The following is a 56,265-nucleotide window of genomic DNA, read 5'->3' as shown; positions in this document are numbered from 1 at the left end:
GTAGCCGTTCTGCAGCTTGCGCAGCCGGCCGGAGAGCCCGCCCATGGCGGCGGCCGTGCCGTTGACGACGCCGTCGACCAGGGTGTGGTCGACGTACACCAGGGAGCGGGTGAGGTGCTCGCCGCCGCGGACCAGGACCACGTGGTTGAAGTCGTCCTGGAGGAGGTCGCGGCGGGCCGCCCGGGTGAGCAGCGAGCCGCGCGGGGCGGTGACCGGGACCGGCCCCCGTCCGTACATCGCCCAGGCGAGGGCGACGCCGACGACGAGCACCACCATGGTGGCCGCCGTGACGGTCGTGGCACTGATCGGGGCGTGTCCGTGGCTGTGTCCGGTGACCGGCTCCAGCCACTTCAGGAAGCGGTCGCCGACGGAGAACAGCCCCCCTGCGAAGACCGACCCGAAGGCCAGGACGATCATGGGGATGGTCATCGACTTCGGGGACTCGTGCGGGTGCGGCTCGTTGCCGTCCGCGTCCGGCTGCCAGCGCTTCTCGCCGAAGAAGGTCAGCAGCATCACGCGTGTCATGTAGAACGCGGTGATCGCGGCACCCAGCAGGGCGACCGCCCCGAGGATCCAGCCCTCGGCGCCGCCCTTCGCGAAGGCCGCCTCGATGATCTTGTCCTTGGAGAAGAAGCCGGACAGTCCGGGGAAGCCGATGATCGCCAGATAGCCGAGGCCGAAGGTGAGGAAGGTGACCGGCATGTGCTTGCGCAGCCCGCCGTACTTGCGCATGTCGACCTCGTCGTTCATCCCGTGCATGACGGAACCGGCGCCGAGGAAGAGTCCGGCCTTGAAGAAGCCGTGCGTCACCAGGTGCATGATCGCGAAGACGTATCCGATCGGGCCCAGACCCGCGGCGAGGACCATGTAGCCGATCTGCGACATGGTCGAACCGGCGAGGGCCTTCTTGATGTCGTCCTTCGCGCAACCGACGATCGCACCGAAGAGGAGCGTGACCGCGCCGACGATCACCACGACCAGTTGCGCGTCGGGCGCGGCGTCGAAGATCGCGCCGGAGCGGACGATGAGGTAGACGCCCGCGGTCACCATGGTCGCGGCGTGGATGAGGGCGGAGACCGGGGTCGGGCCCTCCATCGCGTCACCGAGCCAGGACTGGAGCGGCACCTGGGCCGACTTGCCGCAGGCGGCGAGCAGCAGCAACAGGCCGATCGCCGTCAGCTTGCCCTCACCGGTCTCCCCCGTCGCCGCCAGGACGGGGGCGAACGCGAACGTGCCGAAGGTCGTGAACATCACCATGATCGCGATCGACAGGCCCATGTCGCCGACCCGGTTGACCAGGAACGCCTTCTTGGCGGCGGTGGCCGCGCTGGGCTTGTGCTGCCAGAAGCCGATCAGCAGGTAGGACGCCAGGCCGACGCCTTCCCAGCCCGCGTACAGCAGCAGGTAGTTGTCGGCGAGGACCAGCAGCAGCATCGCCGCGAGGAACAGGTTCAGATAGGCGAAGAAGCGGCGCCGGCGCTCGTCGTGCGCCATGTAGCCGATCGAGTAGAGGTGGATCAGGCTGCCGACGCCGGTGATCAGCAGCACGAAGGTCATCGACAGCTGGTCGAGCTGGAAGGCCACGTCGGCCCGGAAGCCCTCCACCGGGATCCAGCTGAACAGCTTCTGGTGCAGGGCCCGTTCATCGGCGGCCCGCCCCAGCATGTCGGTGAAGAGCACCGCGCCGATGACGAAGGACACGGCGGCGAGCAGGGTGCCGATCCAGTGTCCGGAGCGGTCGAGCCGTCGGCCGCCGCAGAGCAGGACCGCCGCTCCGAGCAGAGGCGCCGCGATGAGCAGCGCAATCAGGTTCTCCACGATTCAACGTCCCCTTACAGCTTCATCAGGCCGGCGTCGTCGACCGAGGCCGAGTGGCGGGAACGGAACACCGACACGATGATCGCGAGCCCCACCACGACCTCCGCGGCGGCGACGACCATCGTGAAGAACGCGATGATCTGGCCGTCGAGGTTGCCGTGCATCCGGGAGAAGGTCACGAGCGCGAGGTTGCAGGCGTTGAGCATCAGCTCCACGCACATGAACAGGACGATCGCGTTCCGCCGGATCAGCACCCCGGACGCGCCGATGGTGAACAACAGGGCGGCGAGGTAGAGGTAGTTGACCGGATTCACTTGGCGACCCCCTCTGTTTCGTTGTCGCTGCCTTCGTTGTCATTGCCGTTGCCCCGGCCGCGCGCCCCGCCGGCGCGGCCCTCGCCCCCACGGCCGAGCCGCTCCTCGGAGCGCTGTTCAAGCGCCCTGAGCTGCTCCAGGGATTCGCCCGACACATCGCGGATCTGGCCGCGGTCGCGCAGGGTGCGCATGACGGTGAGCTCGGCCGGGGTGCCGTCCGGGAGCAGACCCGGGATGTCCACGGCGTTGTGCCGGGCGTAGACGCCGGGCGCCGGCAGCGGCGGCACCTGCGATCCGTCGCGCACCCGCGCCTCGGACAGCTCCCGCTGGGTGCGGGCCCGTTCGGCGCGTTCCCGGTGGGTGAGCACCATCGCGCCGACCGTCGCCGTGATCAGCAGGGCGCCGGTGATCTCGAAGGCGAACACGTACTTGGTGAAGATGAGGGCGGCCAGTCCCTCGACGTTCCCGCCGTGCGCGGAGTTGGCGGTGCCGAGCCCGTTGAAGCTGTTCATCGAGGCGTTGCCGATGCCCGCGATCAGCAGGACGCCGAAGCCGATCCCGCAGCCCGCGGCCAGCCAGCGCTGGCCCTTGATGGTCTCCTTCAGCGAGTCGGCGGCCGTGACGCCGACGAGCATGACGACGAAGAGGAACAGCATCATGATCGCGCCGGTGTAGACGACGATCTGGACGATGCCGAGGAAGTAGGCGCCGTTGGCGAGATAGAACACCGCCAGGACGATCATGGTCCCGGCGAGGCTCAGCGCGCTGTGCACGGCTTTTCTCATCAGTACGGTGGACAGCGCGCCGATCACGGCGACGATGCCCAGCAGCCAGAACTGGACGGCCTCGCCGGTCGAGGTCTGGGAGGCCGCCGCGGCCAGGAGCGTCATGCGTCCACCTCCTGCGCCGAGCCGTCGTTCTCACGGTCGCCGCTCGTCCCGGACGCATCGTCGACGGGCTTCTCGCCCTTGGAGACGGCGGTCTGACGCACCGTGCCGGGCGCGGCCTCGGTGACCAGGCCCCGGTAGTAGTCCTGTTCGTCCATCCCCGGGTAGATCGCGTGCGGAGTGTCGACCATGCCCTCCTCCAGGCCCGCGAGCAGCTCGTCCTTGGTGTAGATGAGGCTCGCGCGGGAGGTGTTGGCGAGCTCGAACTCGTTGGTCATCGTGAGCGCCCGGGTCGGGCACGCCTCGATGCACAGCCCGCACAGGATGCAGCGCGCGTAGTTGATCTGATAGACGCGGCCGTAGCGCTCGCCCGGGGAGTAGCGCTCCTCGTCGGTGTTGTCCGCGCCCTCCACGTAGATCGCGTCCGCCGGGCAGGCCCAGGCGCACAGCTCGCAGCCGATGCACTTCTCCAGGCCGTCCGGGTGACGGTTGAGCTGATGCCGGCCGTGGAAGCGCGGCGCTGTCACCTTCCGCGTTTCCGGATACTGCTCCGTCAGCCGCTTCTTGAACATGGCCTTGAAGGTCACGCCGAAGCCGGCGACGGGGTTCTGGAACTTCTCTCCCGAGGGCTCCTTCGACTCAGACACCGTCAGCCTCCTTTCCGTCACTCGAACCTTCGTCACTCTCAGTATCCGACCCGCCACTGACAACGAGCTGCCGTTCGCCCCGCGGCCTGCGGCGCGGCACCGGCGGGAGGGTCTGTCCGGGCAGCGGCGGCACCGGGAATCCGCCCGCCATCGGGTCGAACTCCGGCTCCGGCCCGGCCTTCGCCGCCTCCTGGGCCCGGCCCTTCCTGTCGCGGAACACGTCGGCGACGAACGAGAGCAGCAGGACCGCGATCACGGCCCCGGCCACGTACAGCACGATCCGCGTGAAGTCGTAGCCGTCGTTGCGCAGCGCCCGCACGGTGGCGACCAGCATCAGCCAGACCACGGACACCGGGATCAGGACCTTCCAGCCGAGCTTCATCAGCTGGTCGTAGCGGACCCGGGGCAGCGTGCCGCGCAGCCAGATGAAGAAGAACAGCAGCAGTTGGACCTTGAGGACGAACCAGAGCATCGGCCACCAGCCGTGGTTCGCGCCCTCCCAGAAGGTGCTGACGGGCCACGGGGCCCGCCAGCCGCCCAGGAACAGGGTCACGGAGACCGCGGAGACGGTCACCATGTTCACGTACTCGGCGAGCATGAACATCGCGAACTTGATCGACGAGTACTCGGTGTTGAACCCGCCGACCAGGTCGCCCTCGGACTCCGGCATGTCGAACGGGGCCCGGTTGGTCTCGCCGACCATCGTGACGATGTAGATGAGGAACGACACCGGCAGCAACAGGATGAACCAGCGTTCCTCCTGCGCCTCCACGATCTTCGAGGTCGACATCGACCCGGAGTAGAGGAAGACCGAGGCGAACGCGGCGCCCATCGCGATCTCGTAACTGATCATCTGGGCACAGGAGCGCAGCCCGCCGAGGAGCGGGTACGTCGACCCGGACGACCAGCCCGCCAGCACGATGCCGTAGATCCCGACCGAAGCGACCGCGAGGATGTAGAGCATCGCGATCGGCAGGTCGGTGAGCTGCATCGTCGTGCGCTGCCCGAAGATCGAGACCTCGTTGCCGGACGGGCCGAAGGGGATCACGGCGATCGCCATGAACGCCGGGATGGCGGCGACGATCGGCGCGAGCACGTACACGATCTTGTCGGCGCGCTTGACGACGACGTCTTCCTTCAGCATCAGCTTCACGCCGTCGGCGAGCGACTGGAGCATCCCCCAGGGCCCGTTCCGGTTGGGGCCGATGCGCAGCTGCATCCAGGCGACGACCTTGCGCTCCCACACGATGGAGAACAGCACGGTCACCATCAGGAACGCGAAGCAGAACACCGCCTTGACGACGACCAGCCACCACGGGTCGGTGCCGAACATCGACAGGTCCTCGGCGGCGAGCACGGATCCGTGCGGTGCCGCGGCCAGTTGAGCGAAGGCAGTCACGCCCCCACCTCCGGTGTCGTGTCGTCGGTGGCCGGTACGGCGGGGCCGATCCGGACCAGGCCGCCGGGCCGGGCGCCGGTGTCGGCCGGCACGCCCCGCCCGACGGAGTTCAGCGGCACCCAGACCACCCGGTCCGGCATGTCGGTGATCTTCAACGGGAGTTCGACGCGGCCCGCCGGGCCGCTGACGGCCAGCAGGTCGCCGTCCTCGACGCCGGTCTCGGCCGCGGTGGCGGCGGACAGCCGGGCGACCGAGGCGTGCCGGGTACCAGCCAGCGCGTCGTCGCCCTCCTGGAGCCTGCCCAGGTCGAGCAGCATCCGGTGGCCGGCCAGGACCGCTTCGCCGTCGCCCGGCCGTGGCAGCGGCCGGGCCGGCTCGTCCGGGTCGTCGGCGTGCGCGCCGGCCCAGCCGCCGAGCCGGTCCAGCTCGCGGCGCACGGACCTCAGGTCCGGCAGCGCGAGCGGGGCGTCCATCGCGTCGGCCAGCATGTGCAGCACCCGGGCGTCGGTCGGCGGGAGCGTCCGCGTCATCTGCTCGGGCTTCAGCGCCGCCTCGAACGGCCGGGCCCTGCCCTCCCAGTCGAGGAAGGTCCCGGCCTTCTCCGCGACCGCGGCGACCGGCAGGACCACGTCGGCCCGCTCGGTGACCTCGCTCGGCCGCAGCTCCAGCGAGACCAGGAAGCCGACCCGGTCCAGGGCCTCCAGGGCCCGCGCCGGGTCCGGCAGGTCGGCCGGCTCGACCCCGGCGACGAGCAGCGCGCCCAGTTCGCCGGTGGCCGCGGCCTGAAGGATCTGGCCGGTGTCTCGGCCGAAGCCGGACGGCAGCTCGGCGACGCCCCACACGGCCGCCACCTCGTCCCTGGCCCGTGGGTCGGTCGCCGGGCGCCCGCCGGGCAGCAGCGACGGCAGCAGGCCCGCTTCGATCGCGCCGCGTTCACCGGCCCGGCGCGGGATCCACACCAGCTTCGCCCCGGTCGCGGTCGCGGCCCGTACCGCGGCGGTCAGCCCGCCCGGCACGAGGGCCAGCCGCTCGCCGACCACGATCACGGCACCGTCGCCGCGCAGCGCCTCGGCCGCCGCGGCCCCGTCGCCGTCGAGTCCGCCGCCGCCCGCGAGGACGTCCAGCCACTCCGTCTCGGTACCGGGCGCGGCGGGCAGCAGCGTGCCGCCCGCCTTCGTCAGGCCGCGGGTGGCGTGCGAGGCGATGGCCCAGGTGCGCTGTCCGTGCTTGCGCATCGCCTTGCGCAGCCGCAGGAAGACGCCGGGAGACTCCTCCTCCGACTCGAAGCCGACGAGCAGCACCGCCGGGGCCTTCTCCAGCGAGGCGTACGTGACCCCCGTCCGGTCCAGGTCCCGGCCGTGTCCGGCGACCCGGGCGGCCAGGAAGTCGGTCTCCTCGCCGCTGTGCGCGCGGGCCCGGAAGTCGATGTCGTTGGTGTCGAGGACGACCCGGGCGAACTTGCCGTACGCGTACGCGTCCTCGACGGTCAGCCGGCCGCCGGTCAGGACGCCCGCCCGGCCGCGCGCGGCGGCGAGCCCGGTGGCCGCGGCGGCCAGGGCCTCGGGCCAGCTCGCCGGTTCCAGGACCCCGTCGGCGCTGCGGACCAGCGGAGTGGTGAGCCGGTCCCTCTGCTGCGCGTAGCGGAAGGCGAAGCGGCCCTTGTCGCAGATCCACTCCTCGTTGACCTCGGGGTCGTCGGCGGCGAGTCGCCGCATGACCTTGCCGCGCCGGTGGTCGGTGCGGGTGGCGCAGCCGCCCGCGCAGTGCTCGCACACCGACGGCGACGACACCAGGTCGAAGGGGCGGGAGCGGAACCGGTACGCGGCCGAGGTCAGCGCCCCGACCGGGCAGATCTGGATGGTGTTGCCGGAGAAGTACGACTCGAACGGGTCGCCCTCCCCCGTACCGACCTGCTGGAGCGCGCCGCGTTCGATCAGCTCGATCATGGGGTCGCCCGCCACCTGGTTGGAGAACCGGGTGCAGCGCGCGCACAGCACGCACCGTTCGCGATCCAGCAGCACCTGGGTGGAGATCGCAACCGGCTTCTCGTACGTCCGCTTCATGCCGTCGAAACGGGACTCGGCGCCGCCGTGCGACATCGCCTGGTTCTGCAGCGGGCACTCGCCGCCCTTGTCGCAGACCGGGCAGTCCAGCGGGTGGTTGATGAGCAGCAGCTCCATCACACCCTTCTGCGCCTTCTCCGCGACGGGCGAGGTGAGCTGGGTCCGCACCACCATGCCGTCGGTGCAGGTGATGGTGCAGGACGCCATCGGCTTGCGCTGGCCCTCGACCTCGACGATGCACTGCCGGCAGGCACCGGCCGGGTCGAGGAGCGGGTGGTCGCAGAAGCGCGGGATCTCGATGCCGAGGAGTTCGGCGGCGCGGATGACCAGGGTGCCCTTGGGCACGCTGATCTCGATGCCGTCGATCGTCAGCGTGACGAGGTCCTCGGGCGGGACGGCCGCCTCGCCGCCCCCGGTGGGCGCGCTCGTGGTGACGGTCATGCGTTCACCCCCTGGTGAGCGGTCTTGTCGTCGGCCCAGGCGGTCGACCTGGCGGGATCGAAGGGGCAGCCCTTGCCCGTGATGTGCTGCTCGTACTCCTCGCGGAAGTACTTCAGCGAGGAGAAGATCGGCGAGGCGGCGCCGTCGCCGAGGGCGCAGAAGGACTTGCCGTTGATGTTGTCGGCGATGTCGTTCAGCTTGTCGAGATCGTCCATCCGGCCCTTGCCGGCCTCGATGTCGCGGAGCAACTGGACGAGCCAGTACGTCCCTTCGCGGCACGGCGTGCACTTGCCGCAGGACTCGTGGGCGTAGAACTCGGTCCAGCGGGTGACGGCCCGCACGACGCAGGTCGTCTCGTCGAAGCACTGGAGCGCCTTGGTGCCGAGCATGGACCCGGCGGCGCCGACGCCCTCGTAGTCGAGCGGCACGTCGAGGTGTTCGTCGGTGAACATCGGGGTGGAGGAGCCGCCGGGGGTCCAGAACTTCAGCCGGTGCCCGGGGCGCATGCCTCCGCTCATGTCGAGCAGCTGGCGCAGCGTGATGCCCAGCGGCGCCTCGTACTGGCCGGGGCTCGCGACGTGTCCGCTGAGCGAGTACAGCGTGAAGCCCGGGGACTTCTCGGTCCCCATGGACGTGAACCAGTCCTTGCCGTTGTTCAGGATCGCGGGAACCGAGGCGATGGACTCGACGTTGTTCACCACGGTGGGGCAGGCGTAGAGACCGGCGACGGCGGGGAAGGGGGGTCGCAGTCGGGGCTGGCCGCGCCGTCCTTCGAGCGAGTCGAGCAGGGCGGTCTCCTCGCCGCAGATGTAGGCGCCCGCGCCCGCGTGGACGGTGAGTTCGAGGTCGAGCCCGGAGCCGAGGACGTCCTTGCCGAGGTAGCCCGCCGCGTACGCCTCGCGCACGGCCTCGTGCAACCGCCGCAGTACGGGGACGACTTCACCGCGCAGGTAGATGAAGGCGTGCGCGGAGCGGATCGCGTAGCAGGCGATCACGATGCCCTCGATGAGGGCGTGCGGGTTGGCGAAGAGGAGCGGGATGTCCTTGCAGGTGCCGGGCTCCGACTCGTCCGCGTTGACGACGAGGTAGTGCGGTTTGCCGTCGCCCTGCGGGATGAACTGCCACTTCATCCCGGTGGGGAAGCCGGCGCCGCCGCGTCCGCGCAGACCGGAGTCCTTCACGTACGCGATGAGGTCGTCCGGGGACATGTCGAGGGCCGTGCGCAGTCCCTCGTAGCCGCCGTGGCGCCGGTAGGTCTCCAGGGTCCAGGAGCGCGGTTCGTCCCAGAAGGCGGAGAGGACGGGGGCGAGCAGCTTCTCGGGGTCTCCCCCGCCGCCACTGCCGTTGTCGCTGAGCTGGGTGGCCAACGTCATCACGCTCCCTCCTCGGCTGTGGGGCCTGCCGGGTGGTCCGGGTCGGAGGCGGAGGTGGGCTGCGGAGCGTCGTGGGAGCTGAGGTGCTCGGACGGTGACGGGTCGTGCGGCTGCTCGCCGCGCGGGCTCTCGCCCCGGGGGGAGACGACGCGCGGGTGCGGTTCCTCACCCCGGGCGAGGCGGAGTCCGGCCAGCGAGGCGGGGCCGGCGCCGCCGGACGCCTCGACGGCGCCGGGGCGCTCGTCGGGGAACCCGGCCAGGATGCGGGCGGTCTCCTTGTACGTGCACAGGGGCGCGCCCCGGGTGGGTTCGGCGCCGCGCCCGGCGATGAGGTCGTCGACCAGGCGGGTCGCGCTCTCGGGCGTCTGGTTGTCGAAGAACTCCCAGTTGACCATCACCACGGGTGCGAAGTCGCAGGCGGCGTTGCACTCGATGTGTTCGAGGGTGACCTTGCCGTCCTCGGTCGTCTCGCCGTTGCCGACGCCGAGGTGTTCCTTGAGACGGTCGAAGATCGCGTCGCCGCCCATCACCGCGCACAGGGTGTTGGTGCAGACCCCGACCTGGTAGTCGCCGCCCGGCCTGCGCCGGTACATGGTGTAGAAGGTGGCGACGGCGGTGACCTCGGCGGTGGTGAGGCCGAGCATCTCGGCGCAGAACGCCATGCCGGTACGGGAGACGTAGCCCTCCTCCGACTGCACCAGGTGCAGCAGCGGCAGCAGTGCGGACCGGCTGCCGGGGTAGCGGGCGATCACCTCCTTCGCATCCGCTTCGAGCCTGGCGCGCACCTCGTCCGGGTAGGCGGGGGCGGGGAGCTGCGGCATCCCCAGACTGACTTCCTGGCGTGCTTCGGTCACCGGTCGACGCCTCCCATCACGGGGTCGATGGACGCGACGGCGACGATGACGTCGGCGACCTGGCCGCCCTCGCACATCGCCGCCATGGCCTGGAGGTTGGTGAAGGACGGGTCCCGGAAGTGGACCCGGTAGGGGCGGGTGCCGCCGTCGGAGACGATGTGCACGCCGAGTTCGCCCTTGGGCGATTCGACGGCGGTGTACGCCTGCCCGGCGGGGACGCGGAAGCCCTCGGTCACCAGCTTGAAGTGGTGGATCAGGGCTTCCATGGAGGTGCCCATGATCTTCTTGATGTGGTCGAGCGAGTTGCCGAGCCCGTCCGGGCCGAGCGCGAGCTGTGCGGGCCAGGCGATCTTCTTGTCGGCGACCATGACCGGCCCGGGTTCGAGCCGGTCGATGCACTGCTCGACGATCCGCAGCGACTGGCGCATCTCCTCCAGGCGGATGAGGAAGCGGCCGTAGGCGTCACAGCTGTCGGCGGTGGGGACGTCGAACTCGTACGTCTCGTATCCGCAGTACGGGTCCGTCTTGCGCAGGTCGTGCGGGAGTCCGGCGGAGCGCAGGATCGGGCCGGTGGCGCCGAGTGCCATGCAGCCGGTCAGGTCGAGGTAGCCGACGTCCTGCATGCGGGCCTTGAAGATGGGGTTGCCGGTGGCGAGCTTGTCGTACTCCGGCAGGTTCCTCTTCATGGTCTTCACGAACGCGCGGAGCTGGTCGATCGCGCCGGGCGGCAGGTCCTGGGCGAGTCCGCCGGGCCGGATGAACGCGTGGTTCATGCGCAGGCCGGTGATCAGCTCGAAGAGGTCGAGGACGAGTTCGCGGTCGCGGAACCCGTAGATCATGATCGTGGTGGCGCCGAGCTCCATGCCGCCGGTGGCGATGCACACCAGGTGCGAGGAGATCCGGTTGAGCTCCATCAGGAGCACGCGCAGGACGGTGGCCCGGTCGGGGACCTGGTCCTCGATGCCGAGGAGTTTCTCGACGCCGAGGCAGTACGCCGCCTCGTTGAAGAACGGCGTCAGGTAGTCCATGCGCGTCACGAACGTGGTGCCCTGGGTCCAGCTCCGGAATTCGAGGTTCTTCTCGATGCCGGTGTGGAGGTAGCCGATGCCGCAGCGGGCCTCGGTGACGGTCTCGCCGTCGATCTCCAGGATCAGCCGCAGCACCCCGTGCGTGGACGGGTGCTGGGGGCCCATGTTGACGATGATGCGTTCGTCGTCGGACCTGACCGCGGATTCGGCGATCTCGTCCCAGTCGCCGCCGGTGACCGTGTACACGGTCCCTTCGGTCGTGGCGCGGGGCGTTGCACGGGGAGTAGACATCAGGAGTACGACCTCCGCTGGTCCGGAGCCGGGATCTGGGCGCCCTTGTACTCGACGGCGATGCCGCCGAGGGAAACGTCCTTGCGCTGCGGGAAGCCCTGCCAGTCGTCCGGCATCATGATCCGGGTGAGAGCGGGGTGCCCGTCGAAGACGAGCCCGAAGAAGTCGTACGCCTCGCGCTCGTGCCAGTCGTTGGTCGGGTAGACCTCGACGAGCGACGGGACGTGCGGGTCGCCGTCCGGGGCCGACACCTCCAGGCGGATCAGCCGGCCGTGGGTGATCGAGCGCAGGTGGTAGACGGCGTGCAGCTCGCGGCCCTTGTCGCCGGGGAAGTGGACGCCGCTCACGCCGGTGCACAGCTCGAAGCGGAGCGCCGGGTCGTCGCGCAGGGTGCGGGCCACCCGTACGAGGTGTTCGCGGGCGATATGGAAGGTGAGTTCGCCGCGGTCGACGACGGTCTTCTCGATGGCGTTGGCGGGCAGCAGGTCCTGTTCCTCCAGGGCCCCTTCGAGTTCGTCGGCGACCTCGTCGAACCAGCCGCCGTAGGGGCGGGACGAGGCACCTGGCAGGGCCACGGTCCGCACGAGGCCGCCGTAACCGGAGGTGTCGCCGCCGTTGTCGGCGCCGAACATGCCCCTGCGTACGCCGATGACTTCGCCGCTCTCGTCGCGCGGAGCGGGCAGGCCGTCGGCGCCGCCCCGCTCGCGACCGTGGTTGTCGCTCATCGCAGCAGCCCCTTCATCTCGATCAGGGGCAGGGCCTTGAGCGCCGCGTCCTCCGCCTCGCGGGCGGCCTCCTCCGCGTTGATCCCGAGCTTGGTGTTCTGGATCTTCTGGTGGAGCTTGAGGATCGCGTCCATCAGCATCTCGGGCCGCGGCGGGCAGCCAGGCAAATAGATGTCAACCGGCACAATATGATCAACACCCTGGACAATGGCGTAGTTATTGAACATTCCGCCCGACGAGGCACAAACCCCCATGGAGATCACCCACTTGGGGTTGGGCATCTGGTCGTAGACCTGCCGCAGGACGGGCGCCATCTTCTGGCTGACCCGTCCCGCCACGATCATCAGATCCGCCTGGCGCGGTGATCCGCGGAAGACCTCCATCCCGAAACGGGCCAGGTCGTAGCGCCCCGCGCCGGTCGTCATCATCTCGATGGCGCAGCAGGCGAGACCGAACGTGGCGGGGAAGACGGAGGACTTCCGCACCCAGCCCGCGGCCTGTTCGACGGTGGTCAGCATGAAGCCGCTGGGCAGCTTCTCTTCGAGTCCCATGGTGTGCCCCTCAGCCCCTCAGTCCCATTCCAGGCCGCCGCGACGCCATACGTACGCGTAGGCGACGAAGACGGTGAGCACGAAGAGCAGCATCTCCACGAGCCCGAAGATCCCCAGCGCGTCGAAGGTGACCGCCCAGGGATAGAGGAAGACGATCTCGATGTCGAAGACGATGAAGAGCATCGCCGTCAGGTAGTACTTGATGGGGAAGCGGCCACCTCCGGCCGGAGTGGGGGTTGGTTCGATCCCGCACTCGTACGCTTCGAGCTTCGCCCGGTTGTATCGCCTGGGGCCGATAAGCGTGGCCATGACCACGGAGAAGATCGCAAACCCTGCCCCGAGGGCGCCGAGCACGAGGATGGGCGCGTAGGCATTCACGCTCCTCGCTCCTTCCAGTCGTCCTTGACCGTTGGACCGCATCGGGCGCTTCCGGTTCGCCACCCCATCAAGATCGTGCACATGTGAGGCAGTTCACAAGCCCGACTGCCCCGCATCCTATGCCCGCCGTCCTGTGATCTGCGACACGGGGTAGGAGACGGAGTTTGTGATCTCCACCACCAAGCGAACGATCATGAAGCCGGATGGGGTCGATCTTTTTACTCAAAGCGGCAGCGCCGTCACGAGATGTGACATTTGATGCTGTCATCGCTGGTCAAAGCGTTTTTCCATTAACAATGGAACGCCTCTACATGCAAATTGGCAATGGACAGCACTGCATGATATGGGCATCTACCCCACTCCGGACTCACCCGCGCGAGGGGGTCCGCGCCAAGCGAAGTGGACGCGTGCACGCATTCACGATCTTCCGGGCGTCGGGGCGATGGCTTCCTGGCGCGAGGGGCGATCTTCCGCACGCGGAACGCGGACCTGCGGCGCGAGGCGGCGGGCTCGGGGCGCGGGGCGCGGGGCGCGGGGCGCCAGAGCGGTGGGCTTCCGGACGTCGGACCGGTGGGTGGCGGCACCCGGATCCGGCCCGACGTTCACGCGGCACCCCGCTGACGCGCACCCCGCGGCCACCTGACACGCACCCGGCACCCATCCGGCACCCAACGCCGTCCGGCCGGCCGGCGTCCGACCGGCATTCGGTCGACGCTCGGTCGGCATTCACCTGACGCCCACTCAACCGACTTTCGGACCGTTCGCACGCATCGACCCGCACCCCGCCGCGCACTCCACGCGTGCGAACGTCCACGCATCCCGCGACGCGACGGACAGAATGTGACCTGCACCACTCGATCGCTCCCCGGAGGAAAGCGGGCTTGGCCATCTGTGTGCACGGATGGTAAGTGGCGGGCAATTCGGACGTATTGACGAAAGCCCGTGATCACAGCGGTGATCGAGCGCGTCCGATTTGCCCGTTACGGCGTCAATAAGGGCCACCCGGAAGCGGATTCAGAGATTCCGGACGTAACTGTGTCGCAACACACGTTTCTTGATGGGAGACCCGGGGCCCTGATAGCGCTAGTACTCATGTCCCACACCGCTCACATACCCAGCCACCGGAAGCCCCGTCGAAGCGCACCGAAGACGGCACTGCGCGCCGGAGTTGCCGGTGGCGTCCTCAGCACCATCGCGGTCGCTGGCACTGCCGGGCCGGCCCAGGCCGAGCCGGTGACCCGGACGATCGAGATGCCCACCCTCACCGACGGTCTCTCCACCGCCGTCGCCGCGTCCGCCCAGGCGACCGAGCAGGTCGCCCAGGACCTGCGGACGCAGGCCCAGCAGGACCAGGCCGCCGCCTCCGCCGCCAAGGTCGCAAAGAAGGCCAAGGCCGAGGCGGTCCGCAAGGCCGAGGCCAAGAAGAAGGCGGAGGCCGCCGCCAAGGCGAAGGCCGAGGCAGCGCTGCGTGCCTCGCGCACCGAGGCCCGTACGACGCTCAGCGCACCGGCCTCCGGTTCCCCCGCGAGCACGGCCGTCGCCTCGTCGTCCTCGTCCTCTTCCTCCTCGTCGAGCGCGACCGGCTCCGCCGCGTCCGTCGTCTCGTTCGTGAAGGCCCAGGTCGGCGACGCGTACGTGTCCGGCGGCACCGGCCCCAACTCGTGGGACTGCTCCGGTCTGGTCCAGGCCGCGTTCCGTACGGTCGGCGTCGACCTGCCGCGCGTCTCGCAGGCCCAGTCCACCGCCGGCACCCAGGTCTCCCTGAACAACCTTCAGCCCGGCGACATCCTGTACTGGGGCGGCGCGGGCAGCGCGTACCACGTCGCGGTGTACGTGGGCGGCGGCGAGTTCGTCGGCGCGCAGAACTCCGGCACCGGTGTGGTGCAGCGTCCCCTCTCGTACGATCCGCCGTCGGGCGCGGTCCGCGTTCTCTGATTCACAAGCGCGCGAAGCACGTGAGGCGTGCGACGCACGTTCGAAGACGGCGAAGGGCCGTCGCTCCCCCGCTCGGGAGCGACGGCCCTTCGCCGTGAACCGGTCGGCTGCTCCTTCTCTGCGGCCTGGTTGGTACGACGACCCGCTGCCGCAAGGGCGGGTCCACGCCCCTTTTGCCCACAGGCGGGCAGGCGCCTGGTAGGGGAGACCCCACCCCCACGCCCGGTGCTGGCCCCCCTGAGGATTCGGGGGGCCTCTTTACTGTGCGTATCGGCCGCTGACCGCACAATAATTCAATGCAGCCGACGCAAGCTCATTCATCACGTCGTGATCGCGACTCTTTCATAGACATCATCCGAGCGCTATGCGTGCTGGCTGTTATTTCTCAGCACTGGCTCATGCCGGTCCTTTCCTATGAGAATGGCCATTTGAGCACCGGAAATGCCCTTGCCAGTCCTGGTTGGTGGGTTCTCACATGGCTGACGCAGGTCATGCCCATGGTTTTCTTCGCCGGCGGAGCTGCCAATTTCTTCTCGTTCCGAGCGGTGGACTCCGTGCGCGACTGGCTCCGGAGCAGGATCGCGCGCCTCCTGGCGCCGGTCATCCCGTTGGCCGCCGTATGGCTGCTGTTGCCACATGTGCTGGTGAGTGAAGGCGTGCCTCATCAACCGGTGTTGATAGCCAGCAAGATCGCCGGGCAGCTGCTGTGGTTCCTCGCCGTCTACCTGCTGGTCATTACAGCCACGCCGGTCATGTTCAAGCTCTACCGCCGGCACGGATGGCGCGTGATCGGATTCCTCGCCGCCTGTTCCCTGACCGTCGACGTTTTGCGCTTCGAGGTCAGCCCCGCGATAGGTTATCTGAACGCCTTGTTCGTTTGGCTGGCAGCCCATCAGTTCGGCTTCCACTATGCCGACGGCGGCCTATGCACGCAGACCAAGTGGAAATCGTCGGCCCTGGCCGCCATCGGCTTCGGAATCACTGCGACCGCTGTTTTCTTCGGGCCGTACCCGGCGTCCATGATTGGGATGCCCGGCGCCCCCGTCTCCAACATGAGCCCTCCGACCGCGGTGATGCTGTCGCTGACTCTCGGCCAACTCGGACTGTGGCTGACGCTCAAGCCCGCGATAACGCGACTCGCTGAACAGCCATTCGCCATCACCGTCCTGCGGTGGTGCGGGACCCGCTTCATGACGCTGTACCTCTGGCACATGCCGGCGCTCGTGGTGACCGCAGGAATCTCGGTCGTCGGGCTCGGCTTCGCATCACCGACGCCCGGTAGCCCGATGTGGTTCGCCGCGGCTCCGGTATGGGTCGGCGTCGCGGGATTCTTCCTGGGATGCTTCACGAAACTCTTCGGCCGGTTCGAGATCCGCCGCAGTTCCGGTGAGGTGCCGCACACGAGTCTCAACAAGATCGTCCTCGCGGCCGTGCTTTCCTCGTGCGGACTCCTCGGGCTTGCGGCACAAGGGTTCATGTCCCCCGGAAACCCGCTCGGTCCGGTGCTCTGCGTGCTGCTGGTGCTGTCAGGGCTGCTCCTCGTACGGGAGAAGAGCATCCCGAAAGCCCTTGGCGTACGAGCGTCCCGCACGGAGCGCGCCCATGCGGGTGTTCGCCGTGATGGTGCTCGGGCCCTCGTGGCAAAGGCCGGGGGCGAGGGCCTTGCGCCCTGAGCGCGACCGCGACCTCCCTGCTTCTCACGCCGCCCTCGAAGCGGCCGACCGCCGCCTTCGACCGTCCCTGAGATCGGACGGACACATCTGCCTACGAGCCGGAGTGTCAGGGAGTCGCACCGCCGCGCCTCACGTTCCGCGGGGCGGGTCTCCCCCGGCATCGCCGGACACGAGGTGATGCCGGACCAGGCCGACCGGACCGTCGACGAGGGGGCCCGGCTCGACGGAGGGGCCGAGCGAACGCTGAAGCAGGTAGCCGTCGATCGCCGCCGTGGCACCGGCCGCGTGACGGGGGCTTCCCACTCGCCCGCGCAGGGTCGAACTTCGCACCACGACGACCGCTGGGCATCGCGAGACAGAAACCATGAGGCGCATGAATGCCCCGGAGCAAGATTGCCATCGATACTTCCTGCGACAGGGTGGACCGGACCGTCCGCACCGCGCAAGACTGTGCGCGATCAGAGGAAGGTGACATGCCACCGAGGGACAACCCCACCGCACGACAGGTGCGCCTGGGCTGCGAGTTGAGAAAGCTGCGCGAGCAGGCCGGCATGACCGCACGCGAGGCCGCCGGGCTGATCTCCACCGATCAGGCGAAGATCAGCCATATAGAGGCGGGCCGCATCGGCGTCAGCGAGGAGCGGATCCGCCGCCTGGCGAGCTTCTACTCATGCGACGACACCGCGTTGATCGACGCGTTGTGCGCCATATCGCGGGAGCACCGGGGCCAGTTCTGGTGGGACGAGTACCGCGGCGTACTGGCGCCCGGTTTCCTGAACATCGCGGAGCTGGAACACCACGCCCGATACCTGCGCTGCCTCCAGTCCGTGACCATGCCCGGTCTGCTCCAGACCCCGGAGTACGCGCGTGCGCTCTTCGAAGGCGCCCTGCCCAGGCTGCCCGACGACGAGGTCGAGGCGCGGGTCGAGCACCGGATGCGCAGGCAGGCGGTGCTCGACCGCGAGGACCCGCCGAAGTTCGACCTCGTCATCCATGAGGCCGGTCTGCGCATGAGACCCGGCGGACGCAAGGTCGCGCGTGCCCAGATGGAACGCCTCCTGGAGGAGACACGACGGCCCGCGGTGACCGTGCGCGTGATCCCGTTCGCCGCCGAACAGTTCGTCGAGGTGACACAGACCGTGCTGTACGCGGGCGGGGTGACACCGCAGTTGGACACCGTCCATATCGATGCCCCGTTCAGAGGCGTCTACCTGGACGCGGTGGCCGACCTGAACCGCTATCGCATGCAGCTCGACTTCGCCGGACGGGTCAGTCTCGATCCCGACGAGTCGCGGAGCTTCATTCACCACCTCGCTCGCGACCTGTGATAATCCGCGCCATGGACACTGACATCAGGTGGCAGAAGTCGTCGTTCTCCGGCGGCGGAGAGCAGTGCGTCGAGGTCGCACGGCACACCGAGGCGATCCTGTTGCGCGAGAGCGACGACCCGCGCGTGGTCACCCGGACGAGCCGTGACAAGTTCGCCGCGTTCATCCAGGGCGTCAAGACCGGCGAGTTCGACCGCTTCGTTCGGTAGTACGCACCGCCGTCACGTGTAAGAGCCCCTGCCCCGGTTCTCCTTCCGGACAGGGGCTCTTACGCGTCCAGTGCCATGACCGGCACCAGGACAAGTGTGCTCCGGAGTAGGGTGCACCAGGCACACGCGTGACGCTACGGTCACCGCATGTCGCCGCTCTCGTCGGAGCGTACGCCCGACCTTGCCGCGCGGCTCCCGCAACCCGCCCTGGTGCCCGGTCACTTGGTACAAGCCATCGGCACACCACCATCGGGCGGTCGACCGTGCGCGCAACTCCCACTGCCCGGCCCGTTGCAACCGGCCGCACGGCTTTGCTTCGAGGCACTGCGGTTCGAGCCCGCTACCGGTTTCGTTCCCGAACCGGTCGGCTCCCCCGCCCCGCTCGGCCGGACCACCGTGCCGCCGGCCCGGCAGCCACCCGCAGCGGCTCGGCATCCGGCCATCCCCACCCGGCACCCCGCGATTGCGCAACACGCATGGGTTAGGCTCGGCGGGGCGCAGCGAGGGGCCTCGACCGGGATCCGGAGCCAGGAGCCAGGATCCAATGCCGCCGCGCATCGGACTCGCCGATCGGCCCGTCCCACCCTGAGCAGCAGCCCCGGAGAAGCAGAACCGGAAGAAGCTGTTCAGGAATCGGCCCGACGGGCCGGGATGTGAGGCCGCCCGTGCGGGACTACTTGCTCATGCTGTTCATCACGGCGGCGGTGACCCATCTTCTGACCGGTCCGGTCCGGAAGTTCGCCATCACGATCGGCGCGATGCCGGAGATCCGGGCGCGCGACGTCCACCGCGAACCCACTCCGCGCCTCGGCGGGATCGCCATGTTCGGCGGGCTGCTGACCGGCTACCTGGTGGCCTCCCACCTGCCGCATCTCGAAGAGATCTTCACCCAGAGCTCGACGCCCCGGGCGCTGCTGTCCGGTGCCACGATCATCTGGCTGCTGGGCGTCCTGGACGACAAGTGGGAGCTGGACTCGCTGGTCAAGCTCGGCGGGCAGGTGCTCGCCGCCGGGGTGATGGTGTTCCAGGGGCTGACGATCCTCTGGCTTCCGGTGCCGGGCACCGACGGGTTCTACCTCGCCGACTGGCAGGGCACGCTGCTGACCGTGGGTCTGATCCTGGTCACCATCAACGCGGTCAACTTCGTCGACGGACTCGACGGGCTGTCCGCCGGGACGGTCGGCATCGCGGCGACGGCGTTCTTCCTGTACGCGTACCGGCTCTGGTACGGCTACGGCATCGAGGCGGCGGCCTCCACCACCCTGATCTCCGCGATCCTCGCGGGCATGTGCCTCGGGTTCCTGGTCCACAACTCGCACCCGGCGCGCATCTTCATGGGCGACTCGGGCTCCATGCTGCTCGGGCTGCTGATCGCGGGGTGCGCGGTCTCGGTCACGGGCGAGGTCGACCCGAGCCTCTTCAGTCAGACGGTCGACGGCACGGCGGGGTCGGCCGCGATGGTGCCGGTCTACATTCCGCTACTGCTGCCGCTGTCCGTGATCGCGCTGCCCATCGCCGACCTCGTGCTCGCGGTCGTCCGGCGCACGTGGAACGGGAAGTCGCCGTTCGCCGCCGACAAGGGTCACCTCCACCACCGGCTGCTCCAGCTCGGCCACTCGCACCGGCGGGCCGTGCTGCTCATGTACTTCTGGTCGGCGCTGTTCTCGTTCGGGATCGTGGCGTTCTCCGCCCGCGGCGCCAAGTCGTGGATCCTGTACGGCGTCACGGGCGTCTGCGCGCTGGGGCTCGTCCTGCTGCTCCAGCCCCGTTACGAGACCGCCCTCGCCGCCCGGCTCGGCTCGCTCACGCCACGCTGGTACCGGAAGGGCCGGGCGCACCTGACCCCCAAGGACTCCGACGCCGAACGGTGCGCGGAGGCCGGCGCCGAACGGCCCGTACCGCGGCCGGAGGACGACGGTGCGGTGACGGAGGCAGGGGTGACGTACGCGGGGGCCGGCGCCTCTCCCGGCACCGGGGCGCGATGAGAAGAGCGAGCAGGAGGGCGGGAACCGCGCCCCGGGCGCCGTGGACGACGTCGGCCAGGGCCTGACCGGGGTTTCCGGCCTCCCCCGCGCGCGGCCATCGCGCGGCCGGTCGGCCCCGGCGCCACGGCGAGACCACCGAGGACGAGGGCGCGGTCCCCGTGAGGGCGCTCGTCGGCACCACAGGGGCGAAGGCGAGACCGCCTCCCGCGTCGACGCGTCGCTCGAAGCCCGCCCGGCGGCCGGACGAGCAGCCGGACGAGCGGGCGTTCGTGCGTGCGAGTGTCGGGTGTGTGGGTGCCGGCCCGGGCGGGCGGGCGTTCGCGCGGACGGCTCAGGCCCTCGGGGCCACCTTGGAGAGGCCGTTGATGATCCTGTCCATGGCGTCGCCGCCCGTCGGGTCGGTCAGGTTGGCGAGCATCTTCAGCGTGAACTTCATCAGCAGCGGGTGCGTCAGACCGCGCTGGGTGGCGATCTTCATCACCTTCGGGTTGCCGATCACCTTCACGAAGGCGCGGCCCAGCGTGTAGTAGCCGCCGTAGGTCTCCTTGAGCACCCTCGGGTAGTTGGTGAGGGCCAGTTCGCGCTGGGCCGGGGTGGTACGGGCATGGGCCTGGACGATGACGTCGGCGGCGATCTGGCCCGACTCCATGGCGTATGCGATGCCCTCGCCGTTGAACGGGTTGACCATGCCGCCCGAGTCGCCGACGAGCAGCAGGCCACGGGTGTAGTGCGGCTGGCGGTTGAACGCCATCGGGAGGGCGGCGCCGCGGATCGGGCCCGTCATGTTCTCCGGGATGAAGCCCCAGTCCTCCGGCATCGAGGCGCACCACGCCTTGAGGACCTCGCGCCAGTCCAGCTCCTTGAACGCGGAGGAGGAGTTGAGAATGCCGAGACCGACGTTGGACGTGCCGTCACCCATGCCGAAGATCCAGCCGTAGCCGGGCAGCAGCCGGTCCTGCGGACCGCGCCGGTCCCACAGCTCCAGCCAGGACTCCAGGTAGTCGTCGTCGTGACGGGGCGAGGTGAAGTACGTACGCACGGCCACACCCATCGGACGGTCCTCGCGGCGGTGCAGGCCCATGGCGAGCGACAGCCGGGAGGAGTTGCCGTCGGCGGCGACGACGAGCGGGGCGTGGAAGGTGACCGGGGTCTTCTCCTCGCCGAGCTTCGCGTGGACGCCGGTGATGCGGCCGGTGCGGTCGTCGACGACCGGGGCGCCGACGTTGCAGCGCTCGTACAGGCGCGCGCCCGCCTTCTGCGCCTGCCGGGCCAGCTGCTCGTCGAAGTCGTCGCGCTTGCGGACCAGTCCGTAGTTCGGGTAGGCGGCGAGTTCCGGCCAGTCGAGCTGGAGGCGGACGCCGCCGCCGATGATGCGCAGGCCCTTGTTGCGCAGCCAGCCGGCCTCTTCGGAGATGTCGATGCCCATGGCGGCGAGCTGCTTGGTGGCGCGCGGGGTGAGGCCGTCGCCGCAGACCTTTTCCCGGGGGAAGGCCGTCTTCTCCAGCAGCAGGACGTCCAGCCCTGCCTTGGCGAGGTAGTACGCGGTGGTGGAACCGGCCGGGCCTGCCCCGACGACGATCACGTCCGCGCTGTGCTCGGAGAGGGGCTCGGTCACGGTCGGATCTCCCGGAGGCTCGAAAGCGCGTGCCGCGCGGCACCTGTCCCATGCAGTCTATGGGGGTCCCTCGTCCGGCTCCTGAAGGACTCCTCGATCTCGCTCCCCGTGTACGTCTGCTACGTCTGCGCGTCCCCGCCGACGAGGACGCGGTGGCCCGGCACCGCGTGCTCGACGACCCCGAGGTGACGCGTTCTTCGGCGGCGCCCCGGCGGAGGTCTCCGGACGTCCGGCCGGAGCCCGCCCCGTGACGGCGGGCCCGTAACCGCAGCCGTCACGGTGGGTCCATGACGGCGGCCCCGGCTCCGAGACGCGCGAGGCCGGGGCCGGGGCCGGTTTTCGAAGGGCCGAGCCGAAGGGCTGTTCCGAACGGCAGCTTCCGGACGGTCGGTTCGGAACGGTCGGTTCGGAAGCTGCCGTTCGGAACGCCCAGGAGGACGAGTACTACGCGCGCACGCCCCGGTGCAGGGCCACCACGCCGCCGGTGAGGTTGCGCCAGGCGACCTTCGACCAGCCGGCCCGCTGGAGCTTCGCCGCGAGCCCCGGCTGGTCGGGCCAGTCGCGGATGGACTCGGCGAGGTACACGTACGCGTCCGGGTTGGACGAGACCGCGCGCGCGACCGGCGGCAGCGCCCGCATCAGGTACTCGGTGTACACCGTGCGAAACGGCGTCCACGTCGGCTTCGAGAACTCGCAGATGACGACCCGGCCGCCCGGCTTCGTCACCCGGTACAGCTCGCGCAGCGCCGCGTCCGTGTCCTGGACGTTGCGCAGCCCGAAGGAGATCGTCACGGCGTCGAAGGACTCGTCGCGGAACGGCAGCTTCGTAGCATCGCCCGCGGTGAACGGCAGCCAGGAGTGGCGTCTCTTCCCTTCCCGCAGCATGCCGAGGGAGAAGTCGCAGGGCACGACGTACGCGCCCGTCGCGGCGAACGGCAGCGAGGACGTCGCCGTGCCCGCCGCCAAGTCCAGGATCTTCTCCGCGGGCCGGGCGTGCACCGCCTTCGCGACCTCCTTGCGCCAGAGCCGGGCCTGGCCGAGGGACAGCACGTCGTTGGTGAGGTCGTAGTTGGCCGCCACGTCGTCGAACATCGTGGCGACTTCGTGCGGCTGCTTGTCCAGGGAAGCTCGGGTCACCCGTCCATTCAAGCAGCCCGGTCCGCGGCCCCTCGCGCCGGTCGTGCGCCGCGCCGCGACGTTCCCGAACTCGTCTTCAACCTTTTGGCCGCTGCACCACTCAGTACAGGGGTGAGAGACCACCGAGACCCCGGAGAGGGGGACAGATGACCGCAGACGGCAGTCGGGACTCCACCGGATTCGAGGAGTTCGCCCGGGCGAACCAACGGCGTCTGTACCGGACCGCATACTTGCTGTGCGGCGACGCGGAGAGCGCCCGGGATCTGACCCAGACGACGCTGGCCAAGCTCTTCCAGTACTGGCACCGGGCGAGCAGAGCCGACGATCCCGCCGCCTATGCGCGCACCGTCCTCACCCGGACGTATCTCGCCGAGCGCCGACGTCGGCTCCGCGACTTCCTGGCCCACAGCCATGTCGATGCCCCGCCCCCCTCGGTGGGACCCGAGCTGACGGTGACGTTGCTGACCGCACTCGCCGAACTGCCGCCCCGTGCCCGGGCGATGGTCGTCCTGCGCTACTGGGAGGACCTGGGCGTGCGGACGGTCGCCGAGCTGCTGCGCTGCAGTGAGTCCACCGTCAAGAGCCAGTGCTCACGCTCGCTCGCCACGCTGCGCACGCGGCTGGGCGACCCGTGCCTCTACACCACCCGCAGCTGAGGAGAACGTCATGGACATGTTTCCGGAAAGCGCGCCGCAGGAGAGCGAGGAGCGACTGATCAGGGAGGCCATGGCGGAGGCGGCCGAGGGGGCACCTGCGCCGCCGGACCTGGTGCCGGCCGCCCTGGCCGTGGGCCGCAGGCGCCGCACCAGGGCGCGGGCGGCGATCGGCGGGGGGATGGTGGGAGTGGTGGCGCTCGGGGTGCTCGGCGCGACGCTGCCGTCCTGGGGCACGGGCGCCGGCCCGGGCGAGGGCGGCTCGCAGCTCGCAGCGCCGCCCGTACCGGGCACGGGTCACGGGACTTCGTCCCCCGCACCCACCGGGGCTGCGTCCGGCTCCCCGACGCCGAACCCCTCGCGCACCGCGCCTGCCTCCGGCTCCCCGATGCCGACCCCGTCGCACACCGGGCCGACACGTACGCCCATCCACGTCCAACCGCCTCCGGGCGAGTCGTCCATGGCCGACCTGCCCGCGCCCGAGCGCGGGCGGCAGGAGGAGTTCCAGCAGCAGGCGGCGGCCGTGCTGGACGAGCTGTTGCCCGCGGCGTTCGGCACGGTACGCCCGGTCGACCTGGCCGTCAGCCGGTATCAGGCCGGTTCCCGGGGCCATGTCTTCCCCGTCGTCTTCTCCGTACGTCCCACCGGTGGCCCGTCGGGCGCCCCGTCCGGCGGCGTGGCGCAGGAGCCGCCTTGCCAGGACGCCCCGGTGGTGAAGTACCGGTGCGAGCAGGTCACCCTGGTGGACGGGATCACGGCCCGCGCCGTCACCGCGGCCGGGAACTCGAAGGGCGGGAAGGACGTCGTCGACGTCAGCGTCCACTTCACGTTCAAGAGCAGCGCCGTCGTCCTCTCGGTCGACGGCGACGACTCCGCCTCGGTCTCGGCGCCGGTCACCACCGACCAACTGCTCCGCGTCGCCCGGGACGATCGCTTCCTGCGCCTGGTGCGTTACGCCGAAGCGTTCCCGATGGAGCCGATGCAGGAGTCCGTCCATGGTGGGTGAGGGGCGGGGCCGCAGGGCGCGTGGTCGTGGTCGTGGCGCGGTTCGGCGGGCCCGCCGCCGGAAGACCCGGATACGGGTGATGGGCGCCGTGCTGGTGCCGGGTGCGCTGCTGCTCTGCGGGACGCTGGCGTGGGGTGGCCATGAAGGGACCCCGTCGGACCGGGCGGCGGTGTCGTCGTCCCCGGGTCCGGGTGTCGAGCCCGGGTCCCATGCGACGCGCGGCGGTCCTCGCCCCTCCCCCTCGGCCGACGACGGCGATTCCGGCGCCGGGAAGGGGCGCACGGCGGAGGAGAAGCCCGAGCAGGGAAAGCGTGCGGACGAGTCCCGGTCCGGCTCCCTGCCCGTGCGCGGCTCCGGCGCGTTCGACATCGCTGCCCCGGCGCACACCGGCAACCATGGCACCGGCACCGTCCACCGCTACCGCGTCGAGGTCGAGCGGGGCACCGGTCTGGCCACGCGTCCCGCCGCGGCCGCGGTCTCCGAGGTGTTCGCCGACCCGCGCGGCTGGACCCGCACGGGGCGCGACGCGTTCCGGCAGGTCGACTCGGGCCCGGCCGGTCTGGTGATCCGGATCGCGACACCGGACACCGTCGACCGGCTCTGCGGGGCGTACGGGCTGAAGACCCGCGGCGAGGTCAACTGCCGCGTCGGCACCACGGTCGTGGTGAACCTGAAGCGGTGGATGCAGGGGTCGCCGCAGTTCGACGGCCCGCTGGCCGAGTACCGGGCACTGATCATCAACCACGAGGTCGGCCACTGGCTGGGCCACGGTCATGAGACCTGCCCGGGGCCCGGACGCCGCGCGCCCGCGATGATGCAGCAGATCGACGGGCTGAAGGGGTGCGTCGCCAACGCGTGGCCGTACACGTCCGCGGGCACGTACCTACGCGGTCCGTCCGTCCCGTGACAGCGCGGAGGCCCTGTCCATGCTCGCGGCCGGGGGACACGTCCACGCCGGAGCCCACACGCGTCCATGTCAGGACCGGGCAGGGCGCCCAGGACCGACGGGCACGCGCCCAGGACCTTGTAGTGCCGTGACCGGCAAGTTAGTGCCGTGACCGGCAAGGTCTGCCCCGAAGGAGCGTCGTCCGGTGCGTGCGACCACGCGGCGGCCGGAAGCCCTCGGACGGGGTCTCCCCTGCTGAAACGAAGCTGAGAGCTCGGGGAAGTGCCGGGCGGCGCGTCGGGGTAACCGTTGCCGGTCACGGCACTATCGCCGCCGGTACACCAGCCGGCCGCCCAGCACCGTTGCGACGCACGATCCGGCCCCCGACGCGTTCAGCGCGTCCTCGTCCGGGACATCGAATACGGCGAGGTCGGCGCGGGAGCCGACGGTGAGCGGGCCGTGCACGGAACCGGGCAGGTCGTACCCCTCCGCGAACGGGTCCAGGCTCGGTTTGCCGACCAGGACGCCGGGGGCGCCGACGACCGGGACCTCCGTCAGACCCGAGCGGGCCACGGCGGTGCGGACGGCCGGGTCATGGAAGCGGCCCGCGAGGTGCGTCGTGCCGTACCGCAGCATCTGCTGCAGCCCGCGCCGTACGCTGCCCGCCCGTCGCGTCGCGTCCATCCCGGTGGCCAGCCGCTCGAATTCCTCGCCCCACAGCGGCTGGTCGCCGAGCGCGTCGGCCTCCCGCGGGTCGGGGTGGTAGCAGCGGGTCAGCAGCCACAGCCCGTGCCACTGCCGCAGTCCCGGTGTGATGACGCCCGGCCAGGTGCGGACCCGGGCCGCCGGATGGGCGGCGACGACCTCGTCGTACGGTCCGAGGGCGACGATCCGGTCACGGTCCACGGCGACCGCGCCCCGCGCGACGGGCGCCGCACCGACCGGAAGGACCAGTGGCGCGGCATGAACGGTCAGCAAAGCGGCCTCAGTTGGCGTTCAGGAGCTTCAGCTCCGGGTGGGCCGTGCCCCCCTCGATCGCCGTAGACGAGATGTGCGAGACGACGCGGTCGTCGACCGGGTCGTTCGCCGGGTCGTCGTGGACGACGAGGTGCTCGTACGTCGTGGAGCGCTGCGCGGGAACCCGGCCCGCCCTGCGGATCAGGTCGATGATCTCCAGGCGGTTGGAGCGGTGCTTGGCACCGGCCGAGGAGACGACGTTCTCCTCCAGCATGATCGAGCCGAGGTCGTCGGCGCCGTAGTGCAGCGACAACTGGCCGACCTCCTTGCCCGTGGTCAGCCAGGAGCCCTGGATGTGCGCGACGTTGTCGAGGAAGATGCGGGCGATGGCGATCATCCGCAGGTACTCGAAGAGCGTCGCCTGCGTCCGCCCCTTCAGGTGGTTGTTCTCCGGCTGGTACGTGTACGGGATGAACGCGCGAAAGCCGCCCGTCCGGTCCTGCACGTCGCGGATCATCCGCAGGTGCTCGATGCGCTCGGCGTTGGTCTCGCCGGTGCCCATCAGCATCGTGGACGTGGACTCGACGCCGAGGCCGTGCGCGATCTCCATGATCTCCAGCCAGCGCTCGCCGGACTCCTTGAGCGGGGCGATCGCCTTGCGCGGGCGGGCGGGCAGCAGTTCGGCGCCCGCGCCCGCGAAGGAGTCGAGCCCGGCGGCGTGGATCCGCTGGATGGCCTCCTCGACGGACACCTTGGAGATCCGGGCCATGTGCTCGACCTCGGAGGCGCCCAGCGAGTGGATGACCAGCTGCGGGAACGCCTCCTTGATCGCGGAGAAGTGCTTCTCGTAGTACTCGACGCCGTAGTCCGGGTGGTGCCCGCCCTGGAACATGATCTGCGTGCCGCCCAGTTCGACGGTCTCCGCGCAGCGGCGCAGGATGTCGTCGAGGTCGCGGGTCCAGCCCTTGGCGGTGTCCTTGGGCGCGGCGTAGAAGGCGCAGAACCGGCAGGCCGTGACGCACACGTTGGTGTAGTTGATGTTGCGCTCGATGATGTACGTCGCGATGTGCTCCGTACCCGCGTAACGGCGGCGGCGCGCGGCGTCGGCCGCGGCCCCCAGCGCGTGCAGCGGCGCCGACCGGTAGAGGTCGAGGGCCTCCTGCGGAGTGATCCGGCCGCCTTCGGCGGCGCGGTCGAGGACGGGCTGGAGAACGGCCTTCTCGGTCACCGGGCTTGTCACCTTTCGGCGGGTTTTCGGCTGATTTTCAACGGATCCAGGGACCGGTTCAGCGTACGCCAGGGCCCGTCGGCGTCAGCCGCCGGACCGGGTGAGTGTCCCGTACGGGAGCCCGGCGCCCCTCTCCTCGGACCGGAAGCGGAGGGTGCCGTCGCCGCCCCGCGTGAAGTGCACGTCGGTCTCGGTGGAGGTGCAGAAGGCGCGGTCGCTGCGACGGTCCGGGTCGGCGCGTTCGTGGAGCGTGAGTTCCTCGTCGGTGCCGGAGGTGAGGGCGGCGACACTGTTGCAGCGAACGGTCAGCCCGAGGGCGGTGATCTCCGTGGTCATGCGGACCACGTCCGTGCCCGTCCGGCCCTCGGTGAACTCGGCGGTGAGCGTGCCGTGCGGCTGCCCGGTGGTCTTCTCGGTGAGCGGGCCGCTCCAAGTGCCGACGAACGCCTTCGGCACCTCGGCGACCTGGTCCGGGCCGCCCTGCGCCGGGTCCGGGTCCGATGCGGCGGGGCTCGACGGCCGGGTGGAGGGGGTGGCGTCCGCGCCGTGTTCGGCGGTGTCCCGGCCGCCCCCGCCCGGCATCAGGTCGAGGACGAACGCGCCGCCCACCGTGCCCGCGGCCAGCGCGCCCGCCACGGCGAGGGCGACGGTGCAGCCGAGCCGTCGGCCGCGGTGGGGGTCGGACCGGGACGGGCCCGAGTCCGCGCTGACGGTGGCGGAGAACCGGGGGTCCGGCGTCCGCTGCCCCGGCGGGCCCGACACCCCGGACGCGTCCGGCCCCCGCGCGGGGCCGTGCGTCGCGGACCCGTCCGCGGCGGTCGCGGTCCAAAACGGCGGCCGGGTCGGTTCGTACGCATCCGGGGCGGGGGACGAGGACGGCTCGCCCGGCGGGCCGTACACGCCTCCCGCGCCCTTCGAGCCGCGCTCGCCGTCCGGGGCGTCCGGGGCGTGGGAGCCCTCCGAGTCCCAGGACGCCGCGCTGAAGGGCGCCGGGCCCGGCTGCGCCGGGGCGTCCTGCGGCTCCAGGTCCAGCAGCGCGACCGCCGCCCGGCTCACCTGGCGCACCAGCGAGCCGGGCAGCCAGCCCGCCGCCACCAGTCCCCCCGCCCCGCCCGGCGCCAGCCGACGGGCCAGTTCCATGGGGGTCGGCCGGTCCTCCGGGTACTTCTCCAGGCACCCGGCGACGACCTCCCTCAGCTCCCCCTCCAGCTCCCCCAGCTCGGGCTCCTCGTGCACGACCTTGTAGAGCAGTACGGCGGACGAGTCACCCAGGAAGGGGGCGCTGCCGGTCGCCGCGTACGCAAGCACCGCGCCGAGCGAGAAGACGTCGGCCGCCCCCGAGATGTCCTCCGTGCCCCTGATCTGTTCCGGCGCCATGTAGCCGGGCGAGCCGACGGACACGCCGGTGGAGGTGAGGGAGGAGGTGGCGCCCACGGCATGGGCGATCCCGAAGTCGATCAGCCGGGGGCCGTCGAGCGCGAGCAGCACGTTGGAGGGCTTCACGTCGCGGTGGATGAGCCCGAGCCCGTGGACGGCGGCCAGCGCCTCCCCGAGTCCGGCAGCCAGGGTCCGCACCGCGTGCTCGGGCAGCGGCCCGTGCTCGACGATCGCGGTGGACAGCGGCGGACCGGCCACGTAGCCGGTGGCGACCCACGGAATGGGGGCGTCCGGGTCGGCGTCCAGCACCGGCGCCGTCCACTGCGCCCCGATCCGCCGGGCCGCGTCCACCTCCCGCCGGAAGCGGGCCCGGAACTGCTCGTCGAGAGCGAAGTGGGGATGCACGACCTTGACCGCGACGGTGCGACCGCCCACGCTGCGCCCGAGATACACCCGGCCCATGCCGCCCGCACCGAGCCTGCCGAGCAATCGGTAGGAACCGATGGTCAGCGGTTCGCCGGCTTCCAGCGGCTGCATATGCGTGACTCCCCCCTGCGTACCGGCCGGATCTCCGGTCGAGCCTAGGCGGCCAAGGTCATCGGGTCCCAGAGGAAACCATCCGCCGATTTCGCTCCCAAGGGAACGAAGAACGGCTTTCGACACAACAAAAGGCGTGAATACGTCGTTCACGCGAGCGATTCCGGCGCACAACCGCGGCTGTGTCCGGACGGCTTCCGGGAATCGGTTATTCGCCGCGTATGAACCCGAACCGATAGCCGGCGGGAGAAGTCACGGAGAAGAACGGGAGAGAGCGACGAGAAGGGCGGAGGGATTTCTCCGCCTCGAAAGTTCGAGATTCATCCACTTTCTCGAACCCATTCCGCGCCGTCGCGCACGGCGCCCGTCCGCGGTGCCGCCCGGGCCCCCTTCCCGCGCCCCCTTCCCGTCCGGGTCAGCCGCCGAGCAGCTCGACCTTCACATCAGCCGGGAACCCGGTCGTGGGGCCGACCCTGCGCGCGAACTGCGCCACGCCCGCCAACTGGTCGGGGCCGAAGCGGAAGTCCAGGGTCGTGAAGTACCGCTCCAGCGTCCGCGCGTCGAACGCCTCCCAGCGCGCCGCCTGCTCCGCGACCTTGGTGACCTCCTCCAGCGAGAGGTCCCGCGAGGCCAGGAACGCCTCGTGCACCTTGCGCACCTGGTCGGGCTCGGCGGCGAGGAAGTCCTTGCGGGCCGCCCAGACCGCGAAGACGAACGGCAGCCCGGTCCACTCCTTCCACATCTGCCCCAGGTCGTGGACCTGGAGGCCGAGACGGGGCGCGTCGTGCAGATTGGCCCGCAGCGCGGCGTCGCCGATCAGCACGGCGGCGTCCGCCTCCTGCATCATCACGCCGAGGTCCGGCGGGCAGGTGTAGTAGTCCGGGCTGACCCCGTACCGTTCGGCGAGCAGCAGCCGGGCCAGCCGCACCGAGGTGCGCGAGGTCGAACCGAGCGCCACCCGCGCCCGGTCCAACTGCTCCAGCGGCACCTGCGACACGATCACGCACGACATGACGGGTCCGTCGCATCCCACCGCGATGTCGGGGAAGGCGACCAGGTCATCGGCGTGGCGGAGGAACTCGACCAGCGTGACCGGGCCGATGTCCAGATCGCCCCCGATCAGTTGCTCGCTGAGCCTCTCGGGGGTGTCCTTCGACAGCTCCAGGTCGAGCAGGGTCCCGGTCCTCGCCAGTCCCCAGTAGAGGGGGAGGCAGTTCAGGAACTGGATGTGACCGACGCGCGGCCGGCTGCGACGGTCGTCGCGCACGGCGGTTGAAACGGTTGAATTGTCCACGTCGCGAGGCTAGACCCGAGGCGCCGCACCAAGGGCACCGGGTGCGCGCGGCATGACCCGGTCCCCGTGCCGGGACACGCCGGAACCGGCTCCGGAAGCGCTCCGAAGACCCCCTCGCGGGGCCGCCTCCGCAGCACCTGCGGAACCCCGCCGGAGTTCCCTTCGCGCCCCTCGCCGCGCCGTCGCGTCCGCTTCGTCCGCCCCCTCGCCCGCCCCGTGAAGTCACCTCTCGAAGTGGCCCCCGAAGACGCTCCCGAGACACCCCGCGGACGCCTGCGCGTCACTCTCGCGGACGCGCACTTCATCAGCTCATCTGCACGGCAATGAAACATCCGAGTGAAGTGATCTTTCCCTCTACCCTTCCCTGCACACTGCGTGCTACGCTCGACGCAAGTTGCAGTTTGGTTTCCCTTGCAGTACAGAGCCTGCGGAGCATGTGACCCGCAGGCTTTTGTAGTTTTCAGACTTCTTTGCAGGTTCTGGAGCAGGGCAACCCTTTGGCCCAAGGAGGGCTTATGGCTACCGGAACCGTCAAGTGGTTCAACGCTGAAAAGGGCTTCGGCTTCATCGCCCAGGACGGCGGCGGCCCGGATGTCTTCGTCCACTACTCCGCGATCAACGCGTCCGGGTTCCGCTCCCTCGAGGAGAACCAGGTCGTGAACTTCGACGTCACCCAGGGTCCGAAGGGCCCGCAGGCTGAGAACGTCACCCCGGCCTAGTTGCCCGGGTCGGCCGATCGCGGCCGACTAGCAGTAACCAAGGAGCTCTGTTCCCCGTCTCGCCGGGGAGTGGGGCTCCTGCCTTTTTCTCGCCGGAATCCGCCCCGGGAAGGCAGGGGGCGAGGGACACCTGTCCGCGAACGATGTGGCGGTACGGAAGGTGCCCGCGGTGCGGGTGGCCGAATTGACCGGTGTCGCGGCGGGCTACGGGCCAAAGGACATCACTCCGGTGACCAGGCCGCTGTACGACCGGCTCTTCCCGCTGCTGGAGGCGGCGGGCGTCAGCCCGAGCGGCCCGGGGATCGCGCACTACGAGGACGCCCCGGACGGCGGCGCGGTCGTCGTCCATGCCGGGGTGACGGTCTCCGCCCCGCCGGGGCCGCTCGGCGACGCCGGGATCAAGGTGGTGGAGCTGCCCCACGGGGCCGTGCCTGCCTCAGGCCCGGCGGCGGGGCGGAGAGGCTGCGGGGCTATTGCCCGCCCGGCCCGGCCCACAGCCCGTCGTCCGTCAGCCCCAGCAGCTCGATCGCGTTGCGGCGCACGATCCGTTCCACCACATCGGCGTCCAGATGCCCCATCTGCGCCTCGCCGACCTCGCGGGACCTGGGCCAGGTGGAGTCGGAGTGCGGGTAGTCCGTCTCGTACAGCACATTTCCGACGCCGATCGCGTCCAGGTTCCTGAGCCCGAACGCATCGTCGAAGAAACAGCCGTAGACGTGGTCCGCGAACAGCTCCGACGGCGGGCGGCGGACCTTGTCGGCGACGCCGCCCCAGGCCCGGTTCTCCTCCCAGACCACGTCGGCGCGTTCCAGGATGTACGGGATCCATCCGATCTGCCCCTCCGCGTACATGATCCGGAGGTTGGGGAACCGTTCGAACTTGCCGCTCATCAGCCAGTCGACCATCGAGAAGCAGCAGTTGGCGAAGGTGATGGTGGAACCGACGGCGGGCGGGGCGTCGGCCGAGGTGGACGGCATCCGCGAGGACGAGCCGATGTGCATCGCGATCACCGTCCCCGTCTCGTCACAGGCGCGCAGGAACGGGTCCCACTCGTCCGTGTGAATGGACGGCAGCCCGAGGTGCGGTGGTATCTCGGAGAACGCCACCGCCCGCACCCCGCGTTCCGCGTTGCGCCGGACCTCGTCCGCGGCCAGTTCCGCGTCCCAGAGCGGGATCAGGGTGAGCGGGATGAGCCGGCCGCGCGCCTCGGGCCCGCACCACTCCTCCACCATCCAGTCGTTGTACGCGCGCACGCCGAGCAGCCCCAGCTCCCGGTCCTTCGCTTCGGTGAAGGTCTGACCGCAGAAGCGGGGAAACGTGGGGAAACACAGGGCGGACTGGACGTGGTTGACGTCCATGTCGGCGAGCCGGTCGGGCACCGAGAACGACCCCGGGCGCATCTGCTCGTACGTGATGATCTCCAGCTTGATCTCGTCCCGGTCGTAACCGACCGCGGTGTCCAGCCGGGTGAGCGGCCGGTGCAGGTCCTCGTACACCCACCAGTCGCCGACCGGACCGTCATCCCCCTTGGCACCCATCACAGGTGCGAACTTTCCACCCATGAAGGTCATTTCCTTGAGCGGTGCGCGGACGATCCGGGGAGCGCGGTCGAGGTACTTCGACGGGAGCCGGTCCCGCCAGACATGAGGGGGCTCCACCGTGTGGTCGTCCACCGAGATGATCTTCGGGAAGGTCTCCATGACACACCACGGTAGCGTTGATCTGACGAACCGTCAGCTCCCTCGACCGGTCCCCGTTCTGCGATCGTTGTCGAGGGCTTGTGCAGAGCGTCACCCACAGCTGACGTCTACGCCCGCGACAGGGCAGACTGTTGAGCGCGATACCAGCGGTACGCGGCCATCCGGATGCATTCCGCCCCGGACCGGACCATGGGCGCAGGGTGGTCCGGGACGGACAGCACACGGCACGATCGGCAGGACCGGCAAGGCGAGCAGGACAGGCAAGGCGAGCAGGACAGGAGGCGGCAATGGACCGTGACCACGGACCGCGAACGCGGGTTCCGGAGCAACGCGCTCCGCGACAGCGGTCCGCCGTCGACGACGGTCTGCGCTTCTCCGTCCTCGGTCCGGTACGGGCGTGGCGCGGCGGCGAGGCCCTGCCGTCCGGTTCACCGCAACAGCGCGCCCTGCTGACCGCGCTGCTGCTGCGGGGCGGCCGTACGGCCACCGCCGCCGAACTCATCGACGCCATCTGGGGCGAGGACCCGCCCTCGCAGGCGCTCGCCGCCGTACGCACGTACGCCTCCCGGCTCCGCAAGGTCCTCGATCCCCAGACACTCGTCAGTGACGCCGGCGGATACGCGATCCGCACCAGTCAGGGCGCCGTCGACCTGACCAGGGCTCAGGACCTGGCGGCCGAGGCGGAGAAGGCCCGTGCGGGCGGCGACCGCGCCCAGGCCCGCGCCCTGTTCGACAAGGCGCTCGGCCTGTGGGACGGCGAGGCGCTGGCCTCCGTACCCGGCCCGTACGCCGAGAACCAGCGCACCCGCCTGGAGGAATGGCGGCTCCAGCTCACCGAGACCCGGCTGGAGCTGGACCTGGACCTCGGCTGCCACGCGGAGGCGGTCTCGGAACTGACCGCGCTCACCGCCGCGCATCCGCTGCGCGAGCGGCTGCGCGAGCTCCTCATGGTCGCCCTGTACCGCAGCGGACGTCAGGCGGAGGCGCTCGCGGTGTACGCGGACACCCGCCGACTGCTCGCCGACGAACTGGGCGTCGACCCTCGCCCCGAACTCTCCCAGCTCCAGCAGCGCATCCTGCAGGCCGACGAGGAACTGGCCCGCCCGGCCGACGAACCGGCCCCGGTCCACGTGCCGGTACGCCCCGCCCAGCTCCCGGCCACCGTGCCGGACTTCACCGGCCGCACCGCCTTCGTCCGGGAGCTGGGTGACCGGCTGGCGACCGCCGAGGGCTCCGTCATGGCCGTCTCGTCCCTGGCCGGCATCGGCGGCGTCGGCAAGACCACCCTCGCCGTGCACGTCGCCCACCAGGCGCGCCAGCACTTCCCGGACGGCCAGCTGTACGTGGACCTCCAGGGCGCGGGCGCCCGCGCCGCCGAACCGGAGACGGTCCTCGGCGCCTTCCTGCGCGCCCTCGGCACGGCGGACTCGGCGATCCCCGACTCGCTCGACGAACGCGCCGCCCTCTACCGCTCGACGCTCGACGGCCGTCGCATCCTGATCCTCCTCGACAACGCCCACGACGCCGCCCAGATCCGCCCCCTGCTCCCCGGCACGCCCGGCTGCGCCGCCCTGGTCACCAGCCGCGTCCGGCTCGTCGACCTGGCCGGCGCCCATCTCGTGGACCTGGACGTGATGGCGCCGGAGGAGGCGCTCCAGCTCTTCACCCGCATCGTCGGCGAGGACCGCGTCGACGCGGAACGCGAGGCCGCCCTCGACGTGGTCGCCGCCTGCGGCTTCCTCCCCCTGGCCATCCGCATCGCCGCCTCCCGCCTCGCCGCCCGCCGCACCTGGACGGTCTCCGCCCTGGCCGCCCGGCTCGCCGACGAACGCCGCCGCCTGGACGAACTGCAGGCCGGGGACCTCGCCGTGAAGGCCACCTTCGAACTCGGCTACGGCCAGCTCGAACCCGCCCAGGCCCGCGCCTTCCGCCTGCTGGGCCTGGCCGACGGCCCCGACATCTCCCTGGCCGCAGCCGCGGCGCTGCTCGACCTGGACGCGCACGTCGCGGAGGACGTCCTGGAGTCCCTCGTCGACACCAGCCTCCTGGAGTCCGCCGCCCCGGGCCGCTACCGCTACCACGACCTGGTGCGCCTCTACGCCCGCTCCTGCGCGGAAGGGGGCGAACAGGCCGCGCAGGAACGCGAGTCGGCGCTGTCGCGACTGCTGGACTTCTACCTGGCGACGGCGGCGGGGGTCTACGCACTGGAGCGGCCGGGGGACCGGACCGTGGATCACCTGGAGCCCACCCAGTACCCGGGGCTCACGTTCAGCGAACAGGCACAGGCGCTCGACTGGCTGTACTCCGAAGCGGACTGCCTGCTCGCATGCGTGCTCCAGTCCCTCGGCGAGCGAACCCGACGGCGGGCGATCGACCTGTTGATGGCCGTCAAGGACCTCGCGGAATCAGGGGCCAATGCCCGTAGGTACGAAAGCGCGGTCACCGCGCTCCGCGACGCCGCCATCGCCGCGGGCGACCCCTGGACGGAGGGCCGCGCACGCATCACGCTCACGCAGGTCTACAGCAACGCGGGCCTGTTCGAACAGGCTGATGCCGAAGCGCACCACGCCATGGCACTCGCCGTGGCGGCCCAGGACCCGTGGACCAGCGGAAACGCCCCCAACGAACGTGGAATCCTCGCGATTTACCGCAATCATCACGCGGAGGGAGAGGCATACCTCCAGGAGGCCATCGCGGCCTTTCGCGCGGACGGCAACAGGCCCGGGGAGGCGAGTGCGCTGTGCAATCTCTCCAGAATTCATCTGGCCCTGTCCCGTACCGTCAGCGCCGTGGATCTCGCTGAACAAGGGATCGAAATCTACGATCAGTTGGGTTTCGCGCTGCGTCTCGCCAACGGGCGTTACGCCCTCGGCCTCGCGCTCACCCAGGCCCGGCGGCTGCCCGAGGCGCTCGACCAGTTGACACAGGCACTCGGCATATTCCACGAGAACCGCCAGCCGCTGTGGGAAGGTGTCACCCATTTCAGGCTCGCGGAACTGCACCTCGCCGCCCGGCGTTACGCGCTGTCAGCAGCCCATGCCGAACAGGCGATCGCCCTGCGGGGCATCGGCGGCGAGTGGCGACGCGGCACCGTGCTCACGGTTCTGGGCCAGGCGCTGAAGCACATGGGCCAGGCGGACCGGGCCAGAGCCTGCTGGAACGAGGCCCTGGCCATCTACGAGCGTCTGGGCGCCGACGAGGCGGAGGAAGTCCGCAACCTCCTGGAACCCCTCACTGCCGCTTGAGAGCCCTTCCGTCCCGGCGTTCATCGTTCGTTTATCGGCTGACGACACTCTTACATCCGTCGACCCGTCGCGTCGGGGGGCAGACGGATCGACGCATGGCCGCCCCACTATGGTGAACGGCCCAGCGATGCCCGTCCGGAGATCCACGGGGGAATCACCGGACGGGCGTCCCCGACCTTTTGCCTCGAACACATCACGGGAGTTGACCACGATGAGCGACATCAAGAAGCCTGCCACCAAGCCGCTGGACAGCCACGCCTCCGGCGAGGAGCTCACGGTGCAGGACAGCCACGCGTCCGGCGGGAAGCTCACCGTGCAGGACAGCCACGCCTCCGGCGGGAAGCTCACCGTGCAGGACAGCCACGCCTCCGGCGAGACGATCACCACGCTCGACAGCCACGCATCGGCTCCCAAGCCCAACTAGTCGTCACCGGCACGGGGGAACGGCCGCGGCGGCGCGGAGGGGGAGCCGTCGCGGCCGTGGCGCATCCGGCGACACGAGGCCGGAGAGGGGCACGAACCGTCGGTTTCGTGCCCCTCTCCGCGTCCCGCGTGCCTACAGCCCCCGGACCAGTACATCCGCCCCGCACAGCTTGCCCATGTCGTCCTCGTCCGAGGTGAAGACCACCACGCGGCCCGCCTGACGCCCCGCGATCACCGCGAGGGCCGCGTCGATGGCGTACTCGTGACCGTGCAGACCCGTGGCGCCCAGCAGGCGGATCGCCTCGTCGGCGACATCGTGGGGTCGATCCCGAACAGGTGGCTGTAGGTGCTGCGGGGGTAGGCGTCCAGCGTGCACAGCGGGATCGGCCGGGCTCCCACCTGGCGCAGGCGGGCGGCGATACGGCTACCGATCAGCCCGGCTCCCCCGGTGACCAGCACGGTCCGGCCGGCGAGTTCCTTCAACTGGGTGTCGTGCGCAGTGCCTCCATGTCGTGGTGAGGTCCGCCTGCGCGTCAGCTCTCCCGCTGGCCTGACGCCCCGTCCGCCCGGTCGCGTGCCGTGTTCTCCCCGGTTCGTGCTTCCTCCGCGCGCCCCCGCAGCTCCCCCTTCAGCACCTTGCCGCTCGCGTTGCGCGGCAGGGCGGGGAGGAACTCCACCGACCGGGGGACCTTGTAGTTCGCCATCTCGCGGCGCGACCAGGCGATCAGGTCGTCGGCCGTGGCCGTGGCGCCCGGCCTGCGGACCACGTACGCTCGGCCGACCTCGCCGAGGCGGGGGTCCGGGACGCCGATGACCGCCACGTCGGCGACATCCGGGTGCAGGCCGAGGATCTGCTCTATCTCGGCGGGGTACGCGTTGAAGCCGCCGACGATGAACATGTCCTTGATCCGGTCGGTGATCCGGAGGTTGCCGCGCTCGTCGAGCACGCCCACGTCGCCGGTGTGCAGCCAGCCGTCCGGGGTGATCGCCGACGCCGTGGTCCCCGGGTCCTCGAAGTAGCCCGCCATCACATTGAAGCCGCGCACCAGGACCTCGCCGGGAGCGCCGGGCTCGGCCAGGACGCGGATCTCCGTGCCCGGGATCGCCCGGCCCGATGTCGAGGCGATCGTCTCCGGCGGGTCGCCCCGGCGGCACATCGTGACGATGCCGCTCGCCTCGGAGAGGCCATACGCCGTGAGGACGGTCGCGATGCCCAGTTCCGTGCGCAGGCGTTCCACCAGCCGCAGCGGCACCACCGCCGCGCCCGTCACGACCAGGCGCAGAGCGGAGAGGTCATGGGCCTTCCGGGCCGGATGGTCGAGCAGGGACTGGTGGAGGGTGGGCGGGCCGGGCAGCACCGAGATGCGTTCAGCGGCCACGTTGGCGAGGACCGTGTCCACGTTGAACACCGGCTGCGGCACCATCGTCGCCCCGCGCATCAGGCAGGCGAGCACCCCCGCCTTGTAGCCGAAGGTGTGGAAGAAGGGGTTCACGATCAGATAGCGGTCGCCCTCGCGCAGATCCGCCAGTTCGCTCCAGATCGCGTAGCAGCGCAGGGTCTGGGCGTGGGTGATGACGGCGCCCTTGGGCCGGCCGGTGGTGCCCGAGGTGTAAATGATGTCGGAGGGGTCGGTGGGGGCGATCGCGTCGGCGCGCGCCCGGACCGCGGCAGCGCAGACCCCCGCCCCCGTCGCCAGGAAGTCCTTCCAGGTGAGGTAGTCGTCGGGGGCGGTGTCCGCCAGCACCACCACCCGTTCCAGGTGCGGGAGCGGTACGTCGGCCCGGCGCAGCGAGGCCACGTAGGAGGTGCCGAGGAAGGTGCCGGTGACGAAGAGGAGCCTCGCCCGGCTGCGCCGCAGGACGTACGCCGCCTCCGTGCCCTTGAAGCGGGTGTTGAGGGGGACGAGGACCGCCCCGGCGGTGACGGCGCCGAGCGCGGAGACGATCCAGTCCAGCGTGTTCGGGGCCCACACCGCGACCCGGTCCCCCGGCTCGACCCCCGAGGCCATGCACGCGGCGGCGGCCCGCTCGACGCGTTCGCCGAGTTCGGCGTACGAGATCCGGGTCCGGCCCTCGACGACCGCCTCCCGGTGCCCGTACCGTCGCGCCGCCGCGCGCACCAGTCCCGGGACGCTGCCCCATTCCTCGTCGCCGCGCATCGCTCGCCCTCCTGACGCAGTAGCCGGTTGACGCAGTAGCCCATGGGCGCGGTAGTCGGTTGACGCAGTAGCCGACCACCAGTAGCTGACTATCCGTCAGATTAGCTGTAGCCTCTGCCGCTGTCAGCGGTCATGACGGTCTCGGAGGTGGCGGTGACGGCACTCAAGGACAGGACGGCGATAGCCGGCATAGGTCAGACGCGGTTCGCGAGACAACTGCCGGAGTCCGAGAAGACGTTGGCCTGCCGGGCCATCGTCGCGGCGCTCGACGACGCCGGGATCGACGCCTCGGAGGTGGACGCCTTCGCCTCGTACACGATGGAGGAGACGGACGAGGTCGAGGTCGCCAAGGCGATCGGCGCGGGCGATGTGACCTTCTTCAGCAAGGTGGGCTACGGGGGCGGGGGTTCGTGCGCCACGGTCGCGCATCTGGCCGCCGCGGTGGCGACCGGGCAGGCGAGCGTCGGCGTGGCCTGGCGGTCACGCAAGCGGGGTTCGGGCCCCCGCCCGTGGAAGAACACCACGGCGCAGCTTCCCACCCCCGCCCAATGGACCCGGCCGTACGGGCTGTTGCGCCCGGCCGACGAGATCGGGATGCTGGCCCGGCGCTACATGCACGAGTACGGGGCGACCCGCGACCACTTCTTCAACGTGGCTCTCGCCTGCCGCAACCGCGCCAACCAGAACCCGGACGCGGTGATGTACGAGCGCCCGCTGACCCGCGACATGTATATGACCTCGCGCTGGATCAGTGAACCGCTCTGCCTCTTCGACAACTGCCTGGAGACGGACGGCGCGCTGGCCTGCGTCATCGTCTCCGCGGAGCGGGCCCGGGACTGCCGGCACCGGCCCGTCTACATCCACTCCGTCGCGCAGGGCCTCCCCGCGCAGCACCACGGGATGGTCAACTACTGGAACGACGACCCGCTCTCCGGCCCGGCGTGGACGGCCGCCCGACAGCTCTGGAAGCAGGCCGACTTCGGTCCGGGCGACGTGGACGTCGCGCAGATCTACGACGCCTTCACCCCGCTCATCCCGCTGTCGCTGGAGGGTTACGGCTTCTGCGGGCGTGGTGAGGGCGCCGCGTTCACCGAGGGCGGGGCGCTGGAGAGCGGCGGGCGGTTGCCCGTCAACACCGGGGGCGGCGGGCTCAGCGAGGCGTACGTGCACGGCTTCAACCTGATCACCGAGGGCGTGAAGCAACTGCGCGGCACCTCCACCGCCCAGGTTCCGGACGCGGGGACGTGCCTGGTCACCGCGGGTGAGGGCGTGCCCACGTCCGCCGTACTGCTGAGGAACTGAGGAACCGGGGAATCGAGGAATCGAAGAATGGGAGGGCTGACATGGACGACGCTCTGCTGATGCCCGTCGTGGACGACGACGGCGCCCCCTTCTGGGAGTACGCGGCCCGCGGCGAACTCCGGATCCAGGCGTGTGCCGCCCCCGCGTGCGGGAAGCTCCGTTTCCCGCCCCGGCCGTGCTGCCCGCACTGCCGGTCCTTCGCGAGCGAGTGGCGGCCGATGAGCGGGCGCGGCCGGATCTGGTCGTACGTGCTGCCGCACCCGCCGCTGCTGCCCGCGTACGCCGCGCAGGCGCCGTACAACGCCGTCGTGGTCGAACTGGCCGACGCGCCCGGGATCCGGCTGGTCGGGAACGTGGTCGGCGGTCCGGACGCCCCGCTGGACTCGGTCGATCCGGGGCGGCTGCGGATCGGGGCGCCGGTGCGGGCGGTGTTCTGCCCGGACGCCTCCGGGGCCACCCTGGTGCGCTGGCTGTTGGAGCGGTGAGGGGAGGGCGGCGATGACCCTGCGGACGGAGACGGACGAGGAGACCGGCGTCGCGCTCGTCACCCTGGACCGGCCGGAGCGCCTGAACGCGATCGACCTGGCGACGGCCGCCGAACTGGCCGCCGCCTGGCGTGCGTTCCGGTACGACGACGGGGTGCGGGCGGTCGTCCTCACCGGTGCGGGCAGCCGGGCGTTCTGCACGGGTATCGACCGGTCGGCGGACGTGCCGCAGCCCTCGTCCCCGTACACCATCGACGATCCCTTGCTCACGATCGGGCCCAAGGCGAACGATCTGTGGAAGCCGGTGATCGCTGCCGTGGAGGGGATGGCCTGCGGCGGGGCGTTCTATCTGCTGGGCGAGGCGGAGTTCGTCGTGGCGTCGCAGGAGGCGACGTTCTTCGACCCGCACACCACCTACGGCATGGTCAGCGCGTACGAGGCGATCGCCATGGCGCAGCGGATGCCGTTCGGGGAGGTGGCCCGGATGTCCCTGATGGGGACGGCGGAACGGGTCACGGCCCGGCGGGCGTACGAGACAGGACTGGTCAGCGAGGTGACGGCGCCGGGCGACGCGGTGGCGGCGGCTCTGAGTGCGGCGGAGGTGATCGCCTCGTACCCGACGGAGGCGGTGCAGGGGACCGTACGGGCGGTGTGGTCCGCGAAGGAGGCGGCCAGGACGCAGGCCATGGCCCACGCCCCGCACCTGATCGCGCTCGGGAATCTGCCGCCGGAACGGCAGTCCGAACTCTTCCGGGGGCGGGGCGGGGGCGGAGGCGGCGGATTCCGGCTGCGGTGAGGCCCGGTGGGCCGGTGGGCCGGTGAGCCGGTGAGCCGGTGAGCCGGTGAGCCGGTGAGCCGGTGAGCCGGTGGGCCGGTGGGCCGGTGGGCCGGTGGGCCGGTGGGCCGGTGGGCCGGTGGCTCAGTAGCTCAGTTCCGCCTCGACGCGGCACTTCTTGACCCGGGAGACCTTGCGCGGGTTGTCCATGCGCACGGACACGGTCCTGGCGTCTCCGCCCTCGGCCTCCACACGTGCCTCACCGGTGTCGACGGTGTTGCCCGACGCGTCGAGGAAGGTCACGTCGACCTCGTAGGTGTGCGAACCGGTGGCGTTCGCCGTGAGCCTGACGGTGGCGGTGGTGACGGCCTTGCGCTTGCCCTTGCGGGGCTGGGCACAACGGAACACGTACGCGTTGGGCGCGTCCGAGGCGGACGGGGTCGGGGCCGTGCCGCCGGAGGAACTGCTCGACGAGCCGTAGTCGTAGTCGTCGTAGTCGTCGTTGTTGCCGCTGCTGTCGTAGTCGTAGTCGCTGTTGCTCTTCTTCGAGCTGGAGCAGCCGCCGCCATCGCTGCTGCTCGAACCCCCGCCCCTGCTCTTGCCGGAGTGGCCTCGGCCGGTCGAGAAACCGGTGAGCGCGAGGACCGCCACGACCAGTACCGCCGATAGTTTGATGTGCCGCCGCATCATCGATGCAGCCCCCCTTGTGTCGTCGTTCGCATGACGTCCGTACGACGTCCGTACGACGTCCGTGTGGCGCCTGTGCGGTTGTCCGTTCCGAGTTGTTGTGCATCGAACAACCGCGTCACGGTAGCGCACAGTGGCAAGGGCCATGGAGCGGGCGTAGCGTCGAGGCCGGGAGTGGTGCCGATCCGTGACACGGGCCCGTGCGGCACGCCGGTCCGTGCGCAGGCAGGAGGCCGACGATGATCCGCAACACCCTCGGTTCGGTTCTCGCCCTCGTCGGTGCGGCTGTCACCGTGCTGAGCCCCTTCCGCCCCTGGTACGACGGACGCCTCGGGCGTCACTACGGGATCGCGGATCCGTTCACCGGGATCACGTCCGCCCGGGCGGACCTGCTGGGTTCGATCCTGCTGTTCTTCCTCTTCACAGCCCTGCTGACGGTGATTGGCGTGGCGCTGCGCTCACGGCCGCTGGTGGCGGTGGCGGGTGTGCTGGTGCTCGGGTTCACCGCGCTGTGGATGGTGCGCCTGGGGCAGGTGCTGGGCAGTCTGGGGGTCGCGAGCAACGGTTCCGGGTTGCGGTGGGGCGTGGCGGGCGCGGCGGCGGGCGGGGGGCTGACCCTGCTGGGTGCGGCCATGATGGCGGGGCGGCGGCGCGGTGGTGGGCGGCGTGACGGCGAGTGGCGGCGCGGTGGGCGTCCCCCCGTGCGCGAGGAGCCTGCCCGGCCGTACGCGGCGCCCGGTCCGGAGCACCCGGACACCTGGCCGCCGACGCAGGAGCCGGGGCCGTCCGTGCAGACGAGCACGCTCCCGGAGCCCGAGCCGGACCCGTACACGGGCCCGGACCCCTACGGGCGGCCGGGGCCATGGCCCGGGCCGGAGGAGGGCCCCGGAAGCACCGGGCCGAAGGAGAGTCCCGAGCACAGGGGTCGGCCGGACCGGGGCCCCGGGCCCACCGGACGGGACGGCGGTCCCGGGCACCCGGGGTCGGGATCCTGGGAGCCGTGACGCGACGCCGCGACGCCGCGAGGCCGTGACGCCGTGAAGCCGGGCACGCTGTGTGCTACGTGTGGGCCCGGTTTCCCGTGCCCGTTCCCTTCAACGCGTCCAGCGCGTACACGCAGCGGTCCTTGCTGCACGCGTACACGACACCGCCGCGCGCCACCGGCGAACCCGTGATCTCGCCGCCCGTCGCCAGTTTCCAGCGCAGCTGACCGCCCGCCGCGTCCAGGGTGTAGAGGACGTGGTCGGCGGAGCCGAAGTGCACCCGGCCGTCGGCGACCACGGGGGCGCCCACCACCTCTCCGCCCGCCGCGAACCGCCACTTCGGGGTGCCGGTGACCGCGTCGAGCGTGTACAGCGCGCTGCCGCTGCCGACATGGACGTTCCCCGCTGTCACCAGGACCGGCTCGGCCGTCTGCCGGGACTCCGTGGCGATCCGCCAGCGGTCCTTGCCGGTCGAGGCGTCGAGCGCGTACACCGTGCCGAGGTAGTCGGCGAGATACACGCCACCACCGGTGACGGCGGGTCCGGGCGCGAACGCGGGCGGGGAGAGGAAGACCGCGGGCGACTCGAAGTGCCAGCGGACGTGACCGGAGACGAGGTCGACGGCCAGCACCCGGGCCCCGGCGCTGATGTACACGAAACCGTCCGACGCCGGAGTCACCCGGACCGGCACACCGCCGCAGGAGGTCGCGTCGCCGATGGGGTACGACCAGCGTTCGATGCCGGTGCGCGCGTCGACGGCGCGCAGTCGGGCGTCCTGCCAGAGGAAGACCGTTCCGTCGTGGAGCGCGGGCCCCGCGTCCTGCGACTCGAAGTCGGTCTGTACGCCGCCGGCCTCCCACAGCTTCTCGCCCGTGGACGCCTCCCACGCCTGGACGCCACCACCCCGGGTGCCGGTGACGACGGTGCCGCTCCCTGCCTTCAGGGAGTACACCCAGGCGTCGGTCTGCAGCCTCCACTGCTCGGCGCCGGTCGTGGCGTCCAGGGCGTACAGCGACGGCCCGTCGGAGGCGTGGATCCGGCCGTCCTCGACGGCCATCGCCCATGCCACGTCCCGGGTCTTGAACTGCCGCCGCCCGTTGCCGATGTCCAGGGCGTGCACCTCGAACGAGGTGACGTAGAGGAGGTCCCCGACGACGACGGGGGTGCCCCAGACGTCGTTGGACATCCGGAACCGCCAGGGCCGCCAGCGCTCGGGGCCCGGGGGCGGCGTGTCGGGGGCGTGCGTCGGCGCGGGAGGCGGGACGGGCGGAGCGCCGCCGTTCACCCCGGCGGCGCCGGTGGCGGCCGCACCGTTCACCCCGGCGGGCGGTCGCACCCAGCCGGTCGCGGGACCGGCGTCCGGGGCGGCCGTGGCAGCGGCCCGCACGTCCTGGGCGCGTGGACCGGGGCCGATCGGCAACTGGGTGCCGGGCAGCCGGACCGGGCCGCCACCGTCGGGCAGGTGCGCCGGGGCCGCGGGGTGCGGACCGACGGCCGGCGGCTGCTGGGGCGGCGGAGGCATCGGGGCCTGAGCGGGCGCGGGTCCCAAGGCGGACGCGGGGGCAGGTGCGGGGCCGGTGCCGGGCCCTGGGGCGGGCGCGGACGCCGGCGCGTGGGAAGCGGGCTTGCGACCGCCCCGGCGCTGTTCGATCAGCGCGGTGGCGGCGGACGGCAGCCAGGCCGAGGCCGTACCGCTGTCGTCACCGCCGGAGGCGAAGAGGTGCGGGGCGAGCTGGGCCTGGAGATCGGCGGGGCTGGGGCGCAGGGCGGCGTCCATCTGCATGCAGGACTCGATCAGCGGACGCAGTTCATCCGGCAGCCCCTCCAGATCGGGGCCCTCGCGCAGCAGCATGAAGACCGTCTCCACGGGGTTGCCCCCATGGAACGGCGCGTGGCCGGTGGCGGCGAAGACCAGTGTCGAGCCGAGCGAGAAGATGTCGCTGGCGCCGGTGACGCTACGCGAGTCCCTGGCCTGCTCGGGCGACATGTACGCGGGGGTGCCGACGGCGACGTTCGTCATGGTCAGCCGGGTGTTGGAGACGCCTGACGCGATCCCGAAGTCGATCACCCGGGGGCCATCCTCGACGACGAGCACGTTCGACGGCTTCATGTCGCGGTGGACGAGCCCGGCGCCGTGGATCGACTGGAGCGCCTCGGCGATCCCGGCGGCCAGCCAGCGCACCGCCTGCACCGGCATGGGCCCGCACTCGTTCACGATCTCTTCCAGCGAGGGCGCGGGCACATAGGCGGTGGCCAGCCACGGCACGGCGGCCCGGGGGTCGGCGTCCACGACCGCGGCCGTGTAGAAGCCGCTGACGGCCCGGGCGGCCTCCACCTCACGCGTGAAGCGGACCCGGAACAGCTGGTCCTCGGCGAGCTCCGTACGCACCGTCTTGATCGCCACCCGCCGGCCCGAAGCCGAGCGGGCGAGATAGACCAGCCCCATGCCGCCGGCCCCGAGCCGTCCCAGCACCTCGAACGGGCCGATCCGCCTCGGGTCGTGCTGCGTCAGCTGCTCCACCACTTGCACTGCCACCTCCCCGTACGGACCTCCAGAAACAGAAGCCCGCGAAAACCCGCCTTGTGCGGCGTCTCACCACTGGGCACCACCCGGCGGTGCGCACCCCGATTGTTCCTGGCCGAGCCCCCGGTTGCGAACCCGGGGGCGGACCGGGGTGTCACAGGTCACTCCGCCCGCTTCCCGGACACAACGGGCTGAAGCACGGCGAAAACGGCGCCCTGGTCGTCCTGGAGCACCGCCATCCGTCCGTACGGGATGTCGAAGGGCGGCGCGGTGATGCGGCCGCCGAGGCGCACGGCGTGCCCCGCGGTGGTGTTGCAGTCCTCCACGGCGAAGTAGATCAGGAAGTAACTGGGCAGTTCGGCGGGGAAGGCGTCGGAGATGACGCTGCGGCCACCGATCGCGGTGTCGGGCCCCGGTTCCGTGCCCTCCGGCGACCACATACGGAAGTCGGCGCCGGAGGCGGTGGATCCGGACTCGGCGGCCGTGGGCCCGGCGCTCTCGGACTCGGTGCTCTCCGACTCGGTGCTTCCCGACTCGGTGCCTTCGAAGCCGCCCGCGTCGGAGGCGTGCGAGGTGCTGGAGGTCCCGGGAACGTCGGGGCCGGGAACGTCGGGGCCGGATGTACTGGTATCGGAGACGTCGAGGTCGGTGCCCTGGAAGCCGAAGACCTCCTCGTAAAAGGCGTCGACCCGGTCCTTCTGCCGGGTGTGGACCTCGGTCCAGCAGAACGAGACGGGTTCGTTCCGCTTCTCGAAGCCCTCGCGTTCACCGGCCTGCCAGAGCCCGAACACCGCCCCACCGGGGTCGGCCGCCTGGGCGACCACCCCCGCACGCCCGACCCACGCGGGATCGGTGATCACCGTGCCGCCCGCCTCCCTGATCCGGGCGACGGACGCGACGATGTCGTCGGTGGCGAAGTAGACACCCCAGGCCGTGGGCATCCGGCCGTCCTGCTTGGCGACGAGCGCGGCGACCAGCCTGCCGCCGCTGAACGCGTCCGCGTACGGACCCTCGCCGGGCCGGAAGGTCCAGCCGAACAGCTCGCCGTAGAAGCGCTTGCCCGCTTCGAGGTCGGGGAGCTGCACATCCACCCAGCACGGCGCGGATCGCGCGAATGCGGCCATGGCCCGGTCCTTCCGTGTTCACGCCGTTGCCCCGACCGTTCCCGACCGTTCCCGACCGCTCTCGGCCATCCCGACCGTTCGCGGCCGCGTTCGGCCCGTCCGCGATGGTTCACGGTTCTCGCCGGTGACGCTCGTCACAGCAAACGTAACCGCGAGTGCCGCGCGCCGCGCCCCGGGTGAGCTCACCGGGATCACCCTTCGAAGGAAGGTTCTATACCTACAGCGTCACGAAAAGTTATCCACCGAAGTTATCCACAGGCTGTTGATAGGACTTATCTCCCCGTGTGGCCCGTCCGTCGCTTTTCGGCCACTCCCCCTGGCGTACCTGCGGTTCTCCCCATTTGCAGTCGGCCGAATCGCGCTCGGATCACCCCTCGGTAAGCTGACGGCATGACAGGACAAGTACGCACCGTCGACGGCCGCGTGGCCGGTCGACGCGGACAGGCGACGCGGCAGAAGCTGCTCGACTGCCTCAGCGAGATGCTCAGTTCCTCGCCGTACCGGGACGTCAAGGTCATCGACGTGGCCCGTAGGGCGGGGACTTCACCCGCGACCTTCTACCAGTACTTCCCCGACGTAGAGGGCGCCGTCCTCGAAATCGCCGAGGAAATGGCCAAAGAGGGCGCCGGATTGACCGAATTGGTCGCCGGCCGCTCCTGGGTTGGCAAGGCCGGCTGGCAGACCGCCGAAGAGCTCGTCGAGGGCTTCCTCGACTTCTGGCGACATCATGACGCGATCCTGCGCGTGGTCGACCTCGGGGCTGCCGAGGGCGACAAGCGTTTCTACAAGATCCGCATGAAGATCCTCAATTCGGTGACCAACTCCCTCACGGAATCGGTGAAGGACCTCCAGGCCCGCGGCAAGGTCGACAAGGACGTCAGCGCCGCCGCGATGGCCGGCTCGCTCGTCGCAATGCTGGCCGCGGTCGCCTCCCACCAGAAGGGCTTCACGACCTGGGGCGTGAAGCAGGCCGAACTCAAGCCGAACCTCGCACTGTTGGTGCATCTGGGCATCACCGGCAAGAAGCCGACGAGGTAGTCCCGCGCCGGGTACCCTCCTCACGTCCCTTACTGGGTACCGCCCGGCAGATCCGGGCGTCCCAGGTCCTGTCTCGCCGACGGCGGACCACACATGTGGTCCGCCGTCGGCGTATCCAGGCTTTCAGTGGCCCGGTTTCAGATGCCCCGGTCCATGCCCCACCTCGTCCTGCCTGGCCCTGCCTGATCCTGCCTGGTCCTGCCTGGCCCTGCCTCGTCCTGCCTTGTCCTGCCTCGTCCTGCCTCGTCGCGCACCATCCTGTCGTACCCGACCGCCCCGCCGGATCGTCTGCCCTGCCGGAACGCCTGCCCCGCCGTAACGCTCCCGCCGATCGCTCTGTCAGCCCCGCGCGTCACCCGACTGTTCCAGTCTGAAGAGCCGGATCTCCCGCTCGATCCGCGCCTGGTAGGACGCGTACGGTGGCCAGAACTTCAGCGCCGCCTGCCACACCGCATCCCGCTCCGCCCCCTTCAACAGCGTGGCGCGTACGGGGATGTCGCTCCCGTTCCAGTTGATGACGGCCTTGTCGGGGCCGGCCAGCAGGTTCGCGGTCCAGGCCGGATGCCCCGGGCGGCCGAAGTTGCTGCCGACCAGGATCCAGCTCCGCGGTGCCCCGCTCCCCGGCACGGCCGCACCGCCCTGCGGCATGCAGGCCAGCGGAGTGGACCTGGGTAGCCCGCTCCTCGCACCCGGCACCGTGAGGATCAGCCCCGGCAGCATCCGGGCGCTGAGCAGCACCTTGCCACGCGTGAGCCGGTGCACCGCCCGGTCCATGGCCGGGATGACATGCGGGGCGACCCTCGCGAAGGCCCGGGTGGCGGAGACCTTCTGGATCAGCCGGACGCCGGTCGCCATCAGACGGCCACCCGCCCGGCCGCCCCCGGCACCGCCCCTTGGGGAGCGGCGGGCGGCGCCACGGCGGGCGGCCGCGCGCTCTCCGAGGATGCGCCCTGCGACAAGGCGCCGTTGGGACGTGCGCCGTCGGAACGTCCGCTGTTGGCATGGGCCTCGTCAGGACGTTCCTTGCCAGGACGTTCCTCGTCAGGACGTGCGCTGCCGGAACGTGCGCCGCCGGGAAGCGCGAACAGACCGGCCAGCTCTGCCGCGTGGTCGCGGAGCCCGTGGACGGGCCCGAAGAGCAGCTCGTCGGCGGCGGCCCGCTTGAAGTACAGATGGGCGTCGTGTTCCCAGGTGAACCCGATCCCGCCGTGCAGCTGCACGGTCTCGGCCGCGGTGGTCCGCAGGGCCTCCAGGGCCTGCGCGAGGGCGAGGCCCCCCGCGGAGGCCGGGTCCCAGGCCGCGTAGTACGCCGCGGAGCGGGCCGCCCGTACCCGTACGTACAGATCCGCGAGACGGTGCTTCACGGCTTGGAAGGAGCCGATCGCCCGGCCGAACTGCTCGCGCGTCCCGACGTACTCGACGGTCCGCTCCAGCGCGCGCGTCGCCGCCCCCACCGCTTCCGCCGCGAGCAGGGCGGCGACCGGGGGCCCGGCCGAGGCGAGGGCTGCGGTCACGTCCTCGGTGTCGTCCGCGCCCAGGAGTTCGGCCCAGGCGTCCCGCAATTCGACGCGGGCGAGCGGACGGGTCTCGTCCAGGGTGGTGCTGCGGACACGGACGACACCGGCCGCCTCGTCCGGGCGGACCAGGAAGAGGAGCGTACGACTGCGCGGGAAGCCTCCTGTGTGGGCGGCGACCACGAGAAGTCCCGCGCTGTGCCCGTCGAGGACCTGAGTGGCCTCGCCGTACAGCCGCCAGCCCGGCCCGTCGGCGGCCGGTACGGCCTGGATGCCGCCCGCCCGGCCGCCACCCGCCCAGGCGCCACCGGCCGGGTCGGCGGTGAGGCCCAGCGCGGCAGGGAGCGAGGGGCCCGGGACGGCAAGCGTGGCGGTCAGCCCGCCCGCGGCGAGGCGCGGCAGCAAGGCGGTGCGCTGGGCCTCGGTGCCGAGTGCGGCGATCAGGGGCGCGGCCAGGGCTGCGGTGGCGATCAGCGGCGACGGGAGCAGGACCCGGCCGGCCTCCTCACAGGCGACGGCGAGGTCGGCGAGGCCGCAGCCGACGCCCCCGTACTCCTCCGGGAGGGCGAGTCCGGGCAGCCCGAGGTCCTGGGCGAGGCGGCGCCACAGGGCCGTGTCGTACCCGTCGGCGGTGCGTACGGCACTTCGGACGCCGTCGGATCCGGCGTACTCGGCGAGCAGTTCCCGCAGGGTGCGGCGGATCGCGTCCTGTTCCGCGGTGAAGGCTGCGTCCATCGTCGGGCTCCTTCCCCTCGGCGGCTCCCGGCCACCGATCTGACGGCCCGTCATGTTAGGGGCCATCCAGCGAGATGCCCAGAGCCGCGCACCCCGGAGGCGACCACACGACCGGCACCACGCGACCGTCCACGCGACGGCCCGCGCGACGGCCCGCGCGACGGACCGCGCGAACCGCACACGGCCGCCCCGCCCGGCCGGTCCGTCCGACGCGCGCACGATCGGCCCACGCGATCGGCCCGTGCCATCGGCCCGTGCCATCGACCCGCGCGATCGACCCGTGCGATCGGCCCACGCGATCGGCCCGCGCGATGACGTACGCGGCGGTCCGCTCGAAGCGGACCTGATGTACCGTCAGATTCATGTCTGCTTCCCACCGCAAGGTCGCCGTCGTCGGCATATCGCTCGCGGACTGCGGACGCGTCGACGACGCCACGCCGTACGCCCTGCACGCCCAGGCCGCCCGTCGAGCGCTGGCCGATTCGGGTCTGGACCGGTCCGTGGTCGACGGTTTCGCCTCCGCCGGGCTCGGCGCGCTCGCCCCGGTCGAGGTCGCCGAGTACCTGGGGCTGAAGCCCAGGTGGGTGGATTCCACCGCGGTCGGCGGCTCGACCTGGGAGGTGATGGCGGCCCACGCGGCGGACGCCATCGCCGCAGGTCACGCCGATTCCGTACTGCTGGTGTACGGGTCGACGGCCCGGGCGGACATCAAGGCGAGGCGCCGGACCTCCAACCTCTCCTTCGGAGCGCGCGGCCCGCTCCAGTTCGAGGTGCCGTACGGGCATTCGCTGATCGCGAAGTACGCGATGGCCGCCCGCCGCCACATGCACGAGTACGGGACGACTCTGGAGCAGCTCGCCGAGGTGGCGGTCCAGGCGCGGGCGAACGCCTCGGCCAACCCGGACGCGATGTTCCGCGACCCGATCACCGTGGACGACGTGCTGTCGGGACCGATGATCGCGGACCCGTTCACCAAGCTGCACTGCTGCATCCGCAGCGACGGCGGATGCGCGGTGCTGCTGGCCGCCGAGGACCACGTACCGGACACGGCGAAGGCCCCTGTGTGGATCCTCGGCACCGGCGAGCACGTCTCGCACTCCGCCATGTCCGAGTGGGACGACTTCACGGTCTCTCCGGCGGCGGTCTCGGGTCGGCTGGCGTTCGAACGCGCGGGGGTGCGGCCGTCGGACATCGATCTCGCGGAGATCTACGACGCGTTCACCTACATGACGCTGGTGACGCTGGAGGACCTGGGGTTCTGCGCGAAGGGTGAGGGTGGCGCGTTCGTGGAGAAGGGCCGGACCGGTCTGACGGGTGAGCTGCCGGTGAACACGGACGGTGGCGGGCTGTCCGCCTGCCACCCCGGGATGCGCGGGCTGTTCCTGCTGGTGGAGGCGGTACGGCAGCTGCGCGGGGAGGCGGGTGCGCGCCAGGTGCGCCGGAGGGGCGGCGGACTGCCGGAGCTGGCGGTGGCGTCGGGGACGGGCGGCTGGTTCTGTTCGTCGGGGACGGTGGTGCTGGGGCGGGGTTGAGGGGCGGGCACGCGAGGAACAGGTGCGGGGCGGCGCCGGTGGCGGTCACGGGGGCTGGTGCACGAGGCCGGGCCACCGGGCCGGGACCGGCAGGATTGGCAGAGCCGACAGGACCTAGGATGGCCGACCAGGCCGACCGGACCGACCAGGCCGACCGGACCACGGACGGAACCGGGAACACGGGACGGGACCGGCCGGGAACATGGCGAGCAGCCATGCGCTGCAATAGGGCCATGAGTGACGTACAGAAGTCCGACGCGCGGCAGAGCTTCCTCGACCTGCTGCACGCCCAACGGGTCTGGGACATCGAGCTTCCGGTCTTCGACCCGCAGGCCGCCCCCGCCGCCCCGCTCCCGCTCTTCCACACGTGGTTCGCCGAGGCCGTGGCGGCCGGGCAGACCGAGCCGCACACGCTGTCACTGGCCACGGCCGACGCCGAGGGCCGGCCCGACGTGCGGACGGTGATGCTGCACGACGCGGACGAGCGCGGCTGGCACTTCGCCACGCACCGCACCAGCGCGAAGGGCCACCAGCTCGCCGCCCGCCCGCACGCCGCGCTCGGCTTCTACTGGCCCGCCCAGGCCCGACAGGTACGGGTACGGGGACCGGTCACCGCCTGCCCGCCCGCCGAGAGCCGGGCCGATCTGCACGCCCGCTCGACCGGGGCACTGGCGTCGGCGCTGGTCGGGCGGCAGAGCGAGGTGCTGGGCTCGTACGACGAACTGAACCGTGCCTCGGACCTGGCCTGGGAGCGGGCGCGGGCGGAACCGGACGCGGAGGTCGCGAGCTGGACGCGGTACATGGTCGAGCCCCGGGAGGTCGAGTTCTTCCAGGGCGACGCCGGACGACGGCACGTGCGGCTGCGCTACGTCAGGCGGGCGGACACCTGGGACCGGGAACTGCTCTGGCCCTGACTGACCACGTACGGCCCGCGCCACGACCACGCGGGAACCCACCGGCGCGCGTCGTACCCGGCGCGCGCGGGGTGGTCAGGTGATGGTGATCGCCTGCACCGGGCAGGCGCGGGCGGCCTCCTTGACCGTTGGCCCTTCGAGGGCGTCCTCGTAGTCGGGCAGCAGTTCGCTGAACCCGTCGTCGTCCTGGGTGAACACTTTTGGTGCATTGAGCGCGCACTGCCCCGCACCGATGCACCGCTCCTTGTCGATACTGATCTGCATCTCGTCAAAGCCTTTCCGATCCGAGCGATCCGAGAGATCCGGCCAATCCAAGCGATCCGAGCAATCCAAGCGATCCGAGCAATCCGAGCAATCCGGCCGGGCCGGCTGCTCCGGCCCCGATCAACGGATCACCACGTCACGGGCAGTTCGAGCAGCCCTTGGATCGTGTCGCCCGGTTTGAACGGGACCTCGTCGGCGGGTACCGCCAGCCTCAGCCCCGGGAGGCGCCGGTACAGCGCGCGCAACGCGATCTCCATTTCGGCCCGTGCCAGGTTCTGCCCCAGGCACTGATGAACCCCGAATCCGAAGGCGAGGTGATTACGCGCGTTCCGGCCGATGTCCAGTTCGTCCGGCGCGGGGTAGACGTTCTCGTCACGGTTGATCACTGAGGTGGACAGGATGATGCCGTCGCCCGCCCTGATGGTCGTACCGCCCACCTCGATGTCCGCCACGGCCACCCGCGCGATCCCGTCGGCAATGGACAGGAAGCGCAGCAGTTCCTCGACCGCGGAGGTCATCAGGTCGTCCGACTCGCGCATCCGGGCCAGTTGGTCGGGGTGCTGGAGAAGGGTGAACGTGCCGAGCGAGATCATGTTGGCAGTCGTCTCGTGACCGGCCACGAGCAGGATCTCGGACAGACGGACCAGTTGTTCGTGGTCCACCGCCCCGGACTCCAACTGCTTCGCGATGAGCTCGTCGAGCAGCCCCTCGCCCGGGGCGGCCCGCTTCTGCTCGATCAGCACACGGAAGTAGTCGTCGAGCGCCTCCCGCGCGGCCTCCACGTCGTTCGCCGTGGGACCGCGCAGCAGCTTGCGCGACTGTCCCTCGAAGAACTCGTGGTCGGAGTAGGGCACGCCGAGGAGCGAGCAGATGACCATCGAGGGCACGGGCAGCGCGAAGGCGCTGATCAGGTCGGTCGGCGGCCCCTGCTCGACCATCTGGTCGAGGAGCCGGTCCACGATCTGCCGGATCTGCGGCCGCAGGGCCTCCGTCCGTTTGACCGTGAAGCTCGGAATCAGCATCCGGCGCTGGACGTTGTGTTCCGGGTCGTCGACGCCGATCAGTTCGACACGGCGCAGGGACGATCTGGCAACCCGTTCGGCGAAGATCGGGAACGAGGGGTTCTCCCGGTCGGACGACAGTCTCGGGTCCACCAGGAGTGAGCGCGCCTCGGCGTGTCCCGTCACCATCCATATCACCCGTCCGTCGAAGAGCCGGACGGGCGATATGGGCCGGTCGCCGCGATGCGCGCCGCGATATGCGGTCGGCGGGTGATAGGGACAGGTGCGGTTCTGCGGGAATGGGATGGTCTCGGCAACTGCCATGACAGACCTCGCAGGGGTGGAGGGAGTCCTACCGGTCTCTGCCCACTAGATGCCGTGGGCATCTAACGGGTCCAGGGGTTGTTCGGCCAAATAACCTCCGGCGGTCCCTCGGGCCCTCCCTGATCCATTTTCTCTCCGTCGGCCACTCTCCCGCCGCCGGAGCGAGCGCGCACGTCGAACTCCCCAGGACCATCCTCCCCACGCCCCCACGCCCCGGCCCCTCCGCCCCACGTCTCCCCTCCCCGGGCGTCGCCCCTCCCCCGCTTCCCGCTCTCGCACTTCCCCGCTTTTCGGGTGAAAGGCGCAAGATGGAAGGCGACAGGGCGACTGGAGGCGACTATGAGCCGGACCCGTTCCCGTTACGCCCCGGACAGTGGGCTGACCACCCGCATGGTCAGCACCATGTTCCTGATCGGACTGCTTTACGTGGTCCTGGTCGGCGTACTGCTCGCCGTGCTGCGCGGCGCCTGGCCGATCATCCTGATCCTGGTCGGCGGCATGTTCATCGCACAGTTCTGGTTCAGTGACCGCATCGCGGCGTTCAGCATGGGTGCCCGCGAGGTGACCCCGGAGGAGGCGCCCGAGCTGCACGGCGCAATCGACCGGATCTGCGCCCTTGCCGACATGCCGAAACCGCGCGTGGCCATCGCGCGGAGCGACGTACCGAACGCCTTCGCGACCGGCCGCAGCGAGAAGACCTCCCTCGTCTGCGCCACCACCGGGCTCCTGCGCAGGCTGGAGCCCCCGGAGCTGGAGGGGGTGCTCGCGCACGAGATGTCGCACGTGGCTCACCGCGATGTGGCCGTGATGACGATCGCCTCGTTCCTCGGCGTGCTGGCCGGCATCATCACCCGCATCGCCCTGTGGGGCGGCCTCTCCCGCAGCAGCCGGAGCAACGACCCCATCGGCATCGTGGTCCTGCTGATCCCGCTGATCAGCGCGGTCGTGTACGTGCTGAGCTTCCTGCTCACCCGCCTGCTCTCGCGCTACCGCGAGCTGTCAGCCGACCGGGCCGCCGCCCTGCTGACCGGTCGCCCCTCGGCTCTCGCCTCCGCCCTGACGAAGGTGAGCGGCCAGATGGCCCGCATCCCGACCGAGGACCTGCGCAAGGCGGAGCCGTACAACGCCTTCTACTTCGTTCCCGCGTTCTCCTCCAAGGAGAGCCTGAGCCGGCTGCTCTCCTCCCACCCGACCCTGGAACAGCGCCTCGACCAGCTGGCCCGCATCTCCGCCGATCTCGCCCGCCCGTGAGCCGGCCTCGCTCCCCTCATGAGCCGACCTCGCTCACCCCATGAGCCGGCCTCGCTCCCCCCGTCAGCCGGCCTCGCTCCCCCCGTGAGCCACTCCCACCTTCGACGACTCACAAGGACCAACACACTCCGTGAGCGACCAGCACACTCCATAAGCAAGGACCAGGACTCCGTAAGGAACACTCATGGGTCTTCTCGACGCCATCCTGGGCCGCAGCAAACCGGTCCGCCCCGACCTCGACCAGCTCTTCGCCGTGCCTTCCGCCGCCCTCACACTCCAGGCGGGAGCCGGCTTCACGCCCACCGGCCTCGGCTCGGTCTGCTTCGCGGGCGTCGAGGGCGGCTCCTTCGCCCGCGTACGGCAGGACGTGCGCGAACTCCTCGACGCCGACACCGACCGCGGCGGTGTCCCGGTGGAGTTCAGCCAGGACACGTACGGCTACACCTGGCTGCTCGCCCGCCAGTCCCCGGACGACGTGGCGGCCCTGGTCAACGATCTGCACGCGGTCAACACCCTGCTCCAGGACGGCGGCTTCGGACCACAGCTGCTCTGCTCGCTGATCGGCTTCCGCGACGACCACGATCGCCCGCTGGCCCTGGTCTACCTGTACAAACGCGGCACGTTCTACCCCTTCGCGCCCGCGCCCGACGGCGTCGAGAAGCGTGACAACCAGCTGGAGCTGCAGATCAGGGCGGTGCTCGGGGACGATCTCCGGATGGAGAAGGACCTGGCGCGGTGGTTCCCGGTGTGGGGGGCGCCGGGGCTGTGAGGCAGCCGCGGGAAGCCGCGGGGAGCTGTGCGGGGTGGCCGCCGGTACGGGCGTGAACGCGACGGGCGCCTCGTGACGCACCCCCCGCCCGCCCGCCCCCGTATCATCACTGACTTGACGCTCTCCCTCCTGAAGGAGGGAGATTCTTACGGCTCGCGCCGTGAGACTTCCTGTTTCATCGCCGACTGCCCGCCCGGAGTTCTCCGTT

General features: G+C 70.8%; 49 protein-coding genes (1 of these 49 only partly in view). 20 read left to right on the top strand and 29 right to left on the bottom strand.

All coding sequences use genetic code 11. The features are described 5' to 3' along the window. The 12 genes in view from nuoL to ACGF2V_RS18520 are tightly spaced (at most 29 nt apart) and all read right to left on the bottom strand, a layout consistent with a single transcriptional unit that may run on beyond the window. Positions 1-1,818: the 5' portion of an NADH-quinone oxidoreductase subunit L gene (gene nuoL / locus ACGF2V_RS18575; protein ID WP_362619076.1), read on the bottom strand. It extends 78 nt beyond the left edge of the window; 1,818 of the gene's 1,896 nt are visible here — the first part of the coding sequence; its start codon is at positions 1,816-1,818; its stop codon lies off the left edge, out of view. Between the two features lie 14 nt (positions 1,819-1,832). Next, positions 1,833-2,132 (bottom strand): NADH-quinone oxidoreductase subunit NuoK, encoded by a 300-nt coding sequence (nuoK, locus tag ACGF2V_RS18570; RefSeq protein WP_362021207.1) that lies wholly within the window; start codon positions 2,130-2,132, stop codon positions 1,833-1,835. After that, positions 2,129-3,022 carry an NADH-quinone oxidoreductase subunit J gene (locus ACGF2V_RS18565; RefSeq protein ID WP_362619073.1) on the bottom strand — a complete coding sequence of 298 codons (894 nt, stop codon included), beginning with the start codon at positions 3,020-3,022 and terminating at the stop codon, positions 2,129-2,131. The genes nuoK and ACGF2V_RS18565 overlap by 4 nt, the downstream gene beginning before the upstream one ends. Continuing rightward, the gene (gene nuoI, locus ACGF2V_RS18560) at positions 3,019-3,666 is read right to left on the bottom strand and encodes an NADH-quinone oxidoreductase subunit NuoI (RefSeq protein ID WP_362619070.1); all 648 of its coding nucleotides are present in this window, start codon (positions 3,664-3,666) and stop codon (positions 3,019-3,021) included. Before nuoI ends, ACGF2V_RS18565 begins: the two co-directional genes overlap by 4 nt. After that, positions 3,659-5,065: an NADH-quinone oxidoreductase subunit NuoH gene (nuoH, locus tag ACGF2V_RS18555; RefSeq protein WP_362619067.1), complete on the bottom strand. Its 1,407-nt coding sequence runs from the start codon at positions 5,063-5,065 to the stop codon at positions 3,659-3,661. Before nuoH ends, nuoI begins: the two co-directional genes overlap by 8 nt. Further along, the gene (locus ACGF2V_RS18550) at positions 5,062-7,569 is read right to left on the bottom strand and encodes an NADH-quinone oxidoreductase subunit G (protein WP_362619065.1); all 2,508 of its coding nucleotides are present in this window, start codon (positions 7,567-7,569) and stop codon (positions 5,062-5,064) included. The genes nuoH and ACGF2V_RS18550 overlap by 4 nt, the downstream gene beginning before the upstream one ends. Next, positions 7,566-8,942, bottom strand: coding sequence for an NADH-quinone oxidoreductase subunit NuoF (nuoF, locus tag ACGF2V_RS18545; RefSeq protein ID WP_362619063.1), 1,377 nt, complete (start codon positions 8,940-8,942; stop codon positions 7,566-7,568). Before nuoF ends, ACGF2V_RS18550 begins: the two co-directional genes overlap by 4 nt. Then, positions 8,942-9,763, bottom strand: coding sequence for an NADH-quinone oxidoreductase subunit NuoE (gene nuoE, locus ACGF2V_RS18540; RefSeq protein ID WP_362619324.1), 822 nt, complete (start codon positions 9,761-9,763; stop codon positions 8,942-8,944). Before nuoE ends, nuoF begins: the two co-directional genes overlap by 1 nt. 29 nt (positions 9,764-9,792) lie before the next feature. After that, positions 9,793-11,115: an NADH-quinone oxidoreductase subunit D gene (locus ACGF2V_RS18535; protein WP_362707192.1), complete on the bottom strand. Its 1,323-nt coding sequence runs from the start codon at positions 11,113-11,115 to the stop codon at positions 9,793-9,795. Beyond that, positions 11,115-11,840: an NADH-quinone oxidoreductase subunit C gene (locus ACGF2V_RS18530; protein ID WP_362707195.1), complete on the bottom strand. Its 726-nt coding sequence runs from the start codon at positions 11,838-11,840 to the stop codon at positions 11,115-11,117. Before ACGF2V_RS18530 ends, ACGF2V_RS18535 begins: the two co-directional genes overlap by 1 nt. Further along, entirely contained in the window at positions 11,837-12,391 is a 555-nt protein-coding gene (locus ACGF2V_RS18525) for an NADH-quinone oxidoreductase subunit B family protein (protein WP_362619056.1), read from the bottom strand. Before ACGF2V_RS18525 ends, ACGF2V_RS18530 begins: the two co-directional genes overlap by 4 nt. Positions 12,392-12,409: 18 nt before the next feature. Further along, positions 12,410-12,769 (bottom strand): NADH-quinone oxidoreductase subunit A, encoded by a 360-nt coding sequence (locus tag ACGF2V_RS18520; protein ID WP_031093067.1) that lies wholly within the window; start codon positions 12,767-12,769, stop codon positions 12,410-12,412. 1,092 nt (positions 12,770-13,861) lie between these two features. On the opposite strand from ACGF2V_RS18520, the gene ACGF2V_RS18515 reads away from it, so the two are divergent. Next, complete coding sequence (locus tag ACGF2V_RS18515; RefSeq protein WP_362707198.1) at positions 13,862-14,704, top strand: C40 family peptidase; 843 nt, start codon at positions 13,862-13,864, stop codon at positions 14,702-14,704. 296 nt (positions 14,705-15,000) lie between these two features. Then, positions 15,001-16,377: an acyltransferase gene (locus ACGF2V_RS18510; protein ID WP_362707201.1), complete on the top strand. Its 1,377-nt coding sequence runs from the start codon at positions 15,001-15,003 to the stop codon at positions 16,375-16,377. Between the two features lie 129 nt (positions 16,378-16,506). On the opposite strand, the gene ACGF2V_RS18505 is transcribed toward ACGF2V_RS18510, so the two are convergent. After that, the gene (locus tag ACGF2V_RS18505; protein ID WP_362707204.1) at positions 16,507-16,680 is read right to left on the bottom strand and encodes a hypothetical protein; all 174 of its coding nucleotides are present in this window, start codon (positions 16,678-16,680) and stop codon (positions 16,507-16,509) included. A 170-nt stretch (positions 16,681-16,850) separates the two neighbouring features. Between ACGF2V_RS18505 and ACGF2V_RS18500 the strand changes: the two genes are divergently transcribed. The 3 genes from ACGF2V_RS18500 (at position 16,851) to ACGF2V_RS18490 (ending at position 19,899) form a co-directional block, all read left to right on the top strand. Beyond that, positions 16,851-17,705: a helix-turn-helix transcriptional regulator gene (locus ACGF2V_RS18500; RefSeq protein ID WP_362619046.1), complete on the top strand. Its 855-nt coding sequence runs from the start codon at positions 16,851-16,853 to the stop codon at positions 17,703-17,705. Positions 17,706-17,716: 11 nt separating this feature from the next. Next, positions 17,717-17,914 (top strand): DUF397 domain-containing protein, encoded by a 198-nt coding sequence (locus ACGF2V_RS18495; RefSeq protein ID WP_362619043.1) that lies wholly within the window; start codon positions 17,717-17,719, stop codon positions 17,912-17,914. Positions 17,915-18,579: 665 nt separating this feature from the next. Continuing rightward, the gene (locus ACGF2V_RS18490) at positions 18,580-19,899 is read left to right on the top strand and encodes an MraY family glycosyltransferase (RefSeq protein ID WP_392912687.1); all 1,320 of its coding nucleotides are present in this window, start codon (positions 18,580-18,582) and stop codon (positions 19,897-19,899) included. Positions 19,900-20,230: 331 nt separating this feature from the next. Here the strand turns inward: ACGF2V_RS18490 and ACGF2V_RS18485 are convergent, their stop codons facing one another. Together ACGF2V_RS18485 and ACGF2V_RS18480 are read right to left on the bottom strand one after the other, a co-directional pair. Then, positions 20,231-21,514, bottom strand: a complete 1,284-nt coding sequence (locus tag ACGF2V_RS18485; protein WP_362619038.1) for a geranylgeranyl reductase family protein — start codon at positions 21,512-21,514, stop codon at positions 20,231-20,233. Positions 21,515-21,958: 444 nt separating this feature from the next. Further along, positions 21,959-22,651 carry a demethylmenaquinone methyltransferase gene (locus tag ACGF2V_RS18480; protein ID WP_362619035.1) on the bottom strand — a complete coding sequence of 231 codons (693 nt, stop codon included), beginning with the start codon at positions 22,649-22,651 and terminating at the stop codon, positions 21,959-21,961. A gap of 146 nt (positions 22,652-22,797) precedes the next feature. Here ACGF2V_RS18480 and ACGF2V_RS18475 point away from each other — a divergent pair, with 146 nt between their 5' ends. From ACGF2V_RS18475 to ACGF2V_RS18465, 3 genes are read left to right on the top strand one after another with little or no spacing between them, the layout of a single operon-like run. Beyond that, positions 22,798-23,307, top strand: a complete 510-nt coding sequence (locus ACGF2V_RS18475) for a SigE family RNA polymerase sigma factor (protein WP_362619032.1) — start codon at positions 22,798-22,800, stop codon at positions 23,305-23,307. 10 nt (positions 23,308-23,317) lie between these two features. Further along, entirely contained in the window at positions 23,318-24,310 is a 993-nt protein-coding gene (locus ACGF2V_RS18470; RefSeq protein WP_362619029.1) for a hypothetical protein, read from the top strand. Beyond that, positions 24,300-25,217 (top strand): DUF3152 domain-containing protein, encoded by a 918-nt coding sequence (locus tag ACGF2V_RS18465; protein WP_362619026.1) that lies wholly within the window; start codon positions 24,300-24,302, stop codon positions 25,215-25,217. Before ACGF2V_RS18470 ends, ACGF2V_RS18465 begins: the two co-directional genes overlap by 11 nt. A gap of 303 nt (positions 25,218-25,520) precedes the next feature. Here the strand turns inward: ACGF2V_RS18465 and ACGF2V_RS18460 are convergent, their stop codons facing one another. The 4 genes from ACGF2V_RS18460 to ACGF2V_RS18445 all read right to left on the bottom strand — a co-directional run bounded on the left by ACGF2V_RS18460 (position 25,521) and on the right by ACGF2V_RS18445 (position 30,589). After that, the gene (locus ACGF2V_RS18460; RefSeq protein ID WP_362619023.1) at positions 25,521-26,174 is read right to left on the bottom strand and encodes a hypothetical protein; all 654 of its coding nucleotides are present in this window, start codon (positions 26,172-26,174) and stop codon (positions 25,521-25,523) included. Between the two features lie 7 nt (positions 26,175-26,181). Beyond that, positions 26,182-27,381 carry a cyclic dehypoxanthinyl futalosine synthase gene (gene mqnC / locus ACGF2V_RS18455; protein WP_362619020.1) on the bottom strand — a complete coding sequence of 400 codons (1,200 nt, stop codon included), beginning with the start codon at positions 27,379-27,381 and terminating at the stop codon, positions 26,182-26,184. An 84-nt stretch (positions 27,382-27,465) separates the two neighbouring features. After that, positions 27,466-29,295 (bottom strand): protein kinase, encoded by a 1,830-nt coding sequence (locus tag ACGF2V_RS18450; protein ID WP_362619018.1) that lies wholly within the window; start codon positions 29,293-29,295, stop codon positions 27,466-27,468. 415 nt (positions 29,296-29,710) lie between these two features. After that, positions 29,711-30,589: a menaquinone biosynthesis protein gene (locus ACGF2V_RS18445; RefSeq protein ID WP_362619016.1), complete on the bottom strand. Its 879-nt coding sequence runs from the start codon at positions 30,587-30,589 to the stop codon at positions 29,711-29,713. A 515-nt stretch (positions 30,590-31,104) separates the two neighbouring features. Between ACGF2V_RS18445 and ACGF2V_RS18440 the strand changes: the two genes are divergently transcribed. Continuing rightward, complete coding sequence (locus ACGF2V_RS18440) at positions 31,105-31,308, top strand: cold-shock protein (protein WP_003967102.1); 204 nt, start codon at positions 31,105-31,107, stop codon at positions 31,306-31,308. 470 nt (positions 31,309-31,778) lie between these two features. On the opposite strand, the gene ACGF2V_RS18435 is transcribed toward ACGF2V_RS18440, so the two are convergent. Continuing rightward, on the bottom strand, positions 31,779-33,008 hold the full coding sequence (locus ACGF2V_RS18435) for an amidohydrolase family protein (RefSeq protein ID WP_362619014.1): 1,230 nt from the start codon (positions 33,006-33,008) through the stop codon (positions 31,779-31,781). 287 nt (positions 33,009-33,295) lie between these two features. On the opposite strand from ACGF2V_RS18435, the gene ACGF2V_RS18430 reads away from it, so the two are divergent. Then, positions 33,296-36,253, top strand: a complete 2,958-nt coding sequence (locus tag ACGF2V_RS18430) for a BTAD domain-containing putative transcriptional regulator (protein ID WP_362619012.1) — start codon at positions 33,296-33,298, stop codon at positions 36,251-36,253. 211 nt (positions 36,254-36,464) lie between these two features. After that, positions 36,465-36,677, top strand: a complete 213-nt coding sequence (locus tag ACGF2V_RS18425; protein WP_362619010.1) for a hypothetical protein — start codon at positions 36,465-36,467, stop codon at positions 36,675-36,677. A 132-nt stretch (positions 36,678-36,809) separates the two neighbouring features. Here ACGF2V_RS18425 and ACGF2V_RS18420 read toward each other — a convergent pair whose 3' ends face one another. Next, positions 36,810-37,052, bottom strand: coding sequence for a hypothetical protein (locus ACGF2V_RS18420; protein ID WP_392912676.1), 243 nt, complete (start codon positions 37,050-37,052; stop codon positions 36,810-36,812). A 157-nt stretch (positions 37,053-37,209) separates the two neighbouring features. Beyond that, positions 37,210-38,835: a FadD3 family acyl-CoA ligase gene (locus tag ACGF2V_RS18415; RefSeq protein ID WP_362619007.1), complete on the bottom strand. Its 1,626-nt coding sequence runs from the start codon at positions 38,833-38,835 to the stop codon at positions 37,210-37,212. A gap of 132 nt (positions 38,836-38,967) precedes the next feature. Between ACGF2V_RS18415 and ACGF2V_RS18410 the strand changes: the two genes are divergently transcribed. Genes ACGF2V_RS18410 through ACGF2V_RS18400 form a run of 3 tightly spaced genes read left to right on the top strand, consistent with a single transcriptional unit; the run spans position 38,968 to position 41,418 of the window. Continuing rightward, positions 38,968-40,137 (top strand): lipid-transfer protein, encoded by a 1,170-nt coding sequence (locus ACGF2V_RS18410; RefSeq protein WP_362619006.1) that lies wholly within the window; start codon positions 38,968-38,970, stop codon positions 40,135-40,137. Positions 40,138-40,178: 41 nt separating this feature from the next. Further along, positions 40,179-40,622 carry an OB-fold domain-containing protein gene (locus tag ACGF2V_RS18405; protein WP_362619003.1) on the top strand — a complete coding sequence of 148 codons (444 nt, stop codon included), beginning with the start codon at positions 40,179-40,181 and terminating at the stop codon, positions 40,620-40,622. A 13-nt stretch (positions 40,623-40,635) separates the two neighbouring features. Then, positions 40,636-41,418 carry an enoyl-CoA hydratase/isomerase family protein gene (locus tag ACGF2V_RS18400; protein WP_362619000.1) on the top strand — a complete coding sequence of 261 codons (783 nt, stop codon included), beginning with the start codon at positions 40,636-40,638 and terminating at the stop codon, positions 41,416-41,418. Between the two features lie 123 nt (positions 41,419-41,541). Here the strand turns inward: ACGF2V_RS18400 and ACGF2V_RS18395 are convergent, their stop codons facing one another. Further along, positions 41,542-42,087 carry a hypothetical protein gene (locus ACGF2V_RS18395; RefSeq protein WP_362707212.1) on the bottom strand — a complete coding sequence of 182 codons (546 nt, stop codon included), beginning with the start codon at positions 42,085-42,087 and terminating at the stop codon, positions 41,542-41,544. Between the two features lie 236 nt (positions 42,088-42,323). Here ACGF2V_RS18395 and ACGF2V_RS18390 point away from each other — a divergent pair, with 236 nt between their 5' ends. Continuing rightward, complete coding sequence (locus tag ACGF2V_RS18390; RefSeq protein WP_362707215.1) at positions 42,324-43,088, top strand: hypothetical protein; 765 nt, start codon at positions 42,324-42,326, stop codon at positions 43,086-43,088. Positions 43,089-43,143: 55 nt separating this feature from the next. Here ACGF2V_RS18390 and ACGF2V_RS18385 read toward each other — a convergent pair whose 3' ends face one another. After that, positions 43,144-45,591, bottom strand: a complete 2,448-nt coding sequence (locus ACGF2V_RS18385; protein WP_389044188.1) for a serine/threonine-protein kinase — start codon at positions 45,589-45,591, stop codon at positions 43,144-43,146. Between the two features lie 161 nt (positions 45,592-45,752). Further along, positions 45,753-46,715 (bottom strand): VOC family protein, encoded by a 963-nt coding sequence (locus ACGF2V_RS18380; protein ID WP_362707218.1) that lies wholly within the window; start codon positions 46,713-46,715, stop codon positions 45,753-45,755. Between the two features lie 390 nt (positions 46,716-47,105). On the opposite strand from ACGF2V_RS18380, the gene ACGF2V_RS18375 reads away from it, so the two are divergent. Then, on the top strand, positions 47,106-47,753 hold the full coding sequence (locus tag ACGF2V_RS18375; RefSeq protein WP_362618990.1) for a TetR family transcriptional regulator: 648 nt from the start codon (positions 47,106-47,108) through the stop codon (positions 47,751-47,753). Positions 47,754-48,092: 339 nt separating this feature from the next. On the opposite strand, the gene ACGF2V_RS18370 is transcribed toward ACGF2V_RS18375, so the two are convergent. Further along, positions 48,093-48,608, bottom strand: a complete 516-nt coding sequence (locus ACGF2V_RS18370) for a nitroreductase family deazaflavin-dependent oxidoreductase (protein ID WP_362618988.1) — start codon at positions 48,606-48,608, stop codon at positions 48,093-48,095. Beyond that, the gene (locus tag ACGF2V_RS18365) at positions 48,608-50,002 is read right to left on the bottom strand and encodes an acyl-CoA dehydrogenase family protein (protein WP_362707221.1); all 1,395 of its coding nucleotides are present in this window, start codon (positions 50,000-50,002) and stop codon (positions 48,608-48,610) included. The genes ACGF2V_RS18370 and ACGF2V_RS18365 overlap by 1 nt, the downstream gene beginning before the upstream one ends. Before the next feature lie 362 nt (positions 50,003-50,364). Between ACGF2V_RS18365 and ACGF2V_RS18360 the strand changes: the two genes are divergently transcribed. Both ACGF2V_RS18360 and ACGF2V_RS18355 read left to right on the top strand, forming a co-directional pair. Beyond that, positions 50,365-51,534 carry an acetyl-CoA acetyltransferase gene (locus ACGF2V_RS18360; protein WP_362618983.1) on the top strand — a complete coding sequence of 390 codons (1,170 nt, stop codon included), beginning with the start codon at positions 50,365-50,367 and terminating at the stop codon, positions 51,532-51,534. A gap of 215 nt (positions 51,535-51,749) precedes the next feature. Continuing rightward, positions 51,750-52,448 carry a pyridoxal 5'-phosphate synthase gene (locus tag ACGF2V_RS18355; protein ID WP_392912736.1) on the top strand — a complete coding sequence of 233 codons (699 nt, stop codon included), beginning with the start codon at positions 51,750-51,752 and terminating at the stop codon, positions 52,446-52,448. 75 nt (positions 52,449-52,523) lie between these two features. Here the strand turns inward: ACGF2V_RS18355 and ACGF2V_RS18350 are convergent, their stop codons facing one another. Together ACGF2V_RS18350 and ACGF2V_RS18345 are read right to left on the bottom strand one after the other, a co-directional pair. After that, entirely contained in the window at positions 52,524-52,712 is a 189-nt protein-coding gene (locus ACGF2V_RS18350; RefSeq protein WP_362618981.1) for a ferredoxin, read from the bottom strand. Between the two features lie 128 nt (positions 52,713-52,840). Then, the gene (locus tag ACGF2V_RS18345) at positions 52,841-54,037 is read right to left on the bottom strand and encodes a cytochrome P450 (protein ID WP_362618979.1); all 1,197 of its coding nucleotides are present in this window, start codon (positions 54,035-54,037) and stop codon (positions 52,841-52,843) included. Positions 54,038-54,376: 339 nt separating this feature from the next. Between ACGF2V_RS18345 and htpX the strand changes: the two genes are divergently transcribed. Then, positions 54,377-55,288: a zinc metalloprotease HtpX gene (htpX, locus tag ACGF2V_RS18340; RefSeq protein ID WP_362618977.1), complete on the top strand. Its 912-nt coding sequence runs from the start codon at positions 54,377-54,379 to the stop codon at positions 55,286-55,288. Between the two features lie 184 nt (positions 55,289-55,472). Beyond that, positions 55,473-56,057, top strand: a complete 585-nt coding sequence (locus ACGF2V_RS18335) for a hypothetical protein (RefSeq protein WP_362618976.1) — start codon at positions 55,473-55,475, stop codon at positions 56,055-56,057. Positions 56,058-56,265: the final 208 nt, after the last annotated feature.

This window comes from Streptomyces sp. NPDC047982 (assembly GCF_043204165.1).
GTDB lineage: Bacteria > Actinomycetota > Actinomycetes > Streptomycetales > Streptomycetaceae > Streptomyces.
This window is presented reverse-complemented; position numbering and strand designations above follow the sequence as displayed.

What these genes read in the sequence shown, in the direction of transcription:
- ACGF2V_RS18355 (WP_392912736.1), top strand. Translation starts at nt 51,750, where the DNA reads ATGCGCTGCAATAGGGCCATGAGTGACGTACAGAAGTCCGACGCGCGG.
- ACGF2V_RS18565 (WP_362619073.1), bottom strand. Translation starts at nt 3,022, where the DNA reads ATGACGCTCCTGGCCGCGGCGGCCTCCCAGACCTCGACCGGCGAGGCC.
- ACGF2V_RS18390 (WP_362707215.1), top strand. Translation starts at nt 42,324, where the DNA reads ATGATCCGCAACACCCTCGGTTCGGTTCTCGCCCTCGTCGGTGCGGCT.
- ACGF2V_RS18345 (WP_362618979.1), bottom strand. Translation starts at nt 54,037, where the DNA reads ATGGCAGTTGCCGAGACCATCCCATTCCCGCAGAACCGCACCTGTCCC.
- ACGF2V_RS18400 (WP_362619000.1), top strand. Translation starts at nt 40,636, where the DNA reads ATGACCCTGCGGACGGAGACGGACGAGGAGACCGGCGTCGCGCTCGTC.
- ACGF2V_RS18430 (WP_362619012.1), top strand. Translation starts at nt 33,296, where the DNA reads ATGGACCGTGACCACGGACCGCGAACGCGGGTTCCGGAGCAACGCGCT.
- ACGF2V_RS18465 (WP_362619026.1), top strand. Translation starts at nt 24,300, where the DNA reads ATGGTGGGTGAGGGGCGGGGCCGCAGGGCGCGTGGTCGTGGTCGTGGC.
- ACGF2V_RS18370 (WP_362618988.1), bottom strand. Translation starts at nt 48,608, where the DNA reads ATGGCGACCGGCGTCCGGCTGATCCAGAAGGTCTCCGCCACCCGGGCC.
- ACGF2V_RS18415 (WP_362619007.1), bottom strand. Translation starts at nt 38,835, where the DNA reads ATGCGCGGCGACGAGGAATGGGGCAGCGTCCCGGGACTGGTGCGCGCG.
- ACGF2V_RS18425 (WP_362619010.1), top strand. Translation starts at nt 36,465, where the DNA reads ATGAGCGACATCAAGAAGCCTGCCACCAAGCCGCTGGACAGCCACGCC.
- ACGF2V_RS18525 (WP_362619056.1), bottom strand. Translation starts at nt 12,391, where the DNA reads ATGGGACTCGAAGAGAAGCTGCCCAGCGGCTTCATGCTGACCACCGTC.
- ACGF2V_RS18495 (WP_362619043.1), top strand. Translation starts at nt 17,717, where the DNA reads ATGGACACTGACATCAGGTGGCAGAAGTCGTCGTTCTCCGGCGGCGGA.
- ACGF2V_RS18410 (WP_362619006.1), top strand. Translation starts at nt 38,968, where the DNA reads ATGACGGTCTCGGAGGTGGCGGTGACGGCACTCAAGGACAGGACGGCG.
- ACGF2V_RS18375 (WP_362618990.1), top strand. Translation starts at nt 47,106, where the DNA reads ATGACAGGACAAGTACGCACCGTCGACGGCCGCGTGGCCGGTCGACGC.
- ACGF2V_RS18535 (WP_362707192.1), bottom strand. Translation starts at nt 11,115, where the DNA reads ATGTCTACTCCCCGTGCAACGCCCCGCGCCACGACCGAAGGGACCGTG.
- htpX (WP_362618977.1), top strand. Translation starts at nt 54,377, where the DNA reads ATGAGCCGGACCCGTTCCCGTTACGCCCCGGACAGTGGGCTGACCACC.
- ACGF2V_RS18395 (WP_362707212.1), bottom strand. Translation starts at nt 42,087, where the DNA reads ATGATGCGGCGGCACATCAAACTATCGGCGGTACTGGTCGTGGCGGTC.
- ACGF2V_RS18435 (WP_362619014.1), bottom strand. Translation starts at nt 33,008, where the DNA reads ATGGAGACCTTCCCGAAGATCATCTCGGTGGACGACCACACGGTGGAG.
- ACGF2V_RS18530 (WP_362707195.1), bottom strand. Translation starts at nt 11,840, where the DNA reads ATGAGCGACAACCACGGTCGCGAGCGGGGCGGCGCCGACGGCCTGCCC.
- ACGF2V_RS18335 (WP_362618976.1), top strand. Translation starts at nt 55,473, where the DNA reads ATGGGTCTTCTCGACGCCATCCTGGGCCGCAGCAAACCGGTCCGCCCC.
- ACGF2V_RS18475 (WP_362619032.1), top strand. Translation starts at nt 22,798, where the DNA reads ATGACCGCAGACGGCAGTCGGGACTCCACCGGATTCGAGGAGTTCGCC.
- ACGF2V_RS18550 (WP_362619065.1), bottom strand. Translation starts at nt 7,569, where the DNA reads ATGACCGTCACCACGAGCGCGCCCACCGGGGGCGGCGAGGCGGCCGTC.
- ACGF2V_RS18350 (WP_362618981.1), bottom strand. Translation starts at nt 52,712, where the DNA reads ATGCAGATCAGTATCGACAAGGAGCGGTGCATCGGTGCGGGGCAGTGC.
- nuoE (WP_362619324.1), bottom strand. Translation starts at nt 9,763, where the DNA reads ATGCCGCAGCTCCCCGCCCCCGCCTACCCGGACGAGGTGCGCGCCAGG.
- ACGF2V_RS18500 (WP_362619046.1), top strand. Translation starts at nt 16,851, where the DNA reads ATGCCACCGAGGGACAACCCCACCGCACGACAGGTGCGCCTGGGCTGC.
- ACGF2V_RS18365 (WP_362707221.1), bottom strand. Translation starts at nt 50,002, where the DNA reads ATGGACGCAGCCTTCACCGCGGAACAGGACGCGATCCGCCGCACCCTG.
- ACGF2V_RS18405 (WP_362619003.1), top strand. Translation starts at nt 40,179, where the DNA reads ATGGACGACGCTCTGCTGATGCCCGTCGTGGACGACGACGGCGCCCCC.
- ACGF2V_RS18440 (WP_003967102.1), top strand. Translation starts at nt 31,105, where the DNA reads ATGGCTACCGGAACCGTCAAGTGGTTCAACGCTGAAAAGGGCTTCGGC.
- ACGF2V_RS18450 (WP_362619018.1), bottom strand. Translation starts at nt 29,295, where the DNA reads ATGCAGCCGCTGGAAGCCGGCGAACCGCTGACCATCGGTTCCTACCGA.
- ACGF2V_RS18380 (WP_362707218.1), bottom strand. Translation starts at nt 46,715, where the DNA reads ATGGCCGCATTCGCGCGATCCGCGCCGTGCTGGGTGGATGTGCAGCTC.
- ACGF2V_RS18470 (WP_362619029.1), top strand. Translation starts at nt 23,318, where the DNA reads ATGGACATGTTTCCGGAAAGCGCGCCGCAGGAGAGCGAGGAGCGACTG.
- ACGF2V_RS18515 (WP_362707198.1), top strand. Translation starts at nt 13,862, where the DNA reads ATGTCCCACACCGCTCACATACCCAGCCACCGGAAGCCCCGTCGAAGC.
- ACGF2V_RS18360 (WP_362618983.1), top strand. Translation starts at nt 50,365, where the DNA reads ATGTCTGCTTCCCACCGCAAGGTCGCCGTCGTCGGCATATCGCTCGCG.
- ACGF2V_RS18510 (WP_362707201.1), top strand. Translation starts at nt 15,001, where the DNA reads ATGCAGCCGACGCAAGCTCATTCATCACGTCGTGATCGCGACTCTTTC.
- nuoF (WP_362619063.1), bottom strand. Translation starts at nt 8,942, where the DNA reads ATGACGTTGGCCACCCAGCTCAGCGACAACGGCAGTGGCGGCGGGGGA.